The sequence below is a fragment of the Pseudorhodobacter antarcticus genome (genome assembly GCF_900110135.1).
Classification (GTDB): domain Bacteria; phylum Pseudomonadota; class Alphaproteobacteria; order Rhodobacterales; family Rhodobacteraceae; genus Pseudorhodobacter; species Pseudorhodobacter antarcticus.
On sequence record NZ_FOCO01000006.1, the window covers coordinates 1 to 57,256 of the forward strand.

General features: G+C 59.8%; 51 protein-coding genes, 1 tRNA gene and 1 other RNA gene (1 of these 53 cut by a window edge). 27 read left to right on the forward strand and 26 right to left on the reverse strand.

Annotated elements, in window-relative coordinates:
* The 4 genes from BMY36_RS04025 to BMY36_RS04040 all read left to right on the forward strand — a co-directional run.
* Positions 1-621: IS5 family transposase (locus BMY36_RS04025; protein ID WP_139193930.1), on the forward strand; the 621-nt coding region annotated here is incomplete at its 5' end.
* 594 nt (positions 622-1,215) lie between these two features.
* Entirely contained in the window at positions 1,216-2,328 is a 1,113-nt protein-coding gene (locus BMY36_RS04030) for an S-(hydroxymethyl)glutathione dehydrogenase/class III alcohol dehydrogenase (protein WP_050518502.1), read from the forward strand.
* Between the two features lie 189 nt (positions 2,329-2,517).
* Positions 2,518-3,903 carry an oligosaccharide flippase family protein gene (locus BMY36_RS04035; protein WP_050518484.1) on the forward strand — a complete coding sequence of 462 codons (1,386 nt, stop codon included), beginning with the start codon at positions 2,518-2,520 and terminating at the stop codon, positions 3,901-3,903.
* Positions 3,900-7,796 carry a non-ribosomal peptide synthetase gene (locus BMY36_RS04040; RefSeq protein ID WP_050518483.1) on the forward strand — a complete coding sequence of 1,299 codons (3,897 nt, stop codon included), beginning with the start codon at positions 3,900-3,902 and terminating at the stop codon, positions 7,794-7,796. Before BMY36_RS04035 ends, BMY36_RS04040 begins: the two co-directional genes overlap by 4 nt.
* Before the next feature lie 54 nt (positions 7,797-7,850).
* Here the strand turns inward: BMY36_RS04040 and BMY36_RS19805 are convergent, their stop codons facing one another.
* Positions 7,851-7,997, reverse strand: coding sequence for a hypothetical protein (locus BMY36_RS19805; RefSeq protein WP_156215088.1), 147 nt, complete (start codon positions 7,995-7,997; stop codon positions 7,851-7,853).
* A 277-nt stretch (positions 7,998-8,274) separates the two neighbouring features.
* On the opposite strand from BMY36_RS19805, the gene rpe reads away from it, so the two are divergent.
* From rpe to BMY36_RS04065, 5 genes are read left to right on the forward strand one after another with little or no spacing between them, the layout of a single operon-like run.
* Positions 8,275-8,964 carry a ribulose-phosphate 3-epimerase gene (gene rpe / locus BMY36_RS04045; RefSeq protein WP_050518482.1) on the forward strand — a complete coding sequence of 230 codons (690 nt, stop codon included), beginning with the start codon at positions 8,275-8,277 and terminating at the stop codon, positions 8,962-8,964.
* Entirely contained in the window at positions 8,961-9,617 is a 657-nt protein-coding gene (gph, locus tag BMY36_RS04050; RefSeq protein ID WP_050518481.1) for a phosphoglycolate phosphatase, read from the forward strand. Before rpe ends, gph begins: the two co-directional genes overlap by 4 nt.
* A 2-nt stretch (positions 9,618-9,619) precedes the next feature.
* Positions 9,620-10,417 carry a dimethylarginine dimethylaminohydrolase gene (locus tag BMY36_RS04055; RefSeq protein ID WP_050518480.1) on the forward strand — a complete coding sequence of 266 codons (798 nt, stop codon included), beginning with the start codon at positions 9,620-9,622 and terminating at the stop codon, positions 10,415-10,417.
* The gene (locus tag BMY36_RS04060) at positions 10,414-11,397 is read left to right on the forward strand and encodes a GT-B fold glycosyltransferase domain-containing protein (RefSeq protein WP_050518501.1); all 984 of its coding nucleotides are present in this window, start codon (positions 10,414-10,416) and stop codon (positions 11,395-11,397) included. The genes BMY36_RS04055 and BMY36_RS04060 overlap by 4 nt, the downstream gene beginning before the upstream one ends.
* Positions 11,398-11,443: 46 nt before the next feature.
* Entirely contained in the window at positions 11,444-13,108 is a 1,665-nt protein-coding gene (locus BMY36_RS04065; RefSeq protein ID WP_050518479.1) for a Na/Pi cotransporter family protein, read from the forward strand.
* On the opposite strand, the gene BMY36_RS04070 is transcribed toward BMY36_RS04065, so the two are convergent.
* The 8 genes from BMY36_RS04070 to BMY36_RS04100 form a co-directional block, all read right to left on the reverse strand.
* Positions 13,105-13,788 carry a M48 family metallopeptidase gene (locus BMY36_RS04070; protein WP_050518500.1) on the reverse strand — a complete coding sequence of 228 codons (684 nt, stop codon included), beginning with the start codon at positions 13,786-13,788 and terminating at the stop codon, positions 13,105-13,107. The two genes, BMY36_RS04065 and BMY36_RS04070, sit on opposite strands and share 4 nt — an antisense overlap.
* Positions 13,789-13,859: 71 nt before the next feature.
* Entirely contained in the window at positions 13,860-14,468 is a 609-nt protein-coding gene (locus BMY36_RS04075; protein ID WP_050518478.1) for a DedA family protein, read from the reverse strand.
* Positions 14,465-14,782 (reverse strand): hypothetical protein, encoded by a 318-nt coding sequence (locus BMY36_RS04080; RefSeq protein WP_050518477.1) that lies wholly within the window; start codon positions 14,780-14,782, stop codon positions 14,465-14,467. Before BMY36_RS04080 ends, BMY36_RS04075 begins: the two co-directional genes overlap by 4 nt.
* On the reverse strand, positions 14,779-15,963 hold the full coding sequence (locus BMY36_RS04085) for a vWA domain-containing protein (RefSeq protein ID WP_050518476.1): 1,185 nt from the start codon (positions 15,961-15,963) through the stop codon (positions 14,779-14,781). Before BMY36_RS04085 ends, BMY36_RS04080 begins: the two co-directional genes overlap by 4 nt.
* A 4-nt stretch (positions 15,964-15,967) precedes the next feature.
* Positions 15,968-16,129 (reverse strand): hypothetical protein, encoded by a 162-nt coding sequence (locus tag BMY36_RS19810; protein ID WP_050518475.1) that lies wholly within the window; start codon positions 16,127-16,129, stop codon positions 15,968-15,970.
* 52 nt (positions 16,130-16,181) lie between these two features.
* The gene (locus tag BMY36_RS04090) at positions 16,182-17,555 is read right to left on the reverse strand and encodes a DUF2927 domain-containing protein (protein ID WP_050518474.1); all 1,374 of its coding nucleotides are present in this window, start codon (positions 17,553-17,555) and stop codon (positions 16,182-16,184) included.
* 1 nt (position 17,556) lies between these two features.
* The gene (locus BMY36_RS04095; RefSeq protein ID WP_050518473.1) at positions 17,557-17,997 is read right to left on the reverse strand and encodes a GNAT family N-acetyltransferase; all 441 of its coding nucleotides are present in this window, start codon (positions 17,995-17,997) and stop codon (positions 17,557-17,559) included.
* Positions 17,998-18,365: 368 nt separating this feature from the next.
* Entirely contained in the window at positions 18,366-19,202 is an 837-nt protein-coding gene (locus tag BMY36_RS04100) for an AAA family ATPase (RefSeq protein ID WP_050518472.1), read from the reverse strand.
* Positions 19,203-19,372: 170 nt separating this feature from the next.
* On the opposite strand from BMY36_RS04100, the gene dksA reads away from it, so the two are divergent.
* Positions 19,373-19,795, forward strand: coding sequence for an RNA polymerase-binding protein DksA (gene dksA, locus BMY36_RS04105; protein ID WP_050518499.1), 423 nt, complete (start codon positions 19,373-19,375; stop codon positions 19,793-19,795).
* A gap of 120 nt (positions 19,796-19,915) precedes the next feature.
* The gene (locus BMY36_RS04110) at positions 19,916-21,085 is read left to right on the forward strand and encodes an FAD-dependent monooxygenase (protein ID WP_050518471.1); all 1,170 of its coding nucleotides are present in this window, start codon (positions 19,916-19,918) and stop codon (positions 21,083-21,085) included.
* Here the strand turns inward: BMY36_RS04110 and xth are convergent.
* Positions 21,074-21,853: an exodeoxyribonuclease III gene (xth, locus tag BMY36_RS04115; RefSeq protein WP_050518470.1), complete on the reverse strand. Its 780-nt coding sequence runs from the start codon at positions 21,851-21,853 to the stop codon at positions 21,074-21,076. The two genes, BMY36_RS04110 and xth, sit on opposite strands and share 12 nt — an antisense overlap.
* Positions 21,854-21,911: 58 nt before the next feature.
* Positions 21,912-22,238: a HesB/IscA family protein gene (locus tag BMY36_RS04120; protein WP_050518498.1), complete on the reverse strand. Its 327-nt coding sequence runs from the start codon at positions 22,236-22,238 to the stop codon at positions 21,912-21,914.
* Between the two features lie 155 nt (positions 22,239-22,393).
* On the opposite strand from BMY36_RS04120, the gene BMY36_RS04125 reads away from it, so the two are divergent.
* Positions 22,394-23,560: a deoxyguanosinetriphosphate triphosphohydrolase gene (locus BMY36_RS04125; RefSeq protein ID WP_050518497.1), complete on the forward strand. Its 1,167-nt coding sequence runs from the start codon at positions 22,394-22,396 to the stop codon at positions 23,558-23,560.
* A gap of 6 nt (positions 23,561-23,566) precedes the next feature.
* Here BMY36_RS04125 and BMY36_RS04130 read toward each other — a convergent pair whose 3' ends face one another.
* Together BMY36_RS04130 and BMY36_RS04135 are read right to left on the reverse strand one after the other, a co-directional pair.
* Complete coding sequence (locus BMY36_RS04130) at positions 23,567-24,031, reverse strand: disulfide bond formation protein B (RefSeq protein WP_050518469.1); 465 nt, start codon at positions 24,029-24,031, stop codon at positions 23,567-23,569.
* A complete protein-coding gene (locus tag BMY36_RS04135) occupies positions 24,031-24,609 on the reverse strand; it encodes a YqaA family protein (protein WP_050518468.1) in 579 nt (192 codons plus the stop codon). Before BMY36_RS04135 ends, BMY36_RS04130 begins: the two co-directional genes overlap by 1 nt.
* A gap of 149 nt (positions 24,610-24,758) precedes the next feature.
* On the opposite strand from BMY36_RS04135, the gene ypfJ reads away from it, so the two are divergent.
* The 5 genes from ypfJ to BMY36_RS20725 all read left to right on the forward strand — a co-directional run bounded on the left by ypfJ (position 24,759) and on the right by BMY36_RS20725 (position 36,549).
* Positions 24,759-25,544 (forward strand): KPN_02809 family neutral zinc metallopeptidase, encoded by a 786-nt coding sequence (gene ypfJ, locus BMY36_RS04140; protein ID WP_050518496.1) that lies wholly within the window; start codon positions 24,759-24,761, stop codon positions 25,542-25,544.
* A 121-nt stretch (positions 25,545-25,665) separates the two neighbouring features.
* Positions 25,666-25,749: transfer RNA gene (locus BMY36_RS04145), tRNA-Leu, on the forward strand.
* Between the two features lie 51 nt (positions 25,750-25,800).
* Positions 25,801-26,034 (forward strand): hypothetical protein, encoded by a 234-nt coding sequence (locus BMY36_RS04150; RefSeq protein ID WP_050518467.1) that lies wholly within the window; start codon positions 25,801-25,803, stop codon positions 26,032-26,034.
* A 459-nt stretch (positions 26,035-26,493) separates the two neighbouring features.
* Complete coding sequence (locus tag BMY36_RS04155; RefSeq protein ID WP_050518466.1) at positions 26,494-29,442, forward strand: Hint domain-containing protein; 2,949 nt, start codon at positions 26,494-26,496, stop codon at positions 29,440-29,442.
* 369 nt (positions 29,443-29,811) lie between these two features.
* Positions 29,812-36,549 (forward strand): Hint domain-containing protein, encoded by a 6,738-nt coding sequence (locus BMY36_RS20725; RefSeq protein ID WP_050518464.1) that lies wholly within the window; start codon positions 29,812-29,814, stop codon positions 36,547-36,549.
* Here BMY36_RS20725 and BMY36_RS04170 read toward each other — a convergent pair.
* Positions 36,546-37,127, reverse strand: coding sequence for a nucleotidyltransferase family protein (locus tag BMY36_RS04170; protein ID WP_050518495.1), 582 nt, complete (start codon positions 37,125-37,127; stop codon positions 36,546-36,548). The genes BMY36_RS20725 and BMY36_RS04170 overlap by 4 nt on opposite strands.
* Before the next feature lie 512 nt (positions 37,128-37,639).
* Between BMY36_RS04170 and BMY36_RS04180 the strand changes: the two genes are divergently transcribed.
* The 4 genes from BMY36_RS04180 (at position 37,640) to BMY36_RS04195 (ending at position 43,850) form a co-directional block, all read left to right on the forward strand.
* Positions 37,640-40,324 (forward strand): Rne/Rng family ribonuclease, encoded by a 2,685-nt coding sequence (locus tag BMY36_RS04180; protein ID WP_050518462.1) that lies wholly within the window; start codon positions 37,640-37,642, stop codon positions 40,322-40,324.
* Between the two features lie 147 nt (positions 40,325-40,471).
* Entirely contained in the window at positions 40,472-41,221 is a 750-nt protein-coding gene (locus tag BMY36_RS04185; RefSeq protein ID WP_050518461.1) for a cytochrome c biogenesis CcdA family protein, read from the forward strand.
* Positions 41,222-41,292: 71 nt separating this feature from the next.
* The gene (locus BMY36_RS04190; RefSeq protein ID WP_050518460.1) at positions 41,293-42,522 is read left to right on the forward strand and encodes a hypothetical protein; all 1,230 of its coding nucleotides are present in this window, start codon (positions 41,293-41,295) and stop codon (positions 42,520-42,522) included.
* Positions 42,519-43,850: a cytochrome P450 gene (locus BMY36_RS04195; RefSeq protein WP_050518459.1), complete on the forward strand. Its 1,332-nt coding sequence runs from the start codon at positions 42,519-42,521 to the stop codon at positions 43,848-43,850. The genes BMY36_RS04190 and BMY36_RS04195 overlap by 4 nt, the downstream gene beginning before the upstream one ends.
* Positions 43,851-43,968: 118 nt before the next feature.
* On the opposite strand, the gene BMY36_RS04200 is transcribed toward BMY36_RS04195, so the two are convergent.
* From BMY36_RS04200 to BMY36_RS04235, 8 genes are all read right to left on the reverse strand, one after another.
* A complete protein-coding gene (locus BMY36_RS04200; RefSeq protein ID WP_050518458.1) occupies positions 43,969-44,199 on the reverse strand; it encodes a ribbon-helix-helix domain-containing protein in 231 nt (76 codons plus the stop codon).
* Positions 44,196-44,381, reverse strand: a complete 186-nt coding sequence (locus tag BMY36_RS04205) for a DUF4169 family protein (protein ID WP_050518457.1) — start codon at positions 44,379-44,381, stop codon at positions 44,196-44,198. Before BMY36_RS04205 ends, BMY36_RS04200 begins: the two co-directional genes overlap by 4 nt.
* A gap of 3 nt (positions 44,382-44,384) precedes the next feature.
* A complete protein-coding gene (gene fumC / locus BMY36_RS04210; RefSeq protein WP_050518456.1) occupies positions 44,385-45,779 on the reverse strand; it encodes a class II fumarate hydratase in 1,395 nt (464 codons plus the stop codon).
* 85 nt (positions 45,780-45,864) lie between these two features.
* The gene (locus BMY36_RS04215) at positions 45,865-46,425 is read right to left on the reverse strand and encodes a class I SAM-dependent methyltransferase (RefSeq protein ID WP_074818439.1); all 561 of its coding nucleotides are present in this window, start codon (positions 46,423-46,425) and stop codon (positions 45,865-45,867) included.
* Between the two features lie 32 nt (positions 46,426-46,457).
* Entirely contained in the window at positions 46,458-46,919 is a 462-nt protein-coding gene (locus BMY36_RS04220) for an SspB family protein (RefSeq protein ID WP_050518454.1), read from the reverse strand.
* A 129-nt stretch (positions 46,920-47,048) separates the two neighbouring features.
* Positions 47,049-47,699, reverse strand: coding sequence for a DUF1194 domain-containing protein (locus BMY36_RS04225; RefSeq protein WP_050518453.1), 651 nt, complete (start codon positions 47,697-47,699; stop codon positions 47,049-47,051).
* A gap of 145 nt (positions 47,700-47,844) precedes the next feature.
* Positions 47,845-48,201, reverse strand: a transfer-messenger RNA (tmRNA) gene (ssrA, locus tag BMY36_RS04230).
* Entirely contained in the window at positions 48,194-49,054 is an 861-nt protein-coding gene (locus tag BMY36_RS04235; protein WP_050518452.1) for an MBL fold metallo-hydrolase, read from the reverse strand. Before BMY36_RS04235 ends, ssrA begins: the two co-directional genes overlap by 8 nt.
* 63 nt (positions 49,055-49,117) lie before the next feature.
* Here BMY36_RS04235 and BMY36_RS04240 point away from each other — a divergent pair, with 63 nt between their 5' ends.
* A complete protein-coding gene (locus BMY36_RS04240) occupies positions 49,118-50,434 on the forward strand; it encodes an ATP-binding protein (RefSeq protein ID WP_050518451.1) in 1,317 nt (438 codons plus the stop codon).
* Here the strand turns inward: BMY36_RS04240 and BMY36_RS04245 are convergent.
* Positions 50,431-50,892 (reverse strand): CAP domain-containing protein, encoded by a 462-nt coding sequence (locus BMY36_RS04245; protein ID WP_050518450.1) that lies wholly within the window; start codon positions 50,890-50,892, stop codon positions 50,431-50,433. The genes BMY36_RS04240 and BMY36_RS04245 overlap by 4 nt on opposite strands.
* 290 nt (positions 50,893-51,182) lie before the next feature.
* Here BMY36_RS04245 and BMY36_RS04250 point away from each other — a divergent pair, with 290 nt between their 5' ends.
* The 4 genes from BMY36_RS04250 to BMY36_RS04265 all read left to right on the forward strand — a co-directional run bounded on the left by BMY36_RS04250 (position 51,183) and on the right by BMY36_RS04265 (position 54,024).
* Positions 51,183-51,815, forward strand: coding sequence for an ATP-dependent Clp protease proteolytic subunit (locus tag BMY36_RS04250; RefSeq protein WP_050518449.1), 633 nt, complete (start codon positions 51,183-51,185; stop codon positions 51,813-51,815).
* 93 nt (positions 51,816-51,908) lie between these two features.
* Complete coding sequence (gene clpX / locus BMY36_RS04255; RefSeq protein WP_050518448.1) at positions 51,909-53,174, forward strand: ATP-dependent Clp protease ATP-binding subunit ClpX; 1,266 nt, start codon at positions 51,909-51,911, stop codon at positions 53,172-53,174.
* A 109-nt stretch (positions 53,175-53,283) separates the two neighbouring features.
* The gene (locus BMY36_RS04260; RefSeq protein ID WP_050518447.1) at positions 53,284-53,658 is read left to right on the forward strand and encodes an NADH:ubiquinone oxidoreductase subunit NDUFA12; all 375 of its coding nucleotides are present in this window, start codon (positions 53,284-53,286) and stop codon (positions 53,656-53,658) included.
* A gap of 6 nt (positions 53,659-53,664) precedes the next feature.
* Positions 53,665-54,024, forward strand: coding sequence for a DUF2155 domain-containing protein (locus BMY36_RS04265; protein ID WP_139193932.1), 360 nt, complete (start codon positions 53,665-53,667; stop codon positions 54,022-54,024).
* On the opposite strand, the gene aat is transcribed toward BMY36_RS04265, so the two are convergent.
* Genes aat through accB form a run of 3 tightly spaced genes read right to left on the reverse strand, consistent with a single transcriptional unit; the run spans position 53,988 to position 56,505 of the window.
* Entirely contained in the window at positions 53,988-54,629 is a 642-nt protein-coding gene (gene aat / locus BMY36_RS04270; RefSeq protein WP_050518446.1) for a leucyl/phenylalanyl-tRNA--protein transferase, read from the reverse strand. The genes BMY36_RS04265 and aat overlap by 37 nt on opposite strands.
* 33 nt (positions 54,630-54,662) lie before the next feature.
* Positions 54,663-56,015, reverse strand: a complete 1,353-nt coding sequence (gene accC / locus BMY36_RS04275) for an acetyl-CoA carboxylase biotin carboxylase subunit (RefSeq protein WP_050518445.1) — start codon at positions 56,013-56,015, stop codon at positions 54,663-54,665.
* Between the two features lie 10 nt (positions 56,016-56,025).
* Entirely contained in the window at positions 56,026-56,505 is a 480-nt protein-coding gene (gene accB, locus BMY36_RS04280; protein WP_050518444.1) for an acetyl-CoA carboxylase biotin carboxyl carrier protein, read from the reverse strand.
* A 217-nt stretch (positions 56,506-56,722) separates the two neighbouring features.
* Here accB and BMY36_RS04285 point away from each other — a divergent pair, with 217 nt between their 5' ends.
* Positions 56,723-57,256, forward strand: partial view of an NAD(P)-dependent oxidoreductase gene (locus tag BMY36_RS04285; RefSeq protein ID WP_050518493.1) — the beginning only. The gene runs 777 nt beyond the window's last position; the window shows 534 of its 1,311 coding nt (coding positions 1-534); its start codon is at positions 56,723-56,725; its stop codon lies beyond the right edge, outside the window.

The following is a 57,256-nucleotide window of genomic DNA, read 5'->3' on the forward strand; positions in this document are numbered from 1 at the left end:
GGCGGTCAGATTCTGGATGCCTCCATCGTGCCGGTGCCGCGCAATCACAATACGCGCGATGAAAACGCTACGATCAAGAAGGGCGAGGTCCCCGAGGATTGGGCCGACAAGCCTGCCAAGCGATGCCAGAAGGATCTGGACGCACGCTGGACGAAAAAACACGGCAAGAGCCATTACGGCTACAAAAACCACACAAACGTGGACCGCACCCACAAATTGGTGCGCCGCTACCACGTCACCGACGCAGCTGTGCATGACAGCCAGACGGTGGACCACCTGCTGATGCAGGGCAATACCGGGTCCGGCGTGTGGGCGGACGCGGCTTATCGATCTGAGGAGATGGAGGCCAAGCTGCGCGACCGCAAGCTGAAAAGCTACATCCACCGTAAAGGCAAGCGCGGCAAGCCGCTGACTGAACAGGCCAAGGGCAGTAACCGGACCAAGTCCACTGTGCGGGTCCGGGTCGAGCATATTTTTGGCGCGCAAGCCAACGACATGGGCGGCACCCTCGTGCGCACGATCGGTCTGGTTCGGGCCAAGGCCGCGATCGGGATGAAAAACCTCGCCTACAACATGCGCCGCCTCGGCCAATTGGGACGCATCAGCCCACACCCAGCCTGAAAACGGTCGACCAACGACGCAGATCGCCCTGCGCATCGCGCAAAACGGCCCTGAACCGAAGGTCTGAGAAGCGAAACGGGCAGCACATCATCAAACCCAACGCAACACTCGGTCAGGTCGCTGCCGCGCTTCGGGCGTAAACTGCTGCGCCGTTGCCGCGAAAACAGTCAAAAATCGAGGTGCCCTTAGGATTTGAGGCTTACCCATAACCAATTGTTAAAACGGGGATATGTGCGAGTAAGGCAATCAATACCACCTAGGAATACGCCAAATTCCCTGCTCTTTTTCTGGTTAGCAGGGAAATTGTCCCGCAAAGTAGGGTACAGTCAGGACTGCGACCACCACCATCCTTTTTGGTTTTGGAGTGCGACCCGGGTGCGAAATCGCGCGCGATGCGCATTTTAACGCATTGATTTTATTGTGTATCGTGTTTTTTGTTAACCTTTTCTTAAGGGGGAACGCGGTGCGAATTGCACAGGGTGGAGAGGTATTTGGACCAAGCCGAATGGGGAGGGTTTGTGGGGCGTGGCTTGCGGTTGTGGGCGGGGCGGGGCAAGGTGGCGGGGAATGATTTAAGGAAGGACTTGTCCCATGATGCGCACCCGTGCCGCTGTTGCTGTTGCCCCCGGAAAACCGCTTGTGATTATGGAGGTCAATCTGGAAGGCCCCAAGGCGGGCGAGGTTTTGGTGGAGATGAAGGCCACGGGGCTGTGCCACACGGATGAATTTACCCGGTCGGGTGATGACCCCGAAGGGTTGTTCCCGGCGATTTTGGGGCATGAGGGCGCGGGCGTTGTGCTGGCGATTGGCGAGGGTGTGACCACGTTGGAGGTGGGCGACCATGTTATCCCGCTGTACACGCCCGAGTGCCGGGAGTGCGAATATTGCCTGTCGGGCAAAACCAACCTGTGCCAGAAGATTCGGCTGACCCAAGGGCGGGGGCAGATGCCGGACGGGACCACGCGGTTTTCGATGTTGGATGGCACGCCGATCCACCATTACATGGGTTGTTCGACATTCGCCAATCACACGGTGATACCTGAGATCGCTTTGGCCAAAGTGCGCAAGGACGCGCCGTTTGACAAAATCTGCTATATCGGCTGTGGGGTTACCACGGGGATTGGTGCGGTGATCAACACGGCCAAGGTTGAGATTGGCGCGCGGTGCATTGTGTTTGGCCTTGGCGGGATTGGCCTGAATGTTATCCAAGGCCTGCGCATGGCGGGGGCGGACCAAGTGGTTGGCGTGGATTTGAACGACAGCAAGGAAGAGATTGCGCGGTATTTTGGGCTGACGGACTTTGTGAACCCCAGCAAAGTTGAAGGCGATTTGGTGGCGCATTTGGTGGAATTGACCAAGGGCGGCGCGGATTACACTTTTGATGCCACGGGCAACACCAAGGTGATGCGCACGGCGTTGGAGGCGGCGCATAAGGGCTGGGGCGAGAGCATTATTATTGGCGTGGCCCCTGCGGGGGCGGAAATTTCGACGCGGCCGTTTCAGTTGGTGACGGGGCGGGTGTGGAAAGGGACCGCGTTTGGCGGGGCCAAGGGGCGCACGGATGTGCCGAAATTTGTCGATTGGTACATGAGTGGCAAGATCGAGATTGACCCGATGATCACGCATAAATTGACGCTGGACCAGATCAACGAAGGGTTTGATTTGATGCACCGGGGCGAATCCATTCGTGCGGTGGTTGAGTTTTGATTTTCGCATTTCCTTGATGCGTGTGGGGCGGGGCGGGCCAGCGGGCGGCGCCCCGTTTTTTTAAGACTTTTTTAGCCAAGGTCATGATATTGCCATAAGGCGCGGGCACGCAGGGGATTGGTTTTGGGCTTTTGCCCCATGTGGATTGGGCCTTTTGGTTTGGGCCTTTGGGTAAGGATGTGGTGACGCATGAGTGAGACGCCGATCGAGGGTGCGGGCATTTGGTCGCGCGCGGCGCGCGGGTCGGCATGGACTGCGATGTCATTCGTGGCGGCGCAGGGGTTTCGCCTGATTTCCAACCTGATTTTGACGCGGCTTTTGTTTCCCGAGGCGTTTGGGATTATGGCCTTGGTCACTGTGATGCTGGTGGGTTTGACGCTGTTTTCGGACATGGGCACCGGCCCTGCGATTATGCAAAGCAAGCGTGGCGATGACCCCGAATTTTTGAACACCGCTTGGACAATCCAGATTTTGCGCGGCGGCGTGTTGTGGCTGATGGCCTGCGCGGTCGCCTATCCGGCGGCGTTGTTTTACGACCAGCCGTTGATTGCGATGTTGTTGCCGGTGGCCGCGATGTCCTTGCTGTTTGCGGGGTTTGAGCCGACACGGGTGGACACGGCGAACCGGCATTTGTTGTTGGGGCGGTTGACGGTTTTGGATTTGATTTCAACGCTGTTGGGCATCGTGGTGATGTTGGTGTTGGCCTATGTGTTCCGGTCGGTTTGGGCATTGGCGGTGGGTGGCGTGATTACGGCGGCGATCCGTTTGGCGCTGCTGTCGTCGTTTTTGCCGGGCGCGAGCAACCGTTTGCGCTGGGAAGGGCCTGCGGTGCATGAGCTGTTGCACTTTGGCTTTTGGATTTTTCTGTCGTCGGTGTGCGGGTTTTTGGTGTCGCAGGGTGACCGCGCAATTTTGGGCAAGTTCCTGACGATTGAGGGATTGGGGATTTACAATATCGGCGCGTTTTTGGCGATGTTTCCCATCATGTTGGGGTCCACCGTGACGGCGCGGATTTTGATTCCGATTTACCGCGAGCATGGGGTGGATACCGATGTCGCCGCCTTGGCCCGGTTGCGGCGGTTGCGGTATTATTTGACCGGCGGGTTGCTGGCGTGTTTGGCGTTTTTGGCGCTGGCGGGGCCGTTTATTGTGCAGACGCTGTATGATGACCGCTATCTTGCCGCGGGCGGGGTGATGGTGGCGATTTGCGCGGTGCAGATGATTGTGGTGGTGTTTTTAACCTATGATCAGGCGGCGCTTGCGCGGGGCGACAGCCGGGGGTTTTTCTTGGTCAGCGCGGCCAAGGCCAGTTTGATGGCGGTGGGGTTTTTGGTTGGCGCGGTGAACATGGGGTTGTTTGGCGCGATGGTGGGGCAAGCGCTGGCGATGCTGCTGTATATGCCGGTGATTGCGCGGTTGGCGGCGCGGCACAAAGTGTGGGACGCGCGCCATGATGTGCTGTTTTTGGTGTTGGCGCTGTGTCTGGGCGCGTTGGCCGTTTGGGTGAATTGGGCGGATGTGGCGTTGTTGATCCCCGGGTCGGGCGGTGGATTTCACGGGGGGCGCATCGAATGAGCGGGACCCGTGGGTTTGCCCTGACGCCTGTTCAAGCGGGGATGGTTTATGAAGGGATGGCGCTGCGCGATCCGGGGGTGAACCTGGAGCAGGTGGTGGTGCATCTGGGCTGCAGTATGGTCGATGTGGCGCGGCTGGAGGCTGTTTGGGCGGCGGCGATTGCGCGGCATGACGTTTTGCGGTTGGTGGTGCAGGTGGACGCGATGCGCCAGCATATTGGCGCGGGTTTTGCGGTGCCTTTGGTGGTGGAGGATTTTGCGGGGGATTTGCCAGCTTGGCTGGCGGTGGACCGGGCGCGCGGGGTTGATGTGTCGGTGGCGGGCGGCTGGCGGTTGACGCTGTTGCGCGGGGCGGGGCAATCGGTGTTGGTGTGGACGTTTTCGCATGTGATGCTGGATGGTCGCAGCTTTCGGATGCTGCTGGAGGAGGTGTTTGCCGCCTATGATGGGGGTGGCCGCGTGCTGCCTTTGGCGCCTACGTTTCAAGACCATGCCGAGGCGGTGGCGGCGGCTGACCCGGCGGTGGCCAAAGCGTTTTTCGCACAGTATTTGGCGGGGTTTGACCGCGCGACTGTGCTGGGGTTTGTGGGCGCACAGGCAGGTGCGGGGACCGAAGTTTATGACGCCGCGTTGAGCGCGGCGCAGACGCAGGCCTTGGTTGCGCGGGCGGATGCGGCGGGGGTGAGTTTTGCATCCTTTGTGCAGGCGGCCTGGGCCTTGGTTTTGGCGCGGGTGTCGGGGCAGGGCGATGTGGTGTTTGGGGTGACGCGGTCGGGGCGGTACATCACGCCCGGCGCGCAAGGGATGCTGGGGTGTTTGATCACCACGCAGCCGTTGCGGGTGAAATTGGCCCCGGACATGACGCTGGATGCGGCCTTGGCGACCTTGCGCGCGGATTTGATGGCGCAGCGCCCCTATGAAGGGTTAGGACTGGCGGATATCGCGGCGGTCTCCGAAGTGGGCGTGTTGTTTGACAGTTTGGTGATGGTGGAGCGGCAATCGCTGCACGCAGGCTTGCAAGCGTTGGGCGGTGCGTGGCGCGGGCGGCGGGTGGAGCTGTTTGAACAAGGGGCGGCGGCGTTGACGTTGGCGGCTTATGGCGATGCGTGTTTGCAATTGCGGCTGGAGGCGCGGCTGGACCAAATCTCGGCGGTGGATGCGCAGCGGTATCTGGCCTATGTGACGCATGTTTTGGGGGCCATGGCGCAGGCCCCACCGGATGTACGCCTGTGCGATTTGGCGATGATGCCTGCGGCGGAACGGGCGGGTTTGGTGGCGTTGGGGCAGCCTGTGCGCGCGTTGCCTGCGCTGCGGCCAGCCTGTTTTGCGCAGGCGTTTGAGGCGGTGGCGGCGCGCCAACCCCATGCGCCCGCCTTGACCCAAATGGGCAGAGATTGGGTTTTGGACTATGCCGGCCTTGATGCGCGGGCCAACCAATTGGCGCAGCATTTGGCGCAAAACGGCATCGGGCCGGGCACGATTTTGGGGCTTTGCCTGCCGCGCAGCGCGGATTTTGTGGCCTTGATGCTGGCCGCGTCAAAACGGGGGGCGGCGTTTTTGCCGATGGACCCCAGCTATCCGCCGGATGCGCTGTTACACATGGCGCGCGATGCGGGCGTTGCGTTGATTTTGACGCAAGAGCCGCAAGATTGGATGGCGGGCTTGGCCGTGCTGCAAGTGACGCCGCATTTGGGGGCGGATTTGCAGGCGATGGCCCCGGCGCGGGGCGGGTTGCAGGATGATCGGGCGGCTTATGTGATCTACACCTCGGGCAGTACGGGCAAACCCAAAGGGGTTGTGGTGTCGCAAGCGGCGTTTGTGGCGCATGCCTTTGCCGCGATTGACCAATACGGGTTGGTGCAGGGCGACCGCGCGCTGCAGTTTGCCGCGCTTAGTTTCGATGTGGCGCTGGAGGAGATTGCGCCAACCCTGCTGGCGGGGGCGCAGGTGGTGCTGCGCGATGAGGCGATGATGACATCGCCGCAAGGGTTTTTGGCGGCGGTGGCGGCGGCGGGAATTACCGTTTTGAACTTGCCGACCGGGTTTTGGCAAGTGCTGCTGGGCGCGCTGGAGGGCGGTGCGGTGCTGCCTGCGGGCGTGCGTTTGATGGTGGTGGGCGGCGAACGGATGCCGCCCGATGCTGTGGCGCGCTGGCAAGGTTTGGCGCATATGCCACGCTTGGTGAACGGATACGGGCCGACGGAGGCCACGATCACCTGCGCCGCGTTTGAGGTTTTGGGCGCGGTGCAGGGGCCAGACGTGCCTGTGGGGCGCGCGTTTGGCCATGCGGCGCTGTATTTGCGCGCGCCCGATGGCAGCCTGTCGCCGCAAGGCGCGCGGGGCGAGGTTTGGGTGGGCGGCGTGGCCGTGGCCGATGGGTATTTGGGCCAACCTGCGCTGAGCGCGCAGTGGTTTTTGCCCAACCCGGATGCGCCGGGGCGGATGTACCGCACGGGTGATCTGGGGCATTGGGATGGGTCCGGGGATTTGGTGGTTGCGGGGCGCGCGGACCGACAGATCAAGTTGCGCGGGTTTCGGATTGAACCGGCCGAGGTTGAGGCGGTGCTGGAGGCGTTGCCGGGGGTGGCGCTGGCGCATGTTGGGGTGGCGCAAGGGCGATTGATTGGTTGGCTGCGCGCGCCCAACGTGGACGCGCCGCCGGATTTGGTGGCACTGCGCGCGGAAATTGCGGCGCAATTGCCCGTGGCCAAGCGGCCCGAGGTGATGTTTGTGACCGATTGGCCGCAAACGCCCGGCGGCAAAACCGATGTGCGGCGGTTGCCGATGCCTGTGCTTGCGCAGGGCGGTGCGCAGGCGCGCGCGCGGGGGGCTGGGGACGCGCAAACCAACCGGATTGCCGAGGTGTTTGGCAGTGTTTTGGGCTGTGATGTGCCGGGGCCGGACGACAGCTTTTTCGATCTGGGCGGTCATTCGTTGCAAATGCTGACGCTGATCGGGCATATCGAAGCGGCGTTTTCACGACGATTGACGGTGGCGCAAGTGCATGCGCAGCCAACGCCGCAAGGATTGTCGGAGCTGTTGGGCGAGGCTGTGCAAATTGCGCCGGGAACGGATTTGATGGATTGTTTGATGCCAATTCAGCCGCTTGGAACAGGTGTGCCGATTTATGGCGTGCATGTTTTGGGGGTGAATGGCAGCTTTTTCCGCCCGCTTGCGCAGGCGATGGGACTGGACCAGCCGATTTTCGGGCTGACCGTGGGGTTGTTGAGCGCGGACACACCGCAAACGGTGGAGGATACGGCGCAGCTGTATTTCCGCGCGATTGAGGCGCATCGCCCGGAGGGGCCTGTGGGCTTGGTCGCGGTGTCGCTGGGCAGTTACATGGCGCTGGAACTGGCGCAGCAATTGGCGGCGGCGGGGCGCGATGTGCGGCTGTTGGGGTTGTTGGATGCGGCGGGGCCTGCGGGGCGAGGCAAAATTCGTGGGCTGGCGTGGTTGGGCGCGCATTTGACGCTGCTGCGCGCGGGCGGATTTGGGTATTTGCGCGGGCTGATCGCGGCGAAATGGGATGGTTTGCGCCACCGCCTGGAAAAGTTGCGGCTGTTTTTGACCACGCAGCGCGCGCCGACATCGGTGGGCGGGTTTGTGGCGGCCAATGATGTGGCGATCCAAAACTATACGCCGCGCGCCTATGCCGGGCGGATTACGATTATTCGAGCGCGCAGCAGCGTGTTTGACAGCGAAGCGGCGATTGCAGACGGGCTTGGTTGGGGGCCGTGGGCGCAGGGCGGGTTTGCAGTGATTGATGTGGCGGGGGACCATCTGTCGATCTTGGACGCGCCGGGGGTGGACGCGGTGGCGCAGGCCTTTGCGCGAGAGATCGCGCGGGGGCCGGGTGCGGCGGATGCGCGGCGGCGGTTTGGGCCGGGCTGACATGCAAAAGGCCCGGACGCGGTGCCGGGCCTTGCATCAGATTTTCGCAGCTTATTAGAAGCTGTAAAAGCAGGCGGGCGCAGCGGTGAATTTGCCCGGTTTGCCCAAGAATGCGTCGCGGTGCGCGCGCAGGGCGGCACGGTCGCGGCGCGATTGGGTGCCGATGAAAATGGCGTTCAGGATGCGGTTCAAGGTGGTCATGGCAAGTCCTTTGGGATGGGGCGGTGCGTGTGACGGCCCGGTTTATTCTGGGACGCGCGGCTGCAAGGGAACCCTTTGTCATTACGGCATATTTAAGACGCGAGGGGGGCACCACGCCACAGACAATGCTGCATTTCTGATATGCGCTGGGTGCAGGGCTTAATCGCGGGGTTACGCGCTGGGGGCATGGCTGTTGTGGGGCTGTGCTGGGATTGCGCGGGGCACTTTACCTAAGCGCCCCTTGCGCAGTAGAAGGGGACAGCCAAAGGAGCGCCCCATGATGTTTTCCCGCCAGATCAAGATTGCCCCGTCGATATTGTCCGCCGATTTTGCGAATTTTGGTGCGGAATGTCGCGCGATTGAGGCGCAAGGCGCGGATTGGGTGCATGTGGATGTGATGGATGGGCATTTTGTGCCCAATATCACCTTTGGTCCGGCGACCTGTGCCGCCATTCGGCCCCATATCAAGGGCGTGATGGACGTGCATTTGATGATTGCGCCCGTGGACGCCTATATTGAGGCGTTTGCGCAGGCGGGGGCCGATGTGATTTCGGCGCATCTGGAGGCGGGGCCGCATATTCACCGCACGTTGCAGGCCATTCGCGGAGCGGGGGCAAAGGCGGGGTTGGCGATTAACCCCGGCACGCCGGTGGAGGCGGTGGAGTATTTGCTGGATATGGTTGATTTGGTTTGCGTGATGACGGTAAACCCCGGATTTGGGGGGCAGAAATTCATTCATTCTCAAGTCGCGAAGGTGGCGAAACTGCGTGCGATGATTGGGGACCGGCCTGTGCATATTGAAATTGACGGCGGGGTGACGGTGGAAACAGCGCCGCTGGTGGCGGCTGCCGGGGCGGATGTTTTGGTCGCGGGGTCTGCGGTGTTTAAGGGCGGGTCGGTGGGCGATCCGGCCCCATATGGCGTGAATATTGCGGCCATTCGGGCGGCGGCGGAGGGGGCGGTGTGACAGCGGTTATATTCGATTTGGACGGCACGCTGATTGATTCTGCGCCTGATATTATCGCCGCGTCCAATGGATTGCTGGTGGAGGCGGGGTATGCGCCCTTGCCGCCTGCGCAGATAAAAGGGTTTATTGGCAAAGGGTTGGCCTATTTGATCCAGCGGTTGCTGGAGGCTGTGGGCGAAGTGCCGGATGGGCCGATGTTTGCGCCGATGTTTGCGAAATTCACCATTCGGTATGAAACGGCGTTTGATTTGACGACGGTTTATCCCGGCGTTGTGGGGGCGTTGGAGGATTTGGCGGGGCGGGGCTGCGCGCTGGGGATTTGCACCAACAAACCGCTGGTGCCGACGCGCACGGTGTTGCGGCATTTCGATTTGACGCGGCATTTTGGGGTGGTTTATGGCGGCGACAGCTTGGCCGTGCGCAAGCCGGACCCGGCCCCGTTGCAAGCGGCGGCGGCGGATATGGGGCGGGCGCGCGTGATCTTTGTCGGTGACAGCGAGGTGGACGCGGAAACGGCGGCGCGCGCGGGCGTGGCGTTCTTGCTGTTCACCGAAGGGTATCGCAAAACGGCGGTACAGGATTTGCCGCATCGGGCGGCGTTCAATGATTTCAAACAGTTGCCGGGGCTTGTCGCCCATATAATGGAGGAGTGAGCATGTCAGCATCGTACCGTTTCACCCATGCGATTACGCGCAAACCGGGGGTTGGCATCACGGCTGGCCTGCGCGCGGTGGATATTGGCGCGCCCGATTTGGACCTGATGCTGGCGCATCACGCGGATTATATCGCCGCATTGCGCAGCACGGGGGCCGAAGTGGTGGAGTTGGACGCGCTGGCGGATTTTGCGGACGCGGTGTTTGTCGAGGATACGGCGCTGTGCCTGCCACGTGGGGCCGTGGTGATGCGGCCCGGCGCGCCCAGTCGGTTGGGCGAGGCTGGGCTGATGGCCCCGCATTTGGCGGCGCTTTATGATGACGTGCGGGTGATTTCGGGGGCGGAGAGTTACATCGAGGGCGGCGATATTTTAACCACCGAGCGCGAGATTTTGGTGGGCCGTTCGGCGCGCACCAATGCGGCGGGGGTTGCGGAATTGCGCGAACGGGTGGCCGATTGGGGCCTGCCCGTGCGTGAGGTGTTCACGCCGCCGGGGGTGCTGCATTTCAAAACCGATTGTTCATTGTTAGACGCCGAGACGGTTTTGGCGACCCAGCGGCTGGCGGCATCGGGGTGTTTTGACGGTTACCGCGTGATCCATACGGCGGCGGGTGAGGAGGCTTGCGCCAATGCCATCCGGTTCAATGATCTGGTGATTATGCCCGATGGATTTCCGAAAACCCGCGATATTTTGGTGGCGGCGGGGTTTGCGGTGCGCGTGGTGGGCAACAGCGAATGTGCCAAGCTGGACGGCGGCATGTCGTGTTTAAGCCTGCGGTTTACCCCGAGCTTGACGTGAGCGTGGTGTTTAACATTGTGGCTGTCGCGCAAAATGGGCGGCTGGCCTATGAGGCGGTGCTGCTGGCGGCGAGTTTGCGCGCCAGCAACCCGGATTTTGCGGGGCGGTTGTTTATCGCGGTGCCGCAAGCGGGGCCGCTGTGGGTTCAGGACCCAACTGTGCAGGATATGGGGATTTTGGCGCTGCTGGCGGAGTTTGGTGCCGAGATTTTACCCTTTGAAAGCAAATGCTTTGGCGAGGCCTATCCGTATGGCAATAAGATAGAGTGTTTGGCGGCGCTGCCGGATGAGCCGTTTTTGTTTGTGGATACGGATACTGTTTTCACGGGTTCGCTGGACAGCGTTGGGTTTGATTTTGACCGCCCGTCCGCGTCGATGAAGCGCGAGGGGACGTGGCCGATTTTGGAGCTGTACGGGCCGGGCTATGGCGAAATTTGGGGGTCGCTTTACGCGCAGTTTGGCCTTGATTTTGCGAGCAGTTTGGATATGCGCGAACCGGATGAATACTGGAAACGCTATTTGTATTTCAACGCGGGCTGGTTTTTTCACAAAAGTCCAGCCGCGTTTGGCCAGCGGTTTGCGGAAATTGCGGTGGCGATACGCGATGCGGCCCCGCGCGAATTGGTGTGCCAACCGTTGAGCCCGTGGTTGGACCAAGTGGCGCTGCCGTTGGTTGTTCACGGCTTTGGCGGTGGGCGGCCGGGGCCGGAATTGGTGGGGTTGGACGGGGATGTGACCTGCCATTGGCGGTTGATGCCGCTGCTGTATGCGCGCGAAAGTGACCAAGCGGTGGCGATGGTGGAGCAGGTTTTGGCCCCAAACAGCGTGAAAAAGGTGCTGAAAGATCATTTGCCGTTTAAGAAGATGGTCTATCAGGGCAAAGGGGTGGAAGTGCGGGCGATGTTTGACCGCAACGATTTGCCCCGGCGCGAGCAGATGATCCGCAACCAGATCAAGCGCGCGAACCTGTGGGTGCGTTGACTTTGGGTTGGGTTGAATTTGGGTTGGGCAAAAGGGGCGATGTGAGATGATGCCAGTCGCGTTTTTGATCCAGCTTGCCGGGGCGGTGATGCTGCTGTTGTGGGCGGTTCGTATGGTCCGCACGGGGGTTGAACGGGCGCATGGCACGCGGTTGAAAGCGGCGCTGCGGGGCGCGCGGGAGGGCACGGCGCAGATGGCGCTGGTGGGCATGATTTTGGCGGTGGTGTTGCAAAGTTCGACCGCCGTAGGAATTTTGGCGGCGGGGTTTGTGACCAGCGGGATTTTGACGGTGGGCACCGGGATTGCGGCGCTGCTGGGGGCCGATCTGGGGTCGGCGCTGGTGGTTAAAATTCTGTCGTTTGATCTGTCGGGGTTGGTGCCGCTGTTGTTGCTGGTCGGCGCCACGATGTTTTTGAAATTTGAAGCGCGGATGGTGCGGCAAACTGGGCGCATTGTGCTGGGCGTTGCGTTCATTTTGCTGTCGTTGCAGATGGTGGCGCAAGCGACGGAGCCGCTGCGCGACAGTGCGGTGATGCCGGGGTTGATCGGGTATTTGCGCGGCGACCCGTTGACCGCGTTTTTGGTTGCGGCGGTGATTGCGTGGGTGGTTCATTCATCCGTGGCGACCGTGTTGTTGTTCGTGACCTTTGCCAATGGCGGTATGTTGCCGTTGGAGGTGGCGGTGCCGATGATATTGGGCGCGAACCTGGGCGGGGGCGTGATTGCGGTGTGGTTGACGCGCGGGATGGAGCTGGAGGCGCGGCGTGTCCCATTGGGAAATCTGGTTTTTCGCGGGGTGGCGGCGGTTTTGGTGTTGGCGCTGTCGTTGGTGGTTGATTTGCCGATTGCGCGGTTGGGCAGCACGGAAGCGGTGCAATTGGTGAATTTTCATCTGGTGTTCAACCTGTGTTTGTTGCTGCTGGCGTTGCCGTTTGTGGGTTTGATGGCGCGGGTGACACGGGTTTTGCTGCCCAATCCGGTCGTGGTGTCGCCCGATGTGGCCCCGATTGTGAGCATGTTGGACCGGGGTGCGGTGGCCAATCCGACCGTGGCGCTGGCCAGTGCCAAGCGCGAACTTTTGCGGATGGGCGAGGTGGTGGCGGCGATGTACCGCCCGGTTATGGAGTTGATGGACGGTGGCAATTTGGAGAAAATTGCGCGGGTGCGGGCGTTGGATGGTCAAGTGAACCGCCAGCACACGGATATTAAGCTGTTCATCGCGGAGCTGCACCGGGGGGATTTGACGGAGGCGGAGGTGAAATTGGGCACGGATTTGACTGATTTTTCCATCAATCTGGAGCATATTGGCGATATTATTGCCAAGAGTTTGTTGAGTTTGGCCGAAGCGCGGGCGCGCAAGGGCTTGCGGTTTTCACCCGAAGGTTGGACCGAAATGTGCAATTTGCACGCGCGGGTGGAAGGCAATTTGCAACTGGCGTTGAACGTGTTGGTGTCGGGGGATGTGGCATCGGCGCGGTTGTTGGTGAAGGAAAAAGAGGTGATCCGCAAGCAAGAGCGTGACAGTCATGATCGCCATTTGGCGCGGTTGCGCGGTGCGCAGGCCGACAGTATCGACACATCCGATATTCATCTGGAAACGGTGCGCGCGATTAAGGAAATCAACTCGTTGCTGGTCACGGTGGCCTATCCGATTTTGACGCAAAGCGGGCATTTGCTGGAAAGTCGGTTGGCGCAGCCGGGGGTGGGTTAAACGCCCCAGCGGGCCTCTCGGGCTTCGATCGCGGCGATACGGTCGGCGGTTTTGGGGTGGGAGCGCAGCCATTGCGGGGTGTTTGCGCCGCCCACGCCTGTCAGTTTGTCCAGTTTGTGAAACAGCGATTTTTGCGCATGGGTGCCGATGCCGGATTTGACCAACAGGGCGCTGGCATAAGCGTCTGCTTCATATTCATCCTTGCGCGACAGGCCCGCGCCCAAGGCCGATGTCAGATATTGCGCGATGAAAATGCCAATCACGGGGATAACGCGGGACAAGACGGTGGCGAGCAGCATGGCCACGGCGCGTTGGCCGGTCATATCCAGCACGCGGCGTTTGGTGTGACCAAGGGCGACGTGGCCAAGTTCATGGGCGACGACGGAGGCGATTTCTTCAGCCGTGACAATGCCTTGGCGGTAGCGGTCGATAAACCCACGCGTTAGGAACACGCGACCATCGGGGGCGGCAAGGCCGTTGACGGGTTCAACATCATAGATATGCACGGTGATTTTGGGCAGTTCCAACGCCTGTGCCATGCGGTCCATTACCGGGGTTAGGCCGGGATCGCGCAAGGGGGTGGAGGCGCTGTCAAGGTGCTGCGCCGTTTGCCACGCTGAAAAGCGGTACATCACATAGCCGATCACCAGCGGCAGGATAAGAGGCAATAAAACTGTCATGAAGATAATATGGGGCGGCACAGGGGGCGCGGAAAGGGGCGATTGCAAAAACCTGTGGGTTAGCGGGTGGTTTAGCGGTTTGTCCGGCGTTTGCGCCACAGGGCGCGGGCCAGAAGGGCGGTTATCATGCCTGCGGTCAGCGCACCGATGACGGAGCCGAGGGTGTTTGACACCTCCTCAATCTGGCTGCCGAATGTGAAGCCCAAGGTGACGTAAAGGGCGACCCACGTCGCTTCGCCCGCCAGATCGGCGGTGGTGAAGGTGCGCCACGGCATCCGCGTGGCCCCGGCGATCAGGTTAACGTAGGGGCCAAGCGGGCTGAACAGCCAGCGGGTGAGGTAGACGGCCCAGCCGCCACGCCGTTGCACCAACCCTTCGGCCTGATGCAACAGGCGGGCGGTGGCTTGGGCACCGCGGCGTTGTTTGCGCAGCCATGCCCAGACGCGCACGCCGCCAAAACGCCGGGCGGCCCAGTATCCGATATGATCGCCTGTGATTGCCCCGATGAAGGCGGCCGCACAGACCTGCCACAGCACCAAATCGCCTGCCGCCGCAAATGCGCCGCCTGCCATCATCATGAGCGATGCGGGTAAGGGCATGGCAAGGCAGGATAAAAGCGTGCAAAGGGCGATGACGACCAACCCGTAATCGGAAACGAGGCGCAACAGCGTGTCGGTCATGGCGCGGGGCTGGTTGGGATCAGCGCCTCAATTTCTGCGATGAGGTCGGGCAGGGGAAGGCCGCGCGCGCGGGCGATTTTCTCCAGCGATTGGCGGGGGTGTTCAGTCGCCCCAAGTTGCAGCACGGCCTGCAAATTGGGGGGCGGGATGCGGAAAGTGCGGCTGATGTAGCGAGGGGTCATCCACCCTTCGATCGGGTGCGCGCCGGGGGGATTTTCCATCCAGACGGTGGTGAAAAACACCAAGCGCAGCAGGAAAAATGCGGTGAGGGCCACGGCGATGGCAAAGCCTGTGATCAGGGCGCGGCGCCTCATCGTGACAACGCCTTGATGCCGCGGGTGAGACCGTCGAGCGTCATGGGAACCATGTTTGCACCGATTTGGTCGCGGATAAGGCGAATGGAATGGCTGTGCGCCCAAAAGCGTTCGGGGGTCGGGTTGATCCACAGATGTGTTGGCCAATGCGCGCACAGACGGTTCAGCCAGACCTGCCCGGATTCGGGGTTCCAATGTTCGTTTGCGCCGCCGGGGTGCAGGATTTCATACGGGCTCATGCTGGCGTCGCCGACGAAAATGCATTTCCAATCTGGGCCATAGGTGCGCAGGACGTCCAAAGTTGGGGTTTGCGCATCCCAGCGGCGGCGGTTGTCACGCCACAGCCCCTCATAGGGGCAATTGTGGAAATAGAAATGTTCGAGGTGGCGAAATTCGGAGCGCGCGGCGCTGAAGAGTTCTTCGACGATTTTGACGTAAGGATCCATCGAGCCGCCGACATCCAAAAGCAGCAGCACCTTGACCGCGTTGCGCCGTTCGGGGCGGGTTTGCACATCGAGATAGCCGTGTTCGGCGGTGGCGCGGATGGTGCCTTCAAGGTCAAGTTCCTGCGCCGCCCCATCGCGCGCCCATTTGCGCAAGCGTTTCAGGGCGAGTTTGATGTTGCGGGTGCCCAGTTCAACGGTGTCGTCAAGGTTCTTGAACTCGCGTTTGTCCCACACCTTTACCGCGCGGCCGTGGCGGCCTGTGTCTTGGCCAATCCGCACGCCTTCGGGGTTGTAGCCGTAAGCGCCAAAGGGCGAGGTGCCTGCAGTGCCGATCCATTTGTTGCCGCCTTGGTGGCGGGATCTTTGATCGTTCAGGCGCTGTTTCAGGGTTTCCATCAGCTTTTCAAAGCCGCCAAGCGCGTTGATCGCGGCTTGTTCATCAGGGGTAAGGTGTTTTTCCGCAAGTTTGCGCAGCCAGTCGTCGGGCAGGTCCAGCGCGTCGATCACGGATTGGGGGGGGATGGATTGCAGCCCTTTGAAGCTGGCGGCAAAGGCCTGATCAAAGCGGTCGAGGTGGCGTTCATCTTTGACCATTGTCAGGCGGGCGAGGTAGTAAAACCCGTCGACATCATAAGTGACCAGCCCCGCCGCGACCCCTTCGAGAAAGGAGAGGTATTCGCGCAGGCTGACCGGGACCCCGTGCCTGCGCAATGTGTCGAAAAAGGGCAGGAACATATCGCTATATTCGGGTGAGGAACACGGTGATGAACAGGCCCAATAGGGCGAACGCAATGGCAAACCCGGCGGCGTATTGCAGCAAATCCAAAGGTTTGCCGCCATATTTGCGCGCGACCAAAGCGCCCAAAACCGCGCCCATCAGCAGTCCTGCCAGTACGATCATTCTGTCCGCCCCCGTGAAGCCTTTGCCACGGGGGCCGCGTTTGGCCTAACCGTCAGCTTTTGTTGCCGCGCCGTGCAAGCGCCGAGATTTCGGCCGCCCGCGCCCGTATTTGCGCCTCTGACCCAAAGCCATATCGCGCCCAGCCCTGACTGTCTATGCGCACGGCGGCTGCCTCGGAACTCTTGCCTTGCATCTGCAGTGCTTCGGCCTTGACCAGCATCAAAGTTGCCATGAGAGAGGCGTTTTCGGCGCGGGCCACGATGGGCAAGTTGCGGTTTGCGATGTTGAGGGCGCGGTCCGCCTCGCCCCGCGACAGGGCGAAAGCGGCCAATTGCATGTCCACATGCGCGCCATAGATGTCACCGCCCGGCAAGCGGCTGTAGATAAGGCCAGCTTGGGTAAACGCCTCAATCGCGGCGGCGGGGTTGGAGGTGAGGCTGATGCGACCTAGCGCGAAATAGCTAAAAGCAAGCCTGCCTGCGGTCCACCCTTGGGCGCGGGCGGTGGCAACGGCCTGACGGGCCGCATTTTCGCGCGATGATACGCTGCCGGAGGTGCCGAGGGCGGTTTGGATTTGATTGATCCAGAAGCGCGGGGTTGGGTTCACTTCGGATGCGCCGCCGTGATTGCCCGAGGGGTTGATGCGGGCCAAGATGCCGGGCAGTTTTGCGGCCACTTGCGCCTGTGTCATGCCCGATTGCAATTCGGGGGCATAAAAGGCGCGCAGGATGGTCATGTCAAACCCGGTCAGCGCGGTGTGGAAATTATCATCGTTGAACACGGAATCGGTCAGGCGGAACAGATCGTTCAGCGGCCCCATCGCTTGGGCGGTTTCTTCGTGCAGGCAGTCGCGCACCTCTTGGGCGGAACTGTCGGCGGGGATAAACACTGACACATGTTCCCGTTGTTTCAAGCTGGTCCAATCCAGCACACCTGTGTTGCGCCCGGCGCGAAATTCGGCCCAGCTGGACACGCGGGGAACCACGAAACAAGCGACGTTGGCATAGGTGGCGCGGATCACGTTGCGCGGCACAAATTCGATATTGATGGAGGCGGGCCCTGATGCCACCTCGCGGATGTTCAGCCCCGCCTCATTTCGGAAGCGTTGGAGGAGGCGGGCCAGATCGGTTGCGGCATTGGGGGGCACGGCGCCCGCGGTGCGCACCGTGATCGGACCTTCGAACCGGGCGAAAACGGGCAAAGCGCGCCCGCTTTCCATCATAAACGACAATTCCATGAAATCGCGGGCGATTTCGCCGTTGCTGCGGCTGGGGCGCGGGGCGGCGGTTAACCCGAACCGGTTCATCGCAGAGGTGGATGTGGAGGTGGAGGTCGCGGCTTTGGATTGGTTCATCGACACGTCGGCACCCGGGCTGGGCACGCAAGCGGTCAGAAAGCCGATGGAAAGAAGGGAGACCAAGCGCATGTTAAGCGGCCTTTCTGAATTGGAGGAAAGGAGAGGTTGCTTGCGCGTCCCGGCGGTGCAGGTTTTCGGCGGCCATCCAATAGATGATGGGCACGCCATTGTCGTGCGACGCTTGATAAATCGCCTGCACCAGATGGGTGCCTGCGCGCTGTGCTTGATACGCGGGCATCACATAAAGGTCTTGGATCACATAGGCGTTTTCAAAAGCGAATTTGGCGCGGCGCATTTCGTAATGGGCAAACCCTACCATTTTGCCATCACATTCCACAACCATCGCGGCCACCCGTTTGGCGCCGCCGGACAGTTTGGCGAACAAGGCCGTTCGATCTTGCCAGCGCATTTTGGTGTTGTTCTGGGCCAAATATCCCGCCCAAAGCGGAAACCAAGCGTCAAAATCGCCTGCAGTCAAAAATCGGGTCGTCAATATATGGTTTTGGGTCATGACACTTCCAATGCGCGTTCTGCTCTGGCCTTGAGAGAACAGGGTTGGAGTGTCCGTTTCGCGGCCCGTCTGTGTCAATCAGGGGGATTCTTTGCGGCGAAAATGGATTCAACGCCTAGCGGGGCAAATGCGGCGGGACGCCAGATTTGGCCGGATTTGATCGCGATTTGTTTCAATGTATTTCAGTAATTTGTTGTGCCGTGATAACAATGTGGCGCAAATAAGGCGAGATCGGGGCGGGGGTGCCTTATTGTGGTCCCGATTCTTGTCGCGGTCTTAAGGGGTTAGCGCACACTTTTAAGGTGAAACCTTAACTGTGCGCGGCATGCCTGTGCCACAAGATGTAGCGCCTGCCTGTGCCGCAGCCCTTAGCGCTGGCCGCGCGCCATGAACGCCAAGCGTTCAAACAGATGCACGTCCTGTTCGTTTTTCAACAAAGCGCCGTGCAGGCGGGGCAGGGAAACCTTGTCCCGCGCCAGATCTTCGGGGGTCAAATCCTCTGCCAGCAGTAATTTCAGCCAATCGAGGACCTCGCTGGTGGAGGGTTTCTTTTTCAACCCCGGCGTGCCGCGGATTTCAAAGAATTGTGTCAGCGCTGTGGCCAAAAGGGCGGGTTTGATGGCGGGAAAGTGGACGCCCACGATTTGGCGCAGGGTGTCAATGTCGGGGAATCGGATGAAGTGGAAAAAGCAGCGGCGCAAAAAGGCGTCGGGCAGTTCCTTTTCGTTGTTGGAGGTGATTATGACGATGGGGCGCTGGCGGGCCTTGATGACTTCGCCGGTCTCATAGACAAAAAACTCCATCCGATCGAGTTCTTGGAGAAGGTCGTTGGGAAATTCGATATCGGCCTTGTCGATTTCATCAATCAGCAAAACCACCCGTTCGGGGGCGTCAAACGCCTGCCACAGCTTGCCCTTGCGGATGTAGTTTTTGACATCATTCACGCGCGCATCGCCCAATTGGCTGTCGCGCAGGCGCGATACGGCGTCATATTCATAAAGGCCCTGCTGCGCCTTGGTGGTGGATTTGACGTGCCATTCGATCAAGGGCATCCCCAATGCGGTGGCAACTTGGCGCGCGAGTTCGGTTTTTCCGGTGCCCGGTTCACCTTTGACCAGCAGCGGGCGTTGCAAAACCACGGCGGCGTTGACCGCCACTGTCAGATCCTCGGTCGCTATGTAGTTGTCTGTGGTGGCAAATTTCATTTGGGGGTTGTGGCCTTTTGCAATATTTATAGGGAACCCTACCTGCGCCATGAAATTGTCGCAACCGCTAGTGACAATGCGCGCAGGTTCCTTTAAGTGACCGAAAATAGGAGTGCGAAATGTCACAAGCCCCCTTGTCGGTTATGTCCGACCATATGGAGATACACGCGATGAAGGCCGAGTCCTTTCTTCCCGACGATTATCGCCCGGCTGAGAGCGAGCCGTTTATGAACGACCGCCAGCTTGAATATTTCCGCCGCAAGTTGCTGACGTGGAAGCAAGATCTGGTGGACCAATCGGCGGAAACCATTGAGGGTTTGCAGGGGTCCGCGCGGGCGGTGCCCGATATTGCGGACCGCGCGTCCGAGGAAACCGACCGGGCGCTGGAGCTGCGCACGCGCGACCGTCAGCGCAAGTTGGTATCCAAGATTGACGCGGCGCTGCGCCGGATTGAGAATAACGAATTTGGCTATTGCGAAGCGTCGGGCGAGCCGATTTCGTTGAAGCGTTTGGATGCGCGCCCGATTGCGACGATGACGCTGGAAGCCCAAGAAAAGCATGAGCGCCGCGAGCGGGTTCACCGCGAGGATTGAACGGTTTGCGGGGGCGCGGCGCGCCCTGATTGCAAGGATTGATTGCGGGTTTGCAATCGGTGATGATTACAAAGGGCCAGACCTAGGGTTTGGCCTTTTTGCATTTCAAGGATCTGCTGCATGACAGTGACACAGATGGATATCACGGTGCTGGGCGCGGGTGTTGCCGGGTTGGCGGTGGCTGCGGCGCTGGCGCAGCGCGGGGCATCGGTAACGGTTTTGGAACAGGCCGATGCTGTGCGCGAGGTGGGTGCGGGGTTGCAAATCTCGCCCAATGGGGCAGTGGTGCTGGAGGCGTTGGGGCTGGGGGATGCGGTGCGGGCGGTGTCGATGCCCGCGCAGGCCGTGCATTTGCGCGATGGGTACAGCGGAGATTCGGTGACGCGACTGGAATTGTCGCGAAACGGGCAGCAGTTCCATTTGATGCATCGTGCGGATTTAATTGAGGTGTTGCGGGCGGGTGCGTTGGCGGCGGGGGTGGAGTTGCAATTGTTGCAGCGCATTGACGCGGTTGATCTGTCGGGCGATGCGCCGCGCTTGGTGACGGCCCAAGGGGCTGCGCGCGGTGCGGGGTTGGTGATTGGCGCGGACGGGCTTCATTCAAAGGTGCGCGCGGCGTTGAACGGGGCGGCGGCGCCGTTTTTCACCAATCAGGTGGCGTGGCGGGCGTTGATCCCTGCGGTGCCCGGCGATGTGGTTGAGGCGGAGGTGCATATGGGCACGGGCCGCCATTTGGTCAGTTATCCGCTGCGGGGCGGGACCATGCGCAACATTGTGGCCGTGGAGGAGCGGCGGCAATGGGTGGAAGAAAGCTGGGCCCTGCGCGACGATCCGTTGGAAATGCGATTGGCGTTTGAAGGGTTTTCACCGCGCGTGCAATGGTGGTTGGCGCAGGTGGAGGATGTGGGGCTGTGGGGGCTGTTTCGGCACCCGGTGGCCCAGCGGTGGCATGGTGGCGGCGCTGTGATTTTGGGCGATGCGGCGCATCCGACCCTGCCGTTTTTGGCGCAAGGGGCCAACATGGCGTTGGAGGATGCGTGGGTTTTGGCCGAATGTCTGGACAGTTTGGGGGTTGATCGCGGGTTGGCGGCCTATCAGGCGGCGCGGCAGCATCGCTGTGCGCGGATTGTGGAGGCGGCGAATGGCAATGCGCGGGCCTACCATTTGGGCGCCCCGTGGCGGGGTGTGGCGCATTTGGGGTTGAAGGCGTTGGGTAAGGTCGCGCCGGGGCTGGCGCTGCGGCGGTACGATTGGATTTATTCCCACGATGTGACGGCGTCAGGCCGCTAGATCAATCCAGACGGGGACATGATCGGAGGGTTTTTCGCCCGCGCGCACCTCTTTATCAATCTGGCAATCGCGCAGCAGGTCGGCGGCTTGGGGCGACAGCAGCAGGTGGTCGATGCGGATGCCGTTGTTCTTCTCCCACGCGCCGGCCTGATAATCCCAAAAGCTGTATTGGCCGGGGGATTGGTTGCGGGCGCGGAACGCATCTGTCAGGCCAAGGTTCACGATGCGGCGGTAGGCGGCGCGGGTGGCGGGCAGGTATAGCGCGTCATCGGTCCAGGCCATGGGGTTGGCGGCATCTTCAGCCTGGGGGATGACGTTGTAATCGCCTGCGATCACCAGCGGTTCCTCGGTCAGCAACAGGTCGTGGATGCGGGTTTCCATGCGGGCCATCCACGCCAGTTTATAGTCGTATTTCGGCCCCGGCGTGGGGTTGCCGTTGGGCAGATAGAGGCCACACAGGCGGATGGGGCGGTTGCCCATCACCGTTGCCTCTATCCAGCGGGATTGTTCATCGCTGTCGTCGCCGGGCAGGCCGCGGATAATATCCTCTAGCGGCAGGCGGGACAGAATGGCGACCCCGTTGAAGCCTTTTTGACCATGGGTTTCAACGCGGTAGCCCATATCCTCAAACACTTCGCGCGGGAAGGTTTCATCGACGGATTTGATTTCTTGCAAAGCCACAGCATCGGGTTTCGCCGCCTCCAGCCAGCGGGGCAGGGCGTCGATGCGGGCTTTGATGCCGTTGATGTTGAAGGTGGCGAGTTTCATGGCATGGCCTTTGGTTTGGTTGTGCTGGTTGTAGGCGGGCCGCGCCGGGGTCGCAAGCTTACATGGAAAATGAGATACCGCAGCCGCACGAACTGCTGGCGTTGGGGTTTTCGATGGTGAACCGCGCGCCGATCAATTCCTCGGAGTAATCAATCACGGCATTGGCGAGGAACGGCATGGATATGGCATCGACCAGCACTTTCATCCCGTCTTTTTCAAACACGGTATCATCGGCGGCAGGGTCGTCCAGTCGGATATCGTATTGAAAACCCGAACACCCGCCGCCATCGACGGCGACGCGCAGGGCTTTCACCTCGCCCGCGTCCTCCGCGATTTCGGCGAGGCGGGCAAAAGCGCGGTCGGTCACGCGGGGGGGAAGGATCAGGGTCATGGCGGGGCCTTTGGTTGGCTGCAGTTGGTTCCAATATAGGGCGGAGGCGGCAATGTCACAAGGCGTGTGCGTGGTGGGTGCCATTGTGGGAAATATCGCTTATAGATGGGCGTGATAGCCGCCACGCGCGGCGCAAAAGGCTAGATATGATGCTTGCACCCTTTGCCTGCCACCCTGAGGAGACGCGCGGACGTTTGCACGAGGAACGGATGTCGTCGTTTCGGTCGCCGTTTCAGCGCGACCGCGACCGGATTATCCATTCATCGGCGTTTCGCAGGTTAAAGCATAAAACCCAAGTGTTTGTGGAACATGAGGGCGATTATTACCGCACGCGCCTGACCCATTCGATTGAGGTGGCGCAGGTGGCGCGCACGATTTCTGGCGTTTTGGGCTTGAACACCGATTTGGCGGAAGCGATTGCGCTGGCGCATGACCTTGGGCACACGCCGTTTGGCCATACCGGAGAGGACGCGCTGGCCGAGTTGATGGCGCCGTTTGGCGGGTTTGACCACAACGCGCAGGCCATTCGAATCGTCACCCGGTTGGAGCGCCATTACGCCGATTTTGACGGGTTGAACCTGACATGGGAGGCGCTGGAGGGCATCGCCAAGCACAATGGCCCGGTGGTGGCAGGCGTGGGCGAGGTGTTGCCCTATGCATTGACGGAGGCGAATGCGGAGTGGGATTTGGAATTGCACACCTTTGCCAGTGCCGAGGCGCAGGTGGCGGCGATTGCCGATGATATCGCTTATTCCCACCATGATTTGCATGATGGTTTACGGTCTGGCCTGTTTGATGAGGCCGATTTGATGGCGCTGCCCGTGACCGGCCCTGCCTTTGCGGCGGTGGATGCGCTGTATCCCGGTTTGGACAAAATGCGAAGGCGACATGAGGCGTTGCGCCGGGTGTTTGGCCGGATGGTGGAGGATGTGATCGCCGTGGCGCGCATCCGGCTGGACGCGGCGAAACCGCAATCGGTGCATGATATTCGTGGGATGGATGGGACGGTTATTCGATTCTCCAAACCCTTGTTTCAGGAATTAAAGGCGATCCGGTCGTTTTTGTTCACCCGCATGTACCGCGCGCCATCGGTTATGGTGGAACGCGCGCGGGTGACAGCGGTGGTGCGCGATTTGTTTCCGTTGTTCATGGCGCAGCCCGAATTGCTACCCGAAGAATGGCGCGATGATGTGCTTGCGGCGGACACGCATCAATTGCTGGCGCGGATTGTGGCGGATTATGTGGCGGGCATGACCGACCGTTTTGCGCTGCAAGAACATGCGCGGTTGTTTCAATCCGCGCCGCCTGTGCGGTGATGGGGATTAAGTGTCGCGGCGTGCGGCGGTCAGCCAGATTAGCATCAGGGCCAGTGACAACAGGCCGTTCCAAGATGCCATTGACAGGCCAAACATTTCCCATGCGACAACGTCGCAGCGGACGGGGGCTGCGATGGTAATGGCGGGATTGAGCAGATCATCCATGCTGAGCCCCGCGATGGAGTTGCCAGAGCAAGAGGCAAGCCCGTCCCACCACAGGCGTTCCACCCCGGTGTGAAACAGTGCGATGCCCGCCGAGGCGAGGGCTGCGAGGCCGCCGAGCAAGGGCAGGGCGCGCCAACCCGTGATCAGGGCCAAAATGCCAATCACCACGGCGGCCGCATGGGGCCAGCGTTGCCAGATGCACAGGGTGCAAGGATACATGCCGCCGATATATTGGAACGCAAACGCGCCGATCAGCAGGCACGCCGAGCCGAGCATCGCCGTGAGGATGAGGTGGGTGCGCGACATTACATAAACCTTATGGCAGCAAATCCGGCGATCAATATCACGACCGCCAAGGTGAACATAAGGCCCAAACGCCGTTCGATAAAGTCACGGATCGGTGTGCCGTAGCGGTATAGTAGGGCCGCGATGAGGAAAAACCGCAAACCGCGCGCGACCACGCTGGCTGCCATGAACACCGGCAGCGACAGGCCTGTGGCGCCTGACAGGATGGTGATAACCTTATACGGGAACGGGGTGATGCCCGCGATCAGCACGGCCCACGCTCCGTAGGCGTTGTAGCGGTCTGTGAAGGTCGTGAAGTTGTCGGTTTTGCCATAAAACTCCAGCACTGGCAGGCCGATGCTGTCGAAAAACGCCGCCCCGATATAATAGCCGAACGCCCCGCCCAGCACAGAGGCGACGGTGCAAACCCCTGCGATAAGGAACGCGCGGCGGGGGGCGGCGATGATCATAGGGATCATCAAAATATCGGGGGGGATGGGAAAGACAGAGCTTTCGATGAAGGCAACAAAGGCAAGGGCCCAGAGGGCGTGGCGCGACCCTGCAAGGCCAAGCGTCCAGTCGTATAATGCGCGGATCATCGGGCCTGTCCTGTTGTTTGGCGTGTTGCATCATGCAGGGATGGGGCCGTCAAGGGGACAAAGGGGTAAGGCGTGCATCCAAATGGGGACAAACGCCCTTTGTGATGCGCCGCAGTTGCGGTAAAATGGGCAAAACGGGGGGCGTTTATATGCAGTGGCGAGGGCGGCGGGAAAGCCGGAATGTGGAGGATCGGCGCGCGCGGTCTGGTGTGGGGCGTGCGGGCGGTGTGGGGGGCGTGGGCCTGCTGGCGGTGCTGGTGGTCGGGTATTTCCTGGGAATTGATGTGACGCCGTTGCTGCAAGACCAAGGGCGCACACAGATCAGCGCGCCGATCACACCTGCGGATGAGGCGGCGGGGCAGTTCGTATCCGTCACGCTGGCCGATACGGAGGAGGTGTGGGCGCATGTGTTTCGTGACCAGTTGAACCGCACCTATACCCCCGCCACGCTGGTGTTGTTCAAAGGGGCCACCGCGTCGCCTTGTGGTGGGGCGAATGGCGCGTCGGGGCCGTTTTACTGTCCGGGCGATAAAAAAGCCTATTTGGACACCGATTTCTTCGTGACGCTGGAACGCCAGCTGGGGGCCAAGGGCGATTTTGCGGCGGCCTATGTCGTGGCGCATGAAATTGCCCATCATGTGCAAAACGAATTGGGGATTTTGGCGCGGGCGAATGAAGTGCGCGCCACGGCGTCACAGGCGCAAAGCAACGCGATTTCGGTGCGCATCGAATTGCAGGCGGATTGTTTTGCAGGGATTTGGGCACGGTTGGCCGAAGATAAATTCGGTGCCATCGAGCCGGGTGACTTGGAGGAGGCGGTGAACGCCGCGCGCCAGATTGGCGATGACACGTTGCAGCGCAATGCGGGCCAGCGGCCCAATCCGCACAGCTTTACCCACGGCACATCGCAGCAGCGGTCGCAGTGGTTTGTGTAGGGATATCAATCGGCTGCGCTGCCAGCGTGCGATACGTTTTCAGCAAATTCGCTTTAGCGTGAAAAACCCGCAAACAGCCAATTGACGCGCCCGCAAAGGCGGGTTACATGGCACCCACTGGGCCCGAGTGGCGGAATGGTAGACGCAGGGGATTCAAAATCCCCCGTCGCAAGACGTGGGGGTTCGAGTCCCTCCTCGGGCACCAGTGTATTTTTAGCGGCGGCTGCACATTCCAATTCCCTAAAATTTGTCTTGAATGATTCGCACGGTTTTGAGCGATTTTTTTCAAAATGCGCGCTTTTCCGGGTTATCGCAGCTATTGGCGCTGATCTGGCAGAAATTGGGTTTGACCCGGCGGTCGGTGGCGAAAAATAAATCAGCACTGGTTAACCGCCGAATCGTGTTGGCTCGCGTTTCCGTGATCGAAACAGTGAAGGTTCGAAAAGGGAAAGCTGCTGGGGAATCGCTTGTCTTTATCGAACAATCCTAGCTTTTTAGACAGGTTGCGTTTGGTTTTTGGAAACAACGAGCCCTGTGCGCTTTTGGGCTTAAGATGGTTAATGCGCTGATTTTGCGGTGAAGTACCTGATTATTCCCCCCCCCATCCCTGTGAATTTCACTTTCACCAATGCGCAAGGACATGTATCAAAGGGAGGTCCCATCTGGGAGGGATATGGCCGTGGGGGCGGTCGAGAAGAGTGGTGCGTGTAAGGAGTGTTCTTTGCGCGCTGTGCTGTGGATGCTGCCAATGCCAAACCTAGGTTTCGCTGCTGCAAAGGCTGCTTGTGCGTCTTTGCTGCTGGTATTTTCACCTACTCCATCGAATTGGCTTCGTTGTAGCGCTGGGTCCGAATTTTCCGGCGCGCGCTGAGCTTGCGGCGGTCTGGCCGCGTTTGATGGGTGACTTTGGCGTGAACGCCGATGTCTCTGCTGTAGTGAGGAATTTGAAATGCCGATTTTTGCACTTTATAACTTTGACGATACTGGCCCGATCGCTGCGGATTCGGCGCTGGGCAATGGTGCCCAGAATGGCGAGTATTTTGATGGGGCTGCACCTGTTGGCGGCCGCGCTGTGCTGGACGGTATTAACGACAAAGTTAAAATCTATCCAAACACCGAATTTGAAATGCCGCGCGGCACGCTGGAGATTCAATTCTCGCAGACCGCGCAAGTGGGCACGGGGCCAAACACGGTTTTGTCGCGCGATTCGGTTGGCGAAACCCCCGGCGGTTTCCGTATTGAAGTGTTGCCTGACGGGTCCGTGTTGATTTCACACGAATCGGCGGGTGATACGACGACGTTCCAAACTGTGCCGGGTTTTGTGAACCCTAGCGACGAAGTGAATATTGTTTATTCTTGGGATGAGATCGCGGGTGGTGCGGTTCAAATCAGCAACCTGACCACAACGGCGTCGTTTGAACAGGCCGTTCTCCCCGGTTTGACGATGGATCAAGATCCGATCAGCCAGCCGTGGATGATCGGCGCGGGGCAGTCGCTGTCCGATCCGGGTGTTTTGAACAACTTGAACAATCACTTCCAAGGGTCGGTTGCGACGTTTTCGCTGTCGGACACGGTTGATAACTTTGTCGGCACGCCTGTTGCGAACCCCGATTTGGCCGAAACGGATGAGGATACACCGATTTCGGTGATCCCGGTTTTGGCGAATGACACCGACCCGAACGGTCAACCGCTGACCGTGACAGGCACCCCGACCGCCGAAAACGGCACTGTGGGTGTGAACCCGGATGGCACGCTGTCCTATACGCCAAATCCCGATTTCAATGGGGTGGATACGATCACCTATACGATCACCGATCCCGATGGGAACGAAAGCACATCGACCGTGACGGTCACTGTAAACCCAGTGAACGATGCGCCGATTGCCGAAGATGATGCGGCGGTGACCGTGTTGAACACGCCGGTTGTTATTGATCTGATTGGCAACGATGTTGACCCGGATGATCCTAATTCGGCCTTGCGGATTACGGGTACGCCGACATCTGCAGATGGGACTGTTGTGGTCAACCCGGATGGGCGGTCGGTGACCTTTACGCCGAACACCGGGTTCTTGGGTGAAGCGGTTATCAACTATACCGTCACCGACCCATCGGGTTTGACAGATGATGGTGTGGCTGTGGTCACTGTGGATGACGCCATTGATCCAACCCGCGACGGGATTGTGCGCGGCACCGATGCGGGCAACCTGATCAACGGCGATTATATCGACCCGTTTGATGCGGACCGTGTGGATGCGGGCGATGCAATTTTGGGCGCTGATGGTCCGAACGATGACCGTATTCGTGCCGAAGGTGGCGATGATACCGTGTTTGCCGGGCTTGGCGATGACACTGTGTTTGCAGGTCTTGGCGATGATTTGGTGTTTGGCGGCGTGGGTGACGACGATCTGCGCGGCAATGAAGGCAACGACACCCTGTTTGGGGGCGAAGGTGCCGACACCGTGTTTGGCCAGCAAGGCGACGATTTCATTGACACGTCATCGCCATTGCAGCGTCCCGATATTGATTATCCGGGCCTGTACCCTGCCGATACCGACCCCGAGGATGACCGCGATCTGGTTTATGGTGGCCTTGGCAACGACACGATCATCACGGGCGATGATGCCGACACAATCTTTGGCGATGGTGGCAATGACAGCATCAACGCAGGCGTGGACGCCGACCTTGTTTATGGCGGTGCGGGCAACGACACGATCATCGGTTCCGAAGGGGCGGATACGATCTTTGGCGAAGCTGGCAACGACCTGATTTATGGCGGGTTGGATGACACCATCGGTGATGCGCTTGATTTGCCGGATGCGCTTGATTTGCGGCCGTTGAACAACCCCGACCTGATTTTTGGTGGTTCGGGCAACGACACAATTTTTGGTCGCGATGACAATGACACGTTGTTCGGTGGCACTGGCAATGATGTGTTGTTTGGCGGTGTTGATAACGATTCGTTGGTTGGTGACGAAGGCAATGACGCGCTGAATGGCGACGAAGGCGATGACACGCTGGAAGGCGGGGCTGGTAACGACACATTGTCGGGTGCCACCGGGTCTGACGTTTTGTTCGGCGGTGCGGACCGCGATGATTTCTTGCTGGATCCGGCAACGGGCGGCAGCGACACCATCTTTGGTGGGGCCGAAGGCGACGACTTTGACCGATTGATCATTTCGGGGCCACGCAGCGACTATCGCATCATCCGGACGGGATCAGACAGCGATGGCAACGGGTTTGACGGGCGCGTTGAATATCTGAACGCGGATGGTGTGGTCACTAACACAGTTGTTTTCGAAAATATCGAAGGCATCCCGTGCTTTACCCCCGGCACGCTGATTGCGACGCCAAAAGGTGAGGTTTTGGTGGAAAACCTGCGCGCTGGTGATCGGATTATCACCCGTGACAACGGTATTCAGGAACTGCGCTGGTCGGGCAACCGCAAGTTTGATTGGGCACATCTGACCGCCAACCCGCATCTGCGTCCCATTATGGTGCGCCGTGGCAGCTTGGGCAATGGTTTGCCGGAACGTGACATGATGCTGTCGCCGAACCACCGTGTTTTGGTGTCCAACGACCGCACCTCGCTGTATTTCGATGAGCGTGAGGTGCTGGTGTCTGCCAAGCATCTGGTCGGTGGCAAGGGCATTTTTGAGGTGGAAAGCATCGGCACGTCCTACATCCACTTGCTGTTTGACCAGCACGAGGTTGTGCTGTCGGATGGTGCGTGGACAGAAAGCTTCCAGCCCGGGGATTACACCTTGAGCGGGATGGGCAATGCGCAGCGCAACGAGATTTTTGAGCTGTTCCCAGAGTTGAAAACCAAGGAGGGGGTTGAGGATTACACTGCCGCACGCCGCACCTTGAAGAAACACGAAGCAAAGTTGTTGATCCGCTAACGGGTTGTTTCAAAATAGTTTATGCAGCAGGTCGCAAAAAATTGTGGCTGGGGAAGGGGGCAAAAGCCCCCTTTTCCACATTGGCGCGCTGGGCAGGTATGCGGCGGCGCGCTGGGCAGGCCCCCCGTGCTGCGTGTTTTTCCCTAAAGTTAATACTTTCTTAATTTATTTTGCCTTCACCGAAACGCCATGCGGTTGCCTAAGCTTTGCCTTGGTTCGCCTGCATCCCTGATGCTGAGAGTTGCTGTGTGCCGATCTGGTGCATGGCACTAAAAGCTTTGTGAGGGTACGATGCCGTTTAATCTTAATTGGTCGACTGTTGGTACAAATGGAACATACAGCCTTGCGAATGGTGCTGATACTGTCGGTGTGACGGTTGCAACCACAACCAATATCAACGGCCAAACGGCCACCGCCTCTACGAATGGTTCGCCTGCGGCCCCCGCCCTTTGGGTGCAGGGCATTAATGAACCGATCACCACCACGATGACCTTTACGGCCCCTGTCGCCAATTTCAGCTTTGAAGTTTACGACATCGACTTTCAGGCTGGCGGCTGGGATGATCGGTTAACGGTTCTGGTCACTGATGCGCAAGGCAATGTGCAGGCGGTGAATTTCGGGGATTTGTTGGCGGACCCTTACCATTCGTCAACCGGGAATCAATTGGACGCTGATGGCAGCTTTAACGGTGGTGTTGAAACCATCGGGGCCGAAGATAGCGTTGCGATTACCATCGCAGGCCCAGTGTCGCGGATCCAATTCGTGTTCGACAACGGCGAAAGTTTTGCCACCAGCGGCATGTTTGGTGTGGGCAACATGACGTTTGACCGGGCCGCATTGGATTATGTGGTCGAAGGTACGGCGGGCGCCGATGTGATCAACGATGCCTATTTGCTGGATCCCGATGGGGATCGGGTGAATGGCAATGACGCGCTGAACGGTTCCAATGATGATGTGATTTTCGGCTTTGCGGGCAATGACAGCCTATCGGGCGGTGCTGGCAATGACAGCATTGATGCAGGCGACGACAATGACACCGTGAACGGTGGGACGGGCAATGACACCATTTATGGCGGGGCGGGCGCTGACAGCCTGTTTGGCAATGATGGGGCCGATTTGCAGTATGGCGGCGCAGGTGCCGATTACGTCGATGGGGACGCAGGCAATGACACGCTGTACGGCGATGCGGGCAACGACACGCTGATCGGTGACGGCGGCAATGACCAGTTGTTTGGCGGCACGGGCGATGACCAGATTTTCGACTCGGGCGGTAACAACTTTGCCGATGGTGGCGATGGCAATGACCAGATTTTCTTGGGCACTGGCAATGACACGATTTTGGGCGGCGCTGGCAATGACAACATGGGCGGCGCTGGCGGCGATGATCGTTTTGTCATGGCAAACGGCTTTGGCCGCGACACCATCACGGGTGGCGAAACCGGAGAGACGGTTGGCGATACGCTGGACCTGTCGGGCGTCACCACGGGGTTGACCGTTAACCTGTCCAACGCAAATGCCGAGACGGGCACGGTTAGCGATGGCACCTTTACCGCCGGATTTACCGAGATTGAGAACATCGTGCTGGGCGCTGGTGCAGACACGCTGGTACTGGCCAACGGGTCGGGCGCGGACCGCGTCACGGGGTTTGCCGCCCCCACGCTGACTGCGGGTGGCACCTATACCGGGGTGGACGTGCTGAATGTGGCGGGTCTGAATGATGCCAGCGGCAACCCGGTGAATGTGAATGATGTTGTGGTGACATCGGTTGCGGGCAACGCAGTTTTGACCTTTCCCAACGGGGAAAGCCTGACACTGGTAGGGGTTCCTGCCGCTGCCGTGTCCAGCCCGGCGCAATTGGCCGCAATGGGAATTCCGATGCCCGATGGCATTGTGTATGGCACTGCGGGCGATGATACCATCGACGCCGCCTATTTGGGTGATAATGACGGCGACCGGATTGATGCGAATGATGCGCTGTTGCCGGGGGCCGGGCCGAATGACGATTATGTTTTGGCGGGGGCTGGCAACGATTCCGTTGTTGGCGGCGCGGGCAATGACACGCTGAACGGCGATGCGGGCAATGACACGCTGATTGGCGATTTTGAAATCGACAGCGATATTTCCGTGCGCAGCAACCCGGTTGCGGGCCCTGGTGGCAATGACAGCCTTGTGGGCGGCGCGGGCGATGATAGCATCTATGGCGGTTCGGGCGACGACAGCCTGTATGGCGGTGACGGCAATGACAGCCTGCTGGGCGGCCACGGCAATGATTTGCTGGAAGGCGGCGTTGGGAATGACGAGCTGGAAGGGCTTTACGGCGACGACACCATTTATGGCGGCGACGGCGATGACCATGTGTTTGGCCGTGACGGTGCAGACCTGATCTATGGCGGCGACGGCGCGGACACGCTGGTCGGCTCTATCGGGATTGATACGATTTATGGCGGCGCTGGCAATGATATTATTGCGGGCAGCCAAGGCAGCGATTTAATTTATGGTGGCGAGGGCGATGACCTTGTGTTCATCGGCGTGCCTGCCGCTGGTGATATTGCCTATGACAACGAAGGCACCGTTTATCTGGACGAAGGCAACGACTTTTTGGACGGGGGCGATGCGACCCTGCAGTTCGAGGCCTATGGCGGCACGGGCAATGACATTATCAACGCGGGCGTCGGGGCCGATACGCTGTTTGGCGGCGCGGACAGCGACCAGATCTACGCAGGCGCGGGCGATGACCTGATCACCGGCGATGCTGGCGATGATTACATGGAAGGCCAGGCGGGCGACGATAAATTCAATCTGGCCGATGGGTTTGGCCGCGATACCATTGTTGGCGGCGAAACGGATGAAGTTGCTGGCGACACGCTGGATGCCAGTGCGGTCACCGCCGACATCTTTTTGGATCTAAGCGCGGGCGATCCTGCCAATGGCGAGGATGGCACCCTGACCGTGGACCCCACGGGGGGGGCTGGGTCCAGCCCTGCGGTGCATTATGTGCGCCTGTTCAAACCCGATGCGCCCATCAGCGGTTTTGGGGTTTATCCCACAGGCCCGATTGATTTCAGCGCGGGCGAATGGTTTTATGTTCCGGTTTCGGACTTTGATATCGCTTTGGAGGACAGCCAAGGCATTGGCGGCGCAGGCGGCAACGTGGACACATCGCAAACCCTGATCACGGGGTTTGATGGGCTGTCGGTTGCGGGCGCGGGCCTTGGGGCTGCGGGCCGGGCCGAATACCTTGATGCCAATGGCAACCCGTTCTTTGTGGGTTGGGTCAGTTCTGATTATGCAGGCCCCACGGGTATTCCGGGCAACACCTATCTGATCGTAACCGATGCGGCCAGCGCGGAGCCGGGCGGGGCGGCAACCGCCACCGGCTTTAACGATGCCAATGGGCAGTTTGATTACAACAGCTTTACCCCACCTGTGCATGTCGCCAATTTTTCGGAAATTGAGACGGTCATTCTGGGGTCTGGCAATGATTATGTGCTGGGGTCGGCCGGTCGCGATGTGGTGTTCACTGGGGCCGGGGCCGATACGGTCAATGGCGGGGCTGGCGATGACTCGTTCGATTTGGGCATTGGCGACGCGGCAAACGACACTGTGGTGTTGGCTGACGGGTTTGGCAATGACACCGTATCAGGGTTTGACGCCCCCATCGACAATGGCGATGGCACCTTTACCGGACGCGATATGGTGGAGGTGTCCAACCTGACCTCGGATGGCGGCACCACCCCTATCAACACCAGCGATGTGGTGGTGACCGATACCAATGGCGACGGCACAGGCGATGCGATCCTGATATTTCCGGGCGGTGAAACAATAACGTTGATCGGCGTTCCGGCAGCGCGGCTTGATACCCCGGCCGAGTTGGAAGCGATCGGGATTCCGTCTGTCGCGCGGAACTACATCGTGGAAGGCACCGCAGGCGCGGATGTGATCGATGGCACCTATTTGGGCGACCCCGAAGGTGACCGGGTGGATGCGGGTGATAACCTTGCTGGCAATAATGATGACGTTATCCTTGCAGGCGCAGGCGATGACCGTGTGAACGCTGCCGCAGGCGATGACAGAATTGAGGCGGGTACTGGCAACGATATCGTTATGGGAGGGTCGGGCAACGACACCGCCTTTGGCGAGGCGGGCAATGATCAAGTCGCCGGCGGGTCTGGCGATGACGTGTTGTTTGGTGGCGATGGTGCAGACACATTGTTTGGCGGCAGTGGCAGCGACACGATTGAGGGGGACGATGGCAACGACCTGATCTATGGCGGTGGCAGCGACATTAACCCGCAAAACACCGTTTTCTGGATGAACGATTCCAGTGCTAACTTGCTGCGCATTGACACGGTTGAAGGTGTGGCCACCACAACAATCGTGGGCAGTACAGGCGTCGTTCTGGGCGATGTTGGTATGGCCCCGGACGGCAGCCTTTACGGTGTTGGGTTAAATGCCACCGGTGGATTGTACCGTATTGATACCACGACCGGGGCATCGTCATTTTTGGGCGGGTTTCCTGCCCCGTTGACCTTTGCAAACTCTTTGTCGTTTGATGAGGATGGTCAGGGCTATACTGCAACAGGCAGCACGATTTATCGGTTTGATCCGTCCAATCCGGGCGGGGCCACGCCGTGGTGGACCAATCCAGAGGGTGGCGCTGCGGCGGGTGATTACATCTTTTACGGCAATAAGGCGTTGATTTCATGGGGTGTTTGTAGCCAAACCCGTTTGGTAGAGCTGACGCTTGATTCCAACAACTCTGTTCTAAGCTCCCAAAACCTTGGTGTTCTACCGCGAAATTCATGGGGTTTGACCGCCGATGCGGCTGGCCAAATCTATGTTGCAGCCAGCGGGTCGGCAGGCAACGCGATGTACCGTTTGACCTTGCCAGAAACCCCGATTTCAGGGGGCAACGGGGCCATTCCGACCACTGTGGTGCCGGGCAGTGCGGCCCCCGCCGGGCTTTACTATGGCGCGACATCGAATGTTGAATCCCAGATTGGCGCTTGGACGGATGTCGGCGACAGCCTGTCGGGTGGCGCGGGCAATGACACCATTTACGGCATGGATGGCAACGACACCATCAATGGTGGGGTGGGCAATGACGCGCTTTATGGCGGGTTGGACGATGACAGCATCCGCGGCGATGCGGGTGATGACACGCTGTACGGTGGCCGCGGTGCGGACACGCTGGAAGGCGGCGCAGGCAATGACCTGCTGATGGGCGAGTTTGGCGATGATTTGTTGCGCGGTGACGATGGCAACGACACACTGCTGGGCGGCGATGGGGCCGATACGTTGTTTGGCGGCGCAGGCAATGACAGCTTGTCGGGCGGCGCCGGAAATGACAGCATTTTTGGCGGTGAAGGCAATGACAGCGTTGATGGTGGCGATGGTGATGATTTCATCAACACCCGCACCTCTGTCGGCTTGGGCCGGCCGGACCAGGGGTATCTGGGTATTTATGCGGCGGATACGGACCCCAACAATGACCGCGACACCGTTTTTGGCGGCGCTGGCAATGACACAATCCTGACCGGCGACGACAATGACAGCATTTTTGGCGGCGACGGCAATGACAGCATCGACGTGGGTTTTGACAATGACACCGTGTTTGGTGGCAGCGGCAATGACACGGTGATCGGTGGCGAAGGCAACGATTCCATCGAGGGCGGTGACGGCAATGACGTGCTGTATGGCGGGCTGACACTGGGTGAATTGGACGTATCCTCGGCCCCTGATGCAAACGATTTGTTGCCTTTCAACGGGTTGGACACGATCCGTGGCGGGGCGGGCAATGACCTGATCTATGGCATGGATGACGCGGACCAATTGTACGGCGATACGGGCAATGACACGATTTTTGGCGGCATCGACAATGACAGCCTGTTTGGCGGTGCCGGCGCTGACAGCCTGTATGGCGACGACGGTGACGACCGGATTGAAACTGGCGGTGGCGATGATGTGGCATATGGTGGGGCTGGCAATGACACCATCATCGGCACGGGCACTGGGTTGCAAGCGTTGTTTGGCGATGAGGGCAATGACACGATTGTTGGTGCCGCATTGGCCAAATCCTTGGTCTATGGCGGTGACGGCAACGATGATATCATGGGCGGCGACTTGACCGATCAGCTGCTTGGCGATGATGGCGATGATACGATTTCGGGCGGTGGTGGTGACGATTTTGTCTTGGGCGACGACGGCAATGATGTGCTGTTTGGTGGCGACGGCGCGGATGTTGTCAGTGGTGGCCGTGGGGCCGACACGCTGACAGGCGGCGACGGGGCTGACACATTGTTTGGCGACGACGACCGCGATGTGTTCTTTGGCGGCATCGGCGATGTGATTGAGGGCGGCGAAGGGGGCGACGATTTCGACACGCTGGACCTGCGCAGTTTGGGTGGCCTTGCCTTTACCAACGTCCTGTTCGGGGGCGGTAATAACGAAGCCGGTGTGGTTCAGGTGTTGGATGGTTCCGGCGCTGTCACGGGCAGTTTTGCGTTTTCCGAAATTGAACGGGTCATTCCTTGCTTTACCCCCGGCACGATGGTCGTGACCCAAAAGGGCGAATGTGCGGTGGAAAGCTTGGTGCCGGGCGATAAGGTGTTGACGCGCGACAGCGGCTATCAAACCCTGCGTTGGGTTAGGGCGCGGGATGTGTCGGGCGCGGAACTGGCGGCGACCCCGGCGTTTCAGCCTGTGTGCTTGGCTGCGGGTGCCTTGGGTGCGGGCCTGCCTGTGCGCGATATGACTGTATCGCCGCAGCACCGCTTCTTGATGTCAGGCACGCGTGCGGAAATGCTGTTTGGGGAACATGAGGTGTTGGTGTCTGCGCTGCATTTGATCAATGATCACAGCGTTTTGCGGGTATCTGTGCCTCATGTCACCTATATCCACTTGATGTTTGACCAGCATGAGATCATTCGCGCCGATGGGGTTTGGACCGAAAGTTTCCAGCCCGGCGATATGACCTCGGCCAGCATGGACCACGCACAGCGCGCCGAGGTGTTTGCATTGTTCCCCGCCTTGGAAGCCGGGGCTGATTATCCCGCCGCGCGCCCGTCTTTGCGCGGGTTTGAAGCGAAAGCGCTGCTGGGGGTCTAACCGCCAGCACGCCACGCCGCCCAATCTTCGGGGGTGTCCAGATCAGTTGTGGCATGGGCGTGGGGCAGGGTGACCTGTACCACGTCTGCGTCTGCCAACAGGGCGCGCGCGCCTGTGTCGCCTTGCAGCGCCAACAACGCCGCCCGTGCGCTGGGTGGAAAAATCACCGGGTGCCCCGGCACGCCAGCGGGGGTTACAGCGCGGTGTATCTGACCCGGGGTGGTGCGATACGCGTCGATCATGGCGCGCAGGTCGGCCCCGTCCACCTCTGGCATATCGGCCAGCAGCACCATGACTGCGCCCCCTTCGGGTAGGGTTGCAACACCCGCGCGCAAGGATGTGGCCATGCCCGTGCCCGCGTCCGGCACAGTGACCAAGTGCGCCTGCAAACCCACAAGTGCGGCGGCGCGCGCGGGGCGGTCGGGGGGCAGGGTCACTGTCACGCCCAGCCCGGATTGCAGGGCCATTTGCACCACATGCGCCAACAAGGGGCGGCCTTTTACGGGTTCCAGCAGCTTGTCCATGCCGCGCATGCGCCGTGATGCCCCCGCCGCCAAAATCAAAATCGCGATGTGCATCCTGCCCCCCCCCCCGTTCCGCGTAACAGCATCACCATACCGCCGCCGCCCGCAATGCAAAGCGCAAAGCAAAGCCGTGCTAAAACGCGGCCCCGGCAAATTGACCATTGTAAAAGCAGCCATCCTGCCTTTATGGTCAGCACACGCGCACAGGGGTTTGCAAACGCCCAGTGCGCGCGACACATTCACGCCGTGATGCATTGGCTGGGCAGACCGCTCGGCGATGTCCCATCCCGGCGGATCACTGATCGGGCGGATGAATTGCCGCAAGATCGTATCTTTGCCCGTCACGTCGTTGACAAAACGGGCCTTTCACATGGATGCAGCAATGCGTTCGGGATAAACCGCGATGCGCCGCGCTATGATATTGACCAAAGCTGACGGGGGGCCTTTGCGGCCAACCCTGCCGCTTTTGTCGCGCAGCCTCGCCCAGACAAGTCACCACTTCAGCGCACATCGTCCCCCCGGAAAGTTTCCGGCGCGGTGGGCGCGGCTGGGTGCTATGGAACAAAATGGCCAAGAAAATGCTTATCGATGCCACCCATGCCGAGGAAACTCGGGTGGTTGTGGTGGATGGAAACAAGGTTGAGGAATTCGACTTTGAAACCATCAACAAACGTCAGCTTGCTGGCAATATTTACCTTGCAAAGGTAACACGGGTCGAACCGTCGTTGCAGGCGGCCTTTGTCGATTACGGCGGAAATCGCCACGGGTTTTTGGCTTTTGCCGAAATCCACCCTGATTATTACCAAATCCCGATGGCCGACCGCCAAGCGCTGTTGGATGAGGAACGTGCGATTGCCCGCGCCGAGGAAGAGGATGAAAATGCCCGCGACGCAGGTCGCGATGGCGGCCGGGAGCAGGGTCGCGATGGGGGCCGGGATGGTGGCAAAGGCCGCCGTCAGCGCCGCCCGCGCGGTGGGTCCGCAGCGCAATCCGCGCAATCGGGTGATGCCGTAAAAACCGCCGAAATCAGTGGCATGGATGTCGTTGATCTGGATGAAACCGACACTGATGCCGCCGTGGATGTGGTTGAAACCGCAACCGATGCGCAGGCTGACGTGTCGATTTTGCACAGGGCAGAGGTCCATGACGCGCCCGACAGCGATGAGGATGGCGATGCGCCGTTCCGCGCGATGGACACGGCATCCGACACCGACGACGACATCGAATCCATCGCGGATGAAGATGTGTCTGAGGAAATTCGCGCCCCCCGCCGCCCCCGCGCGCGCCGCTATAAAATCCAAGAAGTGATCAAAGTTCGCCAGATTATGCTGATCCAAGTGGTCAAGGAGGAGCGCGGCAATAAGGGCGCAGCGCTAACCACCTATCTGTCGCTGGCAGGCCGTTACTGTGTCTTGATGCCCAACACCGCGCGCGGTGGTGGCATTTCGCGCAAGATTACCCAAGCCAATGACCGCAAAAAGCTGAAAGAAATCGCGCAGGAAATCGTGGTGCCCGAAGGCGCTGGCCTGATTATCCGCACGGCGGGGGCCAAGCGCACCAAGCCCGAAATTCGCCGCGATTACGAATATCTGATGCGCTTGTGGGAACAGATCCGCGAATTGACATTGAAATCCATTGCCCCGGCTGCGATCTATGAAGAAGGCAATTTGATCAAACGCTCCATCCGCGACCTTTACAGCCGCGAGATTGACGAAGTGCTGGTGGAAGGCGCCGAAGGGTTCCGCGTCGCCAAGGATTTTATGCGCATGATCATGCCAACCCATGCCCGCGCCGTGCAGCCCTATAATGACCCCACGCCGCTGTTTGCGCGCTATCAAGTCGAAAGCTATCTGGCGGGGATGTTCAACCCCACCGTTCAGCTAAAATCGGGCGGTTACATCGTGATCGGCATCACCGAAGCGTTGGTGGCGATCGACGTCAACTCGGGCCGCGCGACCAAAGAAGGCTCGATCGAGGAAACCGCGACCAAAACCAACCTGGAGGCCGCCGAGGAGGTGGCCCGCCAATTGCGCCTGCGCGATTTGGCTGGGTTGATTGTGATCGACTTTATCGACATGGAAGATCGTCGCAACAACGCCGCCGTTGAAAAGCGGTTGAAAGACAAGCTGAAAACCGATCGCGCGCGGATTCAGGTCGGCCGCATTTCCGGCTTTGGCCTGATGGAAATGAGCCGCCAACGCTTGCGCCCCGGCATGTTGGAAAGCACCACCCAGCCTTGCGCGCATTGCCATGGCACGGGCCTTATCCGGTCCGATGACAGCATGGCGCTGACGATTTTGCGCGCGCTGGAGGAGGAGGGCACCCGCAAGCGCAGCAAAGAAGTGCTGCTGCGCGCACCCATCGCGGTGGTCAACTTCTTGATGAACCAAAAGCGCGAACATATCGCGATGATCGAGGCACGCTATGGCATGTCGGTGCGGGTCGAATGTGACCCCGCCATGATCAGCCCAGATTACACGATTGAAAAATTCAAAACCGCGCTGCGTGTGGTTTCGGAAAATTCGGGCGTGATTTCAGGCAATTCGTCGATGATGGGGGCCTATGTTGACGATATCGAGGATCCCGAAATCCCGACTGAAGAAGAAGAAAATTCAGAACCCGAAAGCGTAGACGCCGACGAGCCGCGCAGCGAAGCGCGGGCCGAGGCGCGCGGCGAAGAGGACCCGAAAGACGGGGGCCGCAAAAAGCGTCGTCGTCGTCGTCGTCGTCGTGGGGCCAATGGTGCCGATGAAAACGGGGATGATACCGGTGATCAGGATGGCGATGATGCCGACAGCGCGGATGGTGCGGCACCCGATGCGGCCATTACGCCTGCGGTAGACGCGCCAGCCGATGAAGCGCCCAAAAAGCGCAGTAGGTCACGGACTCGCAAGCCAAAAGCTGACACGGCAGAGGGGGCAATAGCCGATGCAGGGGCCGCACCAGCGGTTGCAGACGCCGTGCCCGCAGCAGAGGCGGAGGCCCCAGCCGAAAAGCCAAAACCCCGCCGCGTGCGCAAGCCAAAAGTGGTGGCTGAGGTGGAAGCTGCATCAGAAGCGCCAGCCATGGTCGCAGCAGAGGTGGCGTCCGCGCCAGTTTCCGAACCGACCCCGCCGCCAGCGCCTACGCCTGCCGTTGTGGTTGAGGCAGCCCCTGTGACCGCAGCAGGCCCCGCAGCCAAAGTGGTGGCACCCGTTGCAGACGCGGAAGAAAAACCACGTCGCAAAGGCTGGTGGAACTTGGGCCGCTAACCGCAGCACATAAAACCCCAAAAGGCGCGGGCCAACCCCCGCGCCTTTTTCCATATCTGCCCCTTGGCCACGCGAACGTGACCATCTGCCCTGCTGACGCAGCCAACCATTCGGGCTAGACCAATAGGGCAAGCAAAAGGAAGCGCCATGATCGGAATTGACCTTATCGACGCCAGTCTGGCACCTGCGATGCTTGTGGCTTTGTTGGCGGGCGTTTTGTCGTTCCTGTCGCCTTGCGTGTTGCCGATTGTGCCGCCCTACCTTGCCTATATGGGCGGGATCAGCATGGGCGAGATGAAGGCCGGCACCGCCCGCCGCCGTGTTCTGCTGCCTGCAATTTTCTTTGTGCTGGGCCTGTCGACGGTGTTCCTTTTCCTTGGCTTCACCGCCTCTGTGTTTGGAACATTTTTTCTGCAATATCAAGATATTCTGTCCAAAGTATCGGGCGTTGTGGTCATCATATTTGGCCTGCATTTCTTGGGCGTTTTCCGCATTTCCATCCTTGATCGTGAGGCGCGGCTGGACGCGGGCGACCGCGGCGGATCGGCCTTTGGCGCATATCTTTTGGGCCTCGCCTTTGCTTTTGGCTGGACGCCATGCATCGGCCCGCAATTGGGTGCGATTTTGTCCATCGCAGCCAGTGAGGCCAGCCTGACCCGCGGCACCACGCTGCTTGGCGTCTATGCTTTGGGTTTGGGGCTGCCGTTTATCCTTGCTGCCATGTTTATCGAACGCGCTGTTGGTGTCATGGCCCGGCTGAAACGCCATATGAAGGCGATTGAACGGGCGATGGGTGTTTTGCTGATTATCGTTGGCGTGGCCCTGCTGACAGGTGCGTTTTCGGCGTTTTCGTTCTGGCTTTTGGAAACCTTCCCCATCCTTAGCAGGCTGGGCTGACCTTTCCCCCTAATTTTGCCCAATTTCGCGGTATACTGCGGTAAGGGAAAAAGACGGGACGCAGGGGCATTATGACAACAGATCCTTCACACTCCACGGGCAGTGTTGCGCGCCGCCGCGTGTTCTACATTCCCGGTTATGACCCGTTTCATCCGCGCCGATACCGCGAATTGTACCGCAAGGAAGGCGCCGAGCAGGCGGCGATTTCTGACTATGCGCTTGATCTGAAACCCAAAGCGGGTGGCGGGGCTTATGGTTGGCAGGTTGCATCGCAGATTGGGGGGGCAGATGTTGCGGCCCAAGTGGAGGTGTTGGTTTGGTCCGATATCGTTAAGGATTCGATGGCGACCGGGATCGTCGTGACCTATGTGCAACTGGTCAAAACCGCGTGGATTTATATTACCTCTGGCGCGTTGTTTCGTTTGATGCGGCTGCGCAAGGGGCCTGTGATTGCAGCGCTTTATCCGTTGGTATTTTTGCTGGGGCAGCTTGGTTTGGCCGCTTTGGTGGTGCGGTTGGGCGTGGCTTTTGGGATGGCGTTTTTGCCAATGGGCGGGCTGTTGGGCCTTGGTGTTGGTGCGGTGCTGGCCGTGGCCTTGCTGCATTGGTTTCGCCGGGTCGATAATAAGGTTTTTGCCTATTATCTTATGCATGACTATGCCTATTCCGCGCAATTCAACGGTGCCAACCCGCCAGAGTTGGAGGAGCGCATGGCGGATTTTGGCATCGCGATCGCCGCCGCTTTGACCCATGATGTTGAGGAGGTTTTGGTGGTCGGTCACTCCTCGGGCGTGCATATCGGGGTGTCGGTTTTGGCCGATCTTATTCGCGCGGGGCGGGTGCCTGCGGGCGGTCCGGCGCTGTCGTTTTTGTCGCTGGGGCAAGTGGTGCCGATGGTGTCGTTTTTGCCTGACGCCCATCGTTTGCGCGCGGATTTGGCGTTTCTTTCCGCGTCAGATGCGCTGGTTTGGGTCGATGTGACCGCCCCCGGCGATGGGTGTGCGTTTGCTTTGTGTGACCCCGTGGCCGTGTCGGGGGTGGCCCCGGTGGGGCAGCGCTGGCCGCTGGTGTTTTCGGCGGCCTTCACGCAAACCTTGTCGCCTCAGCGGTGGCGAGAGTTGCGCTGGCGTTTTTTCCGGCTGCATTTTCAGTATCTTTGCGCGTTTGATCGCCCGCGTGACTATGATTATTTTCAGATCACGGCGGGGCCGTTGACCCTTAACGCGCGCTATGCGGGGCGGGGCGCGTCGGCGCAGCGGATCACGCGGGCCGTGAACAAATATACGTCGGTGGTGCCATGATCCCGCCGAAACCCGTGGCCCGGCCCGATAAAGTGTCGCTGTGGCGGTATATGAAACTGTTTCGGGCAGATATTCTATCGGCCCAGCCCGCGCGGCTTTATCGCGCGTGGATGGCCGAATTTCGCACGCCGTTTTTCCGCAGCTATTTGTGCAATGATCCGGCGCTGGTGCGGCGGGTTTTAAACGAGCGGCCCGATGATTTCCCCAAATCGAACCGGATTGGTGAAGGGCTGCGGCCGTTGTTGGGCAATTCGGTTTTTGTGACGAATGGTGAGGTTTGGAAACGGCAGCGGCGCATTATTGACCCGGCGTTTGAAGGGGGGCGGGTGAAATCGACCTTTCCGGCCATGGTTGCGGCGGGGCAGGCGATGGCTGCCCGGATGCGGCCCGGCGTGCAAGATATTGAGCCGGAGATGAGCCACGCGGCGGCGGATGTGATTTTTCGCACGCTGTTTTCCATCCCCATTGAACATGCCATCGCGGCGGAGGTTTTTGATCAATTCCGCGCCTATCAGCGGGCGCAGCCGATCTTGAATTTGGCGGCGTTTTTGCCGCTGCCGCGCTGGTTTCCGCGCTTTCATTCGCGCCAAACCAAGGCCACGGCGGCGCGGATTAGGGGGTTGATCCGGGAGTTGACCGAAGGACGGGCGGCCCAGATTTTGGCGGGCACCGCGCCCAAGGATTTGGCGACCAAGATTATGACCACGCCGGACCCGGTGACGGGAGAGGTGTTTGGGACGGAAGAAATGATTGATCAGGTCGCGATCTTTTTCCTTGCGGGGCATGAAACGAGTGCATCGGCGTTGGGGTGGGCGCTGTATTTGCTGGCGATGGATCAGCGTGTGCAGGACCGCGTTGCGCAGGAGGCGAGGGGGGCGGATTTTGGCGCGATGGGGGGGCTGAAATTCAGCCGCGATGTGTTTCGCGAGGCGCTGCGATTGTACCCGCCGGTGCCGATGATGGTGCGCGAAAATGCCTGCCCTGAGGAGTTTCGCGGGCGCAGGGTGAGGCCGGGCGGGCAGGTTGTGTTGAGCCCGTGGCATTTGCATCGGCATGAGCGGATTTGGGACCGGCCGGATGAATTTGACCCTGACCGCTGGCAGACGGAGGCGGGGAAAGGCTGTGCCCGCGAGGCATTTATTCCGTTTTCAAGCGGGGCGCGGGTTTGTCCGGGGGCGGGGTTTGCGATGGTGGAGGGGCCTTTGTTGTTGGCCATGATGGTGCGGGATTTTCGGTTTGAACTGGTGGCGGGCAAAGTGCCGGTGCCTGTGGCCCATTTGACGGTGCGGGCGCGGGACGGGATTTGGTTGGATGTGAAACCGCGATAGCATCGCGCGCGATGCGGCGGGTAAGGTGTTGTATTCGCGGTATTTGATTTTTTTGTTAAGCTTATATTAGGGTTTGGATCGCGGTTTTGGCAGGGTGAGAGTCGGGGTGAACCCCGACCTACGGGGCGTTTTTGTAATGGTTTAGAATATAAACGCGGATGGCGGAGGCGAGGCCGATGGTGGTTTGGCGTTGCTCGTCAATCTCAATCGCCAAGGCGTTTATCGTGAGGTCGCGAGCGGTGGCGATGTCGCGAAAGGCGGTCCAAAATTCAGCCTCGAGTGATACCGACGTGCGGTGGCCGCGCAGGGTGAGGGAGTGTTTGACGGGGCGTTCTGGGGCGCGGCTCATGTCTTGTCGTCCAGTGCGTGCCCGTCCAATGTGCGGTTGGCGCGGTCGGCGGTGGATTTTTCGGCGGCTTTTTTGGCCTTGGTGCGGCCAAATTTGGCGGCGTTGGCATCAGCCTGCGCGCGGGCCAAGGATTTTTCCTTAGCCTTTTTTGTTGCGCGCAGGTTGATGATTTGTGCGGACAAAATTTAACCCTTTGGCCCGATCATATCTTCGGGCCGCACCACGCGGTCAAAGGTTTCACCATCGACCAGACCCAGCGCAATCGCCTCTTCACGCAGGGTCGTGCCGTTTTTATGCGCGGTTTTGGCGACTTTGGTGGCGTTGTCATAGCCGATGGTGGGGGCCAAAGCGGTCACCAGCATCAGCGATTCCTTCATCAGCTTGTCGATGCGCGGGATGTTGGCTTGGGTGCCGACCACCATGTTATCGGTGAAGGACCCCGCCGCATCGCCCAAAAGCTGCATGGATTGCAACAGGTTATAGGACATCATCGGGTTATAGACGTTGAGTTCAAAATGTCCCTGCGAGCCTGCGAAGCCGATGGCGGCATCATTGCCCATGACATGGGCGCAGACCATTGTCAGCGCCTCGGCCTGGGTTGGGTTCACTTTGCCGGGCATGATGGACGAACCCGGTTCGTTTTCGGGCAAGATTAATTCGCCAAGGCCGGAACGCGGACCGGAGCCGAGGAGGCGAAGATCGTTCGCGATTTTGAACAGGGAGCCTGCAACGGTTTTCAAAGCGCCCGACATCATCACCATCGCGTCATGGGCGGCGAGGGATTCGAATTTATTGGGGGCGGTCACGAAGGGCAAATCGGTGATGGCCGCGATTTCCGCGGCCACGCGCGTGTCCCAGCCGACGCGGGTGTTGAGGCCGGTGCCGACGGCGGTGCCGCCTTGGGCCAGTTCATAAATATCGGGCAGGCAGGCGTTGACGCGCTGGATGCCCTTGGCAACTTGGTGGGCGTAGCCGGAAAATTCCTGACCCAAGGTCAAAGGCGTCGCATCTTGGGTATGAGTGCGGCCAATTTTGATGATGTCTTTGAATTCGTTTTGTTTTGCGACGAGGGCCGCGTGCAGTTTGTGCAGGCCGGGCAGCAAAACATCGCGGGCCATCATGCCAGTGGCCACATGCATGGCGGTGGGAAATGTGTCGTTGGATGATTGGCCCATGTTGACGTGATCATTGGGGTGGACGGGTTTTTTGGAGCCCATCACGCCGCCGAGCATTTCAATGGCGCGGTTTGAGATAACTTCGTTCGCGTTCATGTTGGACTGGGTGCCGGAGCCGGTTTGCCAGACGACCAATGGAAAGTTGTCATCAAACTTGCCGTCAATCACCTCTTGGGCCGCGTTTGAAATAGTGTCGGCGAGGTCGGCGGGCATATCGCCTTGGACTTTGTTCACGCGGGCGCAGGCCTGTTTGATCACGCCCAAAGCGCGAATGATTGCAACGGGTTGACGTTCCCAGCCGATGGGAAAGTTTTGGATGGAGCGCTGGGTTTGGGCACCCCAATATTTGTCAGCGGGGACATCAAGGGGGCCAAAGCTGTCGGTTTCAACACGGATCGCGGACATCGAACTTTCCTCCAAAAAATTTGCGTCTTTGTAGGGGGATGCGGGGGGGAAAGCAATTGGTATGCGGAGGTATACCGTTTGAGCTTTACACAGTGGCGCGGGTGATGATGTAAACTTGGGCCGGGGGGAAGTTGGCCCAAACCTTGCGCGCTTTGGTGGCTTGAAGGCCCAAGGCGGCCAGACCATCATCGGTGAGGGGCGGATTTTGGCCGTAGGTGAACTGGATCATGATGCCGCCGGGGCGCAGCACATCAAAGGCGGCGGCGACGATTTCGCGGCGAATCTGACGCGGCATCGACAGAAGGGGCAGGCCCGAGACGACAGCGCCGACCGTTGGGGGCAGCAATTTGGGGGCCATTTGCGCGCAATCGGTGTGGATGGTGGTGCCCGGAAAGCGGCTGTGCAGCGCATCCGCAAAGGCCGCGTTCATTTCAAACAGCGTGAGGTTGGCGGGGGTGACGCCGCGCTGCAAAATCGCTTGGGTGATGATCCCGGTGCCGGGGCCAAATTCGACCACTGGCCCGGTTTGGGGGCCGACATGTTCGGCCATTGCGGTCGCCAGCGCGCGTGAGGAGGGCACGAGCGAGGAGGTTTGTTTGGGTTGCAGGACCGCTTGTTTGAGAAAAAACGCGAGGTCACTGAACATGGTGCTGGCCTTTTGGCTGCGGGCGGGGGTGGTCACTTGCGGAATTTATCAAGGGAGACGACCTCTGCTGCGCGGGGCGGCGCGGGGGGGGGCGTGTCGTCATCCTCTGTTTCGTCGTCCTCATCCTCGTCCTCATCATCAGATTTGCTTTCAAAGCGCAGGCCGAATTCGACGGAAGGGTCCACGAATGTGCGCAGGGCATCAAAGGGGACGACCATCGGTTCGGGGTTGTTGCCGAAATTGAGGGTGATGGAAAAGCCGGTATCGGTGACGTCGAGGTTTTCGAACCAGTTTTGGACGACAATCGTCATTTCCTCGGGGTAGCGATCGCGGAGCCAGTCGGCGAGAATCACGTCGGGGTGGGTGGTGTCGAACGTGATGAAGAAGTGGTGGTTGCCGGGCAGGCCGTGTTTGGAGACATCGGTGAGGACGGCCTGAATGAGGCCACGCATCGCGTTGTGCATGAGGTTGCCGTATTCGATGCTGCGCGCCATGCGGTGCCCTTTCGTTTGGTTGAGGGCATCATAGGGGATTTGCGCGTGAAAGGAAGGGGGGAGGTTTGGAGGTTTGGCGGGGGCTGGGCGGGTGCCGGGAATTTGGGGCGAGAATGTGGGACGGGGGGGTTAGCCTGTCGGTTTTATCAATTCGCGCAGGATTTTGGCGCGCAGGGTGCGGGGGTAATCATCAAGCCCGCGTGCGGTCATCACGAAGGCGTCGCGGGTGATGACCCAGTTTTTGTAAAAGCTGGTGGTGGGGGCGGAGAGGCCCATATCCTCAATCGCGATGGCGTTGATTTGGACGCCTTGGGTGGTGGCTGCGGTGCGGGCGCGGGCGACGTTGGTGCCGGCATTTTCGGGGCCGTCGCCGGAAATGTCGATGATATGGCGTTTGCAATCAGACACTTGGGCGAATTGTTGCAACGCGTAGGTGACGGCGTCGCCCACCGCCGTATCGGAGCCGTCAAAGGCGCGGGGCAGAGTTTGGGCGGTGGTGGCAAAGCGGTTGAGCGCGTCCGGCGACAGTATGCGTTGCCACGGCATCACCATGGATTGGCGGTTTGTGCCGGACCATTGCATGACCGACAGCGCGACTTGATCGCGGATCAGGATTTCGGCGATTTCAGGGTCGCGCAGAGCATCGTGCAAGCCGCTGATTTGAAGCATGTATTCGCCGCGATCAATAGAGCCTGACACGTCGATGGCCAGCAGGAGTGCGGTTTCGCAAGCTTGCGCGGGGGCGGCGAGGAGGAGGGTGAGGGGGAGGATGTGGCGCATGATGGGAGTGTGGCGTGGGATTTGCGTTTGCGCAAGCGGGGTGATGGGTGGGGCGGGGCGGGGGCCGCGACAGGGGATTGTGGCGCGGGTATTTTGGGCGTGATGGGGGTGGGCGTGCGTTTGTCGGGGGGGTATCGGGGGAGGAAGTGGAGGATTCTGTTGCCAGGCTCCTCCGGGCCCCGCCTTACGCTGCTAGGCGCAAGGGCTTAGTTTTCGATAGTTCCGGTCGCTTACGCGGCCATCGCCATCGGAGCACGGTTGTCATTTGCAACTGTACGTTTCGGACCGATAACGGTGGTACCTCACCGAGCAAAAGCTGGCCTCTTTAGACGTTCGTCGATCCTATTTCGACCCCGAACCCCCGAAATGAGCGGGTGGAATGGTGGAGTCGCCGGGTACCGCCCCCGGGTCCGAGCCGTTTATTACAGGTGCGTTTATCACCATAGTCCGAGCGAACCCGAACAAGGGCAATATAGGGGCGGGGAACGGGGAGTTCAAGCCAATGTATAGGTGGCGTTTAAGGCGAGGGTGGGGTGGGCGGTGGTGCGGTTTTGCGCGGTGAGATCAATGAGATGGGCAAGGATGTTGCGCGCCGCCGCAGGGTGCAGGGTTTTGGGGGTGTCGGCGTACAGGTTTGCGGTGAGGTCCGGGATGGTTTTGGGGCCGCAAGCGAGGGCGTCTAGGATGGACGCCGCGCGCTGTTCGCGGTGGTGCAGGGTTTGGGTGAGGCGGGTGTGCGGGTCTGTGATGGGGGCGCCGTGGCCTGCGTGAAACAGAACCCAGTCTTGGGTGGCGAGGTGGCGGGTGGCGGCCATGTAGGCGGCCATATCACCATCGGGGGGCGAGATGAGCGACGACGACCAGCCCATGATGTGATCGCCTGTGAACAGCGTTTGCCCAAGGGCAAGGCACAGGTGATTGCTGAGGTGGCCGGGGGTGTGAATGGCGCGCAAGGCCCAATCGTTGTGGGATAGGGTTTCGTTATCTTGGAGGGGGATGTCGGGGGTGAAAGCGTGATCGACCCCTTCGCCACCCGCGATCAGGCCTTGGGTTGCCAGCGCGGTCATGGCCGGGCTGCGGCCTGCGGTGGCGGGGCCAAACGCGTGAGTTTTGATGTGAAGAGCCTGCGCCATGATCGGGGCGAGGGGGGAGTGGTCGGTGTGCGCGTGGGTGACGAGGATATGGGTGATGCGTTCGCCGGGATTTAAGGCGGCCATGATCGCGCGCGCATGGGCGGGGATGTTTGGGCCGGGGTCGATCAGGGCCAGATCGCCCGTGCCGACAAGGTAGCTGTTGGTGCCATGCAACGTCATGGGGGACGGATTGGGCGCAAGGATGCAGCGGATTTGGGGCATGGGCGTTGGATCCGGGCGCAAAAGGGGCTTTTGGTTTGGGCGGGCTGCGCGTAACCTTAGTGCATGTTTGGCAAGGTGAAAAACATTTTCCCCCGGGGGCTTTATGGGCGGGCGGCGTCGATCTTGATCGTGCCGATTGTCACGATTCAACTGGTCGTGTCGGTGGCGTTTATTCAGCGCCACTTTGAAGGGGTGACGCGGCAAATGACGATGGGCGTTGCCACGGAGCTGGCGTATTTGCTGGCCCAGTGGGAAGGGGCGGACGCCAGTGCCGCGCAGGGGCGGCTGCGTGAGATTGCAAGCGGTTTGGGCATGGCCGTGACGGTGCCCGCGCCTGTGACTGACGGCGCGGATTTGCGCGAGCTGTTGGATTTGTCGGGCGCGGAGGTGATTGCCAATTTGCGCGCGGCGGTGCCGGGGATTGCGCATGTGGCGCTGCTGTCATCGCCGCAGCGGGTGGAGATGACGATTGATACTGCGCGCGGCCCGATTTTGGTTGTGGTGAACCGCAGCCGGGTTTCGGCGTCGAACCCGCATCAGTTGCTGGTGCTGATGATCTTAACCTCGATCTTTATGACCCTGATTGCCTATGGTTTTTTGCGAAATCAGTTGCGGCCAATCACGTTGTTGTCGGATGCGGCCACGGCGTTTGGCAAAGGGCAGCATGTGGCGTATCGCCCGCGCGGCGCGTTGGAAGTACGGGCGGCGGGCAAGGCGTTTTTGGACATGCGCGCGCGGATTGAACGCCAGATTGAGCAGCGCACGATGATGCTGTCGGGCATCAGCCACGATTTGCGCACGCCGCTGACGCGGCTGCGGTTGGGGCTGTCGTTGTTGCCCGAAGATGAGGAGACGGCGGCGTTGCTGGGCGATGTGGGCGACATGCAGCGATTGATCGACGAATTCCTGTCCTTTGCGCGCGGCGATGCGATGGAGGAGGCGGAGGTGGTGAATCCGCGCGAATTGGTGGGGCGGATTGTGGACAATGCAGCGCGGGCGGGATCGCCTGTGACCTTGGGGCGGATTGCGGTGGCGGCAGAGGTGATGATGCGCCCGGCAGCGGTGACGCGAGCGTTGGAAAATCTGATTGGCAATGCGGCGCGGTTTGGCACTTGTGTGCGCGTGTCGGCGCTGCAAACCGGGCGGAATTTGCGCGTGATGGTGGAGGATGATGGCCCCGGTATTGCGCCCGATCAGCGTGAGGAGGCGATGATGCCCTTTGCGCGGCTGGATGCGGCGCGCGACCCGAATAAGGGCGGCGGTGTGGGCTTGGGTTTGGCGATTGCGCAGGACGTGGCGCGCAGCCATGGCGGGCGGTTGATTTTGTCGCGCAGTGAGGATTTGGGCGGGTTGAAGGCTGAATTTATGATTGCCTGTTAGGGTTTAGGGCTGCCGCCGACCATCACCCAATAAAGTTTTTGATCGGCCCCCAGCGCCACGCCCAACCCGATTTCAGTGATTTTGGGCGACAGCATATTGGCGCGGTGGCCTGTGGAATTATACCACCAATCGGCCGGATCGCTGCGGGTGAATTGCCCCACATTTTCATTGGCGCTGCGAAAGGCATAGCCTGCGGCTTTCAATCGGCGCACCAGATCGGAGCCATTGGTGCCCACATGCGACAAGTGGCCCGCGGTGGCCATGTCGCAAGCGTGACCTTGGGCCGTGTTGGCCAAGGTTGGGTTGATTTGCAGCGGTTCAAGGTCTGCGGCAGCGCGGTAGCCGTTCACCTTATCGGCGGCCTGTTGGAGGAGGGCCGCACTTTGGGTGGGGGGCGTGCAAGCGGCGTGGGCGGTGGTGGCAAGGCCGATGGACAGGATTAGGGCGAGGGGGCGCATATGACGGCTCCGGGTTGGAGGTGAAATTTAGGGTAGCGTTTGGGGCAGGGGCTGCCAAGGGGCCCTTTACCATTGCCCGGTGCGCGTTAAATGTTTGCTAACGATGATGTGACATCACGGGGGGCGGCGATTTTTGGCATGACCTTGGGGTTTTGCCGGGGGGCGCCTTGGGTGAATAACAGAATGGTTAAAGGGAAAATGCCTGATGCCCTTGCAGGAGGCGGCACGCGCAACTAAGACTTGGGCAATCGTTTGGCGATTACGCTTACACCATAAACAGGCAGGCACAGATGCAAGATCCAGTTGACCACTATATGAACACCCTCGTTCCCATGGTTGTGGAACAAACCAGCCGGGGCGAACGCGCCTATGACATCTTTAGCCGGATGTTGAAGGAGCGGATTATTTTCCTGTCCGGCCCCGTGCATGACGGCATGTCGAGCCTGATTTGCGCGCAATTGTTGTTTTTGGAGGCGGAGAATCCGTCGAAGGAAATTTCCATGTATATCAACAGCCCAGGGGGTGTTGTGACATCCGGTCTGTCGATTTACGACACGATGCAATATATCAAGCCCAAGGTTTCGACGCTTGTTATTGGCCAAGCGGCGTCGATGGGGTCGCTGTTGTTGACGGCGGGGCAAAAGGGGATGCGGTTTTCGCTGCCCAACAGCCGCGTTATGGTTCATCAGCCATCGGGCGGATACCAAGGCCAAGCGACCGATATCATGATCCACGCGCGCGAGACTGAGAAGTTGAAGCGCCGGTTGAATGAGATTTATGTGCGCCACACCGGCAATGATTACGACACGGTAGAGGCGGGGCTGGAGCGCGACAACTTTATGTCGGCGGAAGATGCCAAGGCTTGGGGGTTGATCGACGAAATCGTGGCCGACCGTGGCAAGGCGGAGCCGGAGGCGAAGTAATTTCGCATTGTGAAGGGGTGGGGCATGTCCTAGACTTGGCCCACCAGCTTTGAAAATACGGGCATTTCTGACGATGCGGGGCAAAGGACCATAATGGCGACGAATTCAGGCAGCGACAGCAAAAACACGCTCTATTGCTCGTTTTGTGGCAAAAGCCAGCACGAAGTGCGCAAACTTATCGCGGGGCCGACCGTGTTCATCTGTGATGAATGTGTGGAGCTTTGCATGGATATTATCCGCGAGGAAACAAAATCCTCGGGGCTGAAATCAAGCGAAGGGGTGCCGACACCGCGCGATATTGCGAAGGTTTTGGACGATTATGTGATTGGGCAAGAACATGCCAAGCGGGTTCTCGCCGTGGCGGTGCATAACCATTACAAGCGGCTGAACCATTCGTCGAAATCCGATATTGAATTGGCGAAATCCAACATTTTGCTGATTGGCCCGACGGGTTGCGGCAAAACGTTGCTGGCACAAACGCTGGCGCGGATTTTGGATGTGCCGTTCACGATGGCGGATGCGACCACGCTGACGGAGGCGGGTTATGTCGGCGAAGATGTGGAAAACATCATCCTGAAGCTGTTGCAAGCGTCCGAGTATAATGTGGAGCGTGCGCAGCGCGGCATCGTGTATATCGACGAAGTTGATAAAATTACGCGCAAATCGGACAACCCGTCGATCACCCGCGATGTGTCGGGCGAAGGCGTGCAGCAAGCGCTGTTGAAGATTATGGAAGGCACCGTGGCATCTGTGCCGCCGCAAGGGGGGCGCAAGCACCCGCAGCAAGAGTTTTTGCAAGTCGATACCACGAATATTCTGTTCATCTGTGGTGGGGCGTTTGCGGGGCTGGAAAAGATCATCGCGCAGCGCAACAAGGGGTCGGGCATCGGGTTTGGTGCGGATGTAAAGGACCCTGATGCGCGCGGCGTGGGTGAGATGTTCCAAGAGTTGGAGCCGGAAGATCTGTTGAAATTCGGGTTGATCCCGGAATTTGTTGGGCGTTTGCCGGTGCTCGCGACCTTGACCGATCTGGATGAGGCCGCGCTGATTACCATTTTGACCGAACCGAAGAACGCGCTGGTCAAGCAATATCAGCGGTTGTTTGATATTGAAGGCACGCAACTGACGTTCACCAGTGATGCGCTGATTGCGATTGCGAAACGGGCGATCAAGCGGAAAACGGGGGCGCGGGGGTTGCGGTCGATCATGGAGGATATCTTGCTGGATACCATGTTCGAATTGCCCGGCCTGACGGATGTGCAAGAGGTTGTGGTCAATGAGGAAGCGGTGAATTCCGGCGCGAAACCCTTGTTGGTGCATACCGATCGCAAGAAAAAAGAGCCTGCGAGCGCGGGCTGAGGCACTGGTATGGGGAAGGGGCGGGCTTTGGCCCGCCTTTTCTTTTTATGCGATGGACCTATCCCGCGCTTTGCGGCATATGTCGACAAACGAACCCGGAGGCCCGCTTATGTATTTCCTCAAACGCTTGCTGACTTGGTGGAACAGCCAAACCATCAGCACCCAGATTTTCACTTGGCGCAAAGGCGTTAAGGTGGGCGAGGATGCGCAGGGCAATATTTTTTACCGGACCAGTGACGGCAAGCGGCGCTGGGTGATTTACAATGGTGAAATGGAAGCGACGCGGGTGACGCCGGAATGGCACGGCTGGCTGCATTTCACTTGGGATGAGCCGCCGACAGAAATGCCGATGGTGCGCAAAGCGTGGGAAAAACCACATTTGGAAAACCTGACGGGGACGGATGCCGCCTATGCGCCGACCGGGTCCATTCGGCGCGCGCAACCTGTGGCGCGGGCCGATTATGAGGCGTGGACGCCGGAATAAGCGCAGATGATCCGTATTCTTTCCTTTGTTTTGATGGCGGTTGTGGCCGCCCCTGTGCATGCCGAAACGGCGGTGCAGGCCAAAGGTGGCGTGGTGCGCTGGCTGGATAAGGTTTCGGGCGAGACGGGGGATTTGGAACTGTCGCGCGGACAATCGGCGCAAAACGGGCGGCTGACCATTCAGTTGGATGATTGCCGGTATCCGGTGGACGGCACCCCGACGGAGGCCTATGCGCATTTGACGGTTTTGGACCGGTTGATGGAAACGCCCGCGTTTACGGGGTGGATGATGGCCACCAGCCCGGCGCTGTCGGCGATGGACCATTCGCGTTATGACGTTTGGGTGCTGCGCTGTCTGACGGAGTGAGGCGTGGGCGCGTAGCCGGGCGGGTTGAAGGTGGCGGTTTGCGCCAAGGCCGCGTTGAGGCGCTGGTGATACTGATTTCTTGACACCTCAACCGCGCCAAGCGATGCCAGATGCGGTGTTAGAAATTGCGTATCGAACAGCGTAAACGCACCCGCGCGCAGACGGTGGACCAAATAGGCGAGCGCGATTTTTGACGCGTCGGTTTTGGTTGAAAACATGCTTTCCCCGAAAAACGCGGCGCCCAAGGTGACGCCGTAGACGCCGCCGACCAGATCGGGGCCATCCCACACCTCTAAACTTTGCGCGAAACCGGTTTTGTGCAGAGTTTGATAAAGGGCGTAGATTTCGGCATTGATCCACGTTTCCTCGCGGTTGGCGCAGGCGGTGACGACCGCAGAAAAATCGTAATTTGTTCGAATTATGCAAGTATTTTGCGCAATTTGGCGGGATAGGCTGCGAGAAATGTGGAAATTGTCCAAGTCGAAAACGCCGCGTTTGCGGGGATCGACCCAATGCAGGTCGGTTGCATCGCGGCTTTGCGCCATGGGAAACACGCCGGACGCATAGGCGGAGAGCAAAAGCTGGGGGGTGATTTTATCCGTCATATGAAAAGGGGGGCTGCGTGCCCCCCGGTCCCGTTATTTCGGCGCAAACTGCGTTTCCAGCCATTTTTCCAACCAGTGGATGTTGTAATCGCCCGATTGCACATCGGGTTCGGCGAGGAGGGCATGGAACAAGGGCACCGTGGTGTCGATGCCATCGATGATCAACTCACCCAAAGCGCGCTTTAGGCGGGCCAGCGCCTCGGGGCGGTCGCGGCCGTGGACGATCAGCTTGCCGATCAAGCTGTCGTAGTAAGGCGGGATGGAATAGCCGCCGTAGATCGCAGAATCCATGCGCACGCCCAGACCACCGGGCGCATGAAACGTGCGCACTTTGCCGGGGCAGGGTAAGAAGTTGGGCAGTTTTTCGGCGTTGATCCGCACCTCAATCGCGTGGCCGTTGATTTCCAGCTCGTCTTGGGTGAAGGACATGCCCATGCCTGCGGCGACGCGGATTTGTTCGCGCACAAGGTCGACGCCGAAAATGGCTTCGGTCACGGGATGTTCAACTTGCAGGCGGGTGTTCATTTCGATGAAGAAAAACTCGCCATTTTCATAGAGGAATTCGACGGTGCCTGCGCCGATATAGTTGATCTTGGCGACCGCATCGGCGCAGATTTTGCCGATTTTGGCGCGCAATTCGGGGGAGATTGCAGGGCCTGGAGCCTCCTCAAACACCTTTTGGTGGCGGCGTTGAAGCGAGCAGTCGCGTTCACCCAGATGCACGGCGTTGCCTTTGCCATCACCAAACACTTGGATTTCGATGTGGCGCGGAGTTTGCAGGTATTTTTCGATATAAACTTCATCATTGCCAAAGGCGTTTTTCGCCTCAGACCGCGCGGTGCGGAAAGCGATTTCGAGTTCGGCTTGGTTTTTCGCCACTTTCATGCCGCGACCGCCGCCGCCTGCGGTGGCTTTGATGATGATGGGGAAACCGATAGCCTCGGCCACGCCAATCGCATCCTCATAACTCGCCACGCCGCCTTCGGAGCCCGGAACAACGGGAATACCCAGCGCCTTGGCGGTTTCTTTGGCGGTGATTTTATCACCCATAATGCGGATATGTTCGGCGGATGGACCGATGAAGGTGAGGCCGTGATCCTGCAACGCCTGCGCGAACGCCTCATTTTCCGACAAAAACCCATAGCCGGGGTGGACCGCTTGGGCGCCGGTGATTTCGCAGGCGGAAATGATCGCGGCTTTGTTCAGATAGCTGTCGGTGGAGGAGGCCGGGCCGATGCAGATGGATTCGTCGGCCATGCGGACGTGCATCGCGTCACTGTCGGCGGTGGAGTGGACGGCGACCGAGGCGATCCCCATTTCGCGGCAGGCGCGAATGACGCGAAGGGCGATTTCGCCGCGATTGGCGATTAGGATCTTGTCAAACATTGGTTGCCCCTTATTCGATGATCATCAAGGGCGCGCCGTATTCAACCGGGCTGCCATCTTCAAACAAGATGCGTTTGACGGTGCCGGCGCGGGGGGCGGGGATGTGGTTCATGGTTTTCATCGCTTCGATGATCAGCACGGTTTGTCCTTCGGTCACGGTCGCGCCGATGGTCACAAACGGGGTCGCCCCCGGTTCGGCCGCGCCATAAGCGGTGCCAACCATGGGCGAGGTCAGTGCGCCGGGGTGCAAGGCCGGATCTTCGGCGACGGCAGTGGCGGCTGTAGGCGCTGCGTGCTGCATTTGCGGGGCGGCCATCATTTGCGGGGCGGCCATGGTGACGACGGTGGCCTGTTTGACCACGCGGACATCCAAGCTGTCATCCTCGGCGTAGTCGCGCTTGACCGAGAGTTCGGTCAGGTCGTTGGTGTTCAGAATTTCGGCTAGCGCCTTGATAAAGGCGACGTCGGCGTCAGTGGAATGTTTGCTCATAAACCGTCCTCGGTTGGCGTTTTCGGGGCTTTGGCACGGCGTTTTGCGGCCTGCCCCTATTGATGTGGGGGGGTTATACGCCAGCGGCGCGCGTGTGAAAAGCACGAGTTGCGGGTTGGATGCGTTTGTTGCCAGTCAAAATTTACCATTTGATAAAATAAATGACCTGTGGCAGCCTTTTCAAATCAGCAAAACGATGGGGAAAGGGCCGAAATCCATGTCCAACAATCCGCTTACGCCCGGAATCGCGGCGCAGCGCTTGCCTGCCGCAGCTTATGCCCAAAATTTTGGCGATCTGGAGCCGGTTTTGGACCGCCATGAGGCGCATGTGGCGGCGGACCGCTGTTATTTTTGCCATGATGCGCCGTGTATTACGGCCTGCCCGACCTCGATTGATATTCCCTTGTTCATCCGGCAAATTGCGACCGGCACGCCGGAGGCTGCGGCGCGCACGATTTGGGACCAGAACATTTTGGGCGGCATGTGCGCGCGGGTTTGCCCGACGGAGCAGCTGTGTGAGGAGGCTTGTGTGCGCGAGGCGGCTGAGGGCAAGCCGGTGGAAATTGGGCGGTTGCAGCGGTTTGCGACCGACCGGGTGATGGATAAGGGCGTGCATCCTTACAGCCGCGCGCCGCTTTCGGGCAAGCGGGTGGCCGTGGTGGGGGCGGGGCCTGCGGGGCTGGCCTGTGCGCATCGTTTGGCGATGCATGGGCATGATGTGGTGGTTTTGGACCGTGCGCCAAAGGCGGGA

Excerpts from the sequence above, each read along its gene's own strand:
- BMY36_RS04030 (WP_050518502.1), top strand. The coding sequence starts at position 1,216 with ATGCGCACCCGTGCCGCTGTTGCTGTTGCCCCCGGAAAACCGCTTGTG.
- BMY36_RS04035 (WP_050518484.1), top strand. The coding sequence starts at position 2,518 with ATGAGTGAGACGCCGATCGAGGGTGCGGGCATTTGGTCGCGCGCGGCG.
- BMY36_RS04040 (WP_050518483.1), top strand. The coding sequence starts at position 3,900 with ATGAGCGGGACCCGTGGGTTTGCCCTGACGCCTGTTCAAGCGGGGATG.
- BMY36_RS19805 (WP_156215088.1), bottom strand. The coding sequence starts at position 7,997 with ATGACCACCTTGAACCGCATCCTGAACGCCATTTTCATCGGCACCCAA.
- rpe (WP_050518482.1), top strand. The coding sequence starts at position 8,275 with ATGATGTTTTCCCGCCAGATCAAGATTGCCCCGTCGATATTGTCCGCC.
- BMY36_RS04055 (WP_050518480.1), top strand. The coding sequence starts at position 9,620 with ATGTCAGCATCGTACCGTTTCACCCATGCGATTACGCGCAAACCGGGG.
- BMY36_RS04065 (WP_050518479.1), top strand. The coding sequence starts at position 11,444 with ATGATGCCAGTCGCGTTTTTGATCCAGCTTGCCGGGGCGGTGATGCTG.
- BMY36_RS04070 (WP_050518500.1), bottom strand. The coding sequence starts at position 13,788 with ATGACAGTTTTATTGCCTCTTATCCTGCCGCTGGTGATCGGCTATGTG.
- BMY36_RS04075 (WP_050518478.1), bottom strand. The coding sequence starts at position 14,468 with ATGACCGACACGCTGTTGCGCCTCGTTTCCGATTACGGGTTGGTCGTC.
- BMY36_RS04080 (WP_050518477.1), bottom strand. The coding sequence starts at position 14,782 with ATGAGGCGCCGCGCCCTGATCACAGGCTTTGCCATCGCCGTGGCCCTC.
- BMY36_RS04085 (WP_050518476.1), bottom strand. The coding sequence starts at position 15,963 with ATGTTCCTGCCCTTTTTCGACACATTGCGCAGGCACGGGGTCCCGGTC.
- BMY36_RS19810 (WP_050518475.1), bottom strand. The coding sequence starts at position 16,129 with ATGATCGTACTGGCAGGACTGCTGATGGGCGCGGTTTTGGGCGCTTTG.
- BMY36_RS04090 (WP_050518474.1), bottom strand. The coding sequence starts at position 17,555 with ATGCGCTTGGTCTCCCTTCTTTCCATCGGCTTTCTGACCGCTTGCGTG.
- BMY36_RS04095 (WP_050518473.1), bottom strand. The coding sequence starts at position 17,997 with ATGACCCAAAACCATATATTGACGACCCGATTTTTGACTGCAGGCGAT.
- BMY36_RS04100 (WP_050518472.1), bottom strand. The coding sequence starts at position 19,202 with ATGAAATTTGCCACCACAGACAACTACATAGCGACCGAGGATCTGACA.
- dksA (WP_050518499.1), top strand. The coding sequence starts at position 19,373 with ATGAAGGCCGAGTCCTTTCTTCCCGACGATTATCGCCCGGCTGAGAGC.
- BMY36_RS04110 (WP_050518471.1), top strand. The coding sequence starts at position 19,916 with ATGACAGTGACACAGATGGATATCACGGTGCTGGGCGCGGGTGTTGCC.
- xth (WP_050518470.1), bottom strand. The coding sequence starts at position 21,853 with ATGAAACTCGCCACCTTCAACATCAACGGCATCAAAGCCCGCATCGAC.
- BMY36_RS04125 (WP_050518497.1), top strand. The coding sequence starts at position 22,394 with ATGCTTGCACCCTTTGCCTGCCACCCTGAGGAGACGCGCGGACGTTTG.
- BMY36_RS04130 (WP_050518469.1), bottom strand. The coding sequence starts at position 24,031 with ATGTCGCGCACCCACCTCATCCTCACGGCGATGCTCGGCTCGGCGTGC.
- BMY36_RS04135 (WP_050518468.1), bottom strand. The coding sequence starts at position 24,609 with ATGATCCGCGCATTATACGACTGGACGCTTGGCCTTGCAGGGTCGCGC.
- ypfJ (WP_050518496.1), top strand. The coding sequence starts at position 24,759 with ATGCAGTGGCGAGGGCGGCGGGAAAGCCGGAATGTGGAGGATCGGCGC.
- BMY36_RS04150 (WP_050518467.1), top strand. The coding sequence starts at position 25,801 with ATGATTCGCACGGTTTTGAGCGATTTTTTTCAAAATGCGCGCTTTTCC.
- BMY36_RS04155 (WP_050518466.1), top strand. The coding sequence starts at position 26,494 with ATGCCGATTTTTGCACTTTATAACTTTGACGATACTGGCCCGATCGCT.
- BMY36_RS04170 (WP_050518495.1), bottom strand. The coding sequence starts at position 37,127 with ATGCACATCGCGATTTTGATTTTGGCGGCGGGGGCATCACGGCGCATG.
- BMY36_RS04180 (WP_050518462.1), top strand. The coding sequence starts at position 37,640 with ATGGCCAAGAAAATGCTTATCGATGCCACCCATGCCGAGGAAACTCGG.
- BMY36_RS04185 (WP_050518461.1), top strand. The coding sequence starts at position 40,472 with ATGATCGGAATTGACCTTATCGACGCCAGTCTGGCACCTGCGATGCTT.
- BMY36_RS04190 (WP_050518460.1), top strand. The coding sequence starts at position 41,293 with ATGACAACAGATCCTTCACACTCCACGGGCAGTGTTGCGCGCCGCCGC.
- BMY36_RS04195 (WP_050518459.1), top strand. The coding sequence starts at position 42,519 with ATGATCCCGCCGAAACCCGTGGCCCGGCCCGATAAAGTGTCGCTGTGG.
- BMY36_RS04200 (WP_050518458.1), bottom strand. The coding sequence starts at position 44,199 with ATGAGCCGCGCCCCAGAACGCCCCGTCAAACACTCCCTCACCCTGCGC.
- fumC (WP_050518456.1), bottom strand. The coding sequence starts at position 45,779 with ATGTCCGCGATCCGTGTTGAAACCGACAGCTTTGGCCCCCTTGATGTC.
- BMY36_RS04215 (WP_074818439.1), bottom strand. The coding sequence starts at position 46,425 with ATGTTCAGTGACCTCGCGTTTTTTCTCAAACAAGCGGTCCTGCAACCC.
- BMY36_RS04220 (WP_050518454.1), bottom strand. The coding sequence starts at position 46,919 with ATGGCGCGCAGCATCGAATACGGCAACCTCATGCACAACGCGATGCGT.
- BMY36_RS04225 (WP_050518453.1), bottom strand. The coding sequence starts at position 47,699 with ATGCGCCACATCCTCCCCCTCACCCTCCTCCTCGCCGCCCCCGCGCAA.
- BMY36_RS04235 (WP_050518452.1), bottom strand. The coding sequence starts at position 49,054 with ATGCCCCAAATCCGCTGCATCCTTGCGCCCAATCCGTCCCCCATGACG.
- BMY36_RS04240 (WP_050518451.1), top strand. The coding sequence starts at position 49,118 with ATGTTTGGCAAGGTGAAAAACATTTTCCCCCGGGGGCTTTATGGGCGG.
- BMY36_RS04245 (WP_050518450.1), bottom strand. The coding sequence starts at position 50,892 with ATGCGCCCCCTCGCCCTAATCCTGTCCATCGGCCTTGCCACCACCGCC.
- BMY36_RS04250 (WP_050518449.1), top strand. The coding sequence starts at position 51,183 with ATGCAAGATCCAGTTGACCACTATATGAACACCCTCGTTCCCATGGTT.
- clpX (WP_050518448.1), top strand. The coding sequence starts at position 51,909 with ATGGCGACGAATTCAGGCAGCGACAGCAAAAACACGCTCTATTGCTCG.
- BMY36_RS04260 (WP_050518447.1), top strand. The coding sequence starts at position 53,284 with ATGTATTTCCTCAAACGCTTGCTGACTTGGTGGAACAGCCAAACCATC.
- BMY36_RS04265 (WP_139193932.1), top strand. The coding sequence starts at position 53,665 with ATGATCCGTATTCTTTCCTTTGTTTTGATGGCGGTTGTGGCCGCCCCT.
- aat (WP_050518446.1), bottom strand. The coding sequence starts at position 54,629 with ATGACGGATAAAATCACCCCCCAGCTTTTGCTCTCCGCCTATGCGTCC.
- accC (WP_050518445.1), bottom strand. The coding sequence starts at position 56,015 with ATGTTTGACAAGATCCTAATCGCCAATCGCGGCGAAATCGCCCTTCGC.
- accB (WP_050518444.1), bottom strand. The coding sequence starts at position 56,505 with ATGAGCAAACATTCCACTGACGCCGACGTCGCCTTTATCAAGGCGCTA.